This window comes from Gimesia sp. (genome assembly GCF_040219335.1).
Classification (GTDB): domain Bacteria; phylum Planctomycetota; class Planctomycetia; order Planctomycetales; family Planctomycetaceae; genus Gimesia.
The window spans coordinates 1-57,671 of the sequence record NZ_JAVJSQ010000040.1 but is presented as its reverse complement, the minus strand read 5'-3'; the positions used below and the strand labels follow the sequence as shown (position 1 = coordinate 57,671).

Here is a 57,671-nt window from a genome sequence, read left to right as displayed (position 1 = left end):
AATCATACAAGCCGGCACCATCCAGCAAAGATGATCATTCAGAACCAGTGACCATCTCGGCTCCTGTTCCCCTTTTTTCGTGTCTTTCATGGTAAAAACAGATTCATATCATTCGAGGTCTTCAGTTCCAACCAGAAATGTTTTGCATCTCTCCCCGAAAGATTCCAAAATGAAACCATCTCCCACTTCACGCCGTTTCAGAAGGACTCGCTCATGCAACGTCTCCCTCTCGCAGGCCTGGCTGTGTTATTCAGTCTACTCGCGCTACTTTCGCCAGCGCACGCCACCAATGACAACTTTCTGCCAGGCGACTCCTTCTTTCCCTCCAAAGTCCTTTACGAAAATCTGCAACGACAGGAACAGGAAGCTGAGCCAGTCTATTACTACAACTACATCTGCGAACTCGCCTTCTGTGGCTATGCCGGCTATTCGCAGCTCAAGCTGGATAAACAGAATGAGCAACTGGCGGCAAATATCCGTGAAGCTTATTTACACATTCGCAAAAGCCAGCCGATCAGACTCAGACCCAAAAAGAACGCAAAGCTTCCGCAGAAAAATCAGGGGACACCGAATCTGGACAACTTCTACGAGACCAATGGCCTGAGCATCTTCTTTTACAATGAAGACTACGACTGGCAGCGATTGAAGATTGGCCTCAAGTACAATGAAAACTGGCGCGAGGAAATGAAAAAGTTCATCAACGCCGGTAAGTATTGTGCCTTCGTGAAAAAGGGGGATGCGCTCAAGAGATCAACCACCATGGCGAAGCAGGTCCCCCCGCTGAACGTCAAGATCCCCGAGGCGGACATTGAAACCGGTAAAAAAGTCGATCTCTCGCTCACCCCCACAGCACCCCTCAAAGCCCTGATCCTCTACGACGACAACTACCAGGACTACTATGACATGAAAAACGGCAAGCGCCTGCTGGTAGTCACCAACCAGGGCATCACCCGTTTTGTGATCTACCGCGGAAAATGGAAGCAATACTGATCCATCCAAAGCGATCAAGACAAAAATCCTGAAACCGGGTAAGCCCGAATGCAATTCGGGCCGAGCGCAGCGAGCAGGAAACTGACAGCTCATTCTCCCCATCCAGAAAGCCCCTGCCCACCCCAACACTTTCGTGTCTTTCGTGCCTTTCGTGGTAGCTTCTTCGAAACCGTTGAGACGATTACAGAAACAACAGAAGGGTATTCAAAAGAACCTGCACAGGTTCCCCTGACAGTTTCCTGTTGTCTGCGACAACCCCGGATTACATCCGGGGCAACCCTTAAGTACTCAATCTTCAACGTAGGGGCGGCCCTACGTGGGGCCGCCCGCCTGGCGAATCTCAAATCACGCATAACCGACACGTGGTCCCTGAAAAAACACACAACAGCACTCACCCTTTTTCGTGTCTTTCGTGTCTTTCGTGTCTTTCGTGCCTTTCGTGCCTTTCGTGGTAGCTTCTTCGAAACCGTTGAGACGATTACAGAAACAACAGAAGGGTATTCGAAAGAACCCACACAGTTTTCCACTGACAGTTTCCCGTTGTCTGCGACAACCCCGGATTACATCCGGGGCAACCCTTAAGTACTCAATCTTCAACGTAGGGGCGGCCCTATGTGCCCGCCCGCCCGGCGAATCTCAAATCACGCATAACCGCCAAGTGGTCCCAGAAAACACACAACAGCACTCACCCCTTTTCGTGTCTTTCGTGGTAGCTTAAATTTCGAGCCCTTCGCGGTCTACAACACAATGCCGTCATACCGCAGCACGTATTCCCTGTCGAACACATCCGGCTCCAGCTTCATACCACGCTGGCGATCCTGCTCGGCTTTCTCTTCCTCACCTTCAAAGTGATACGCCAGCCAGCGGTGGAAATAGCCTTCCCAGTTCTTCGGCGCGAGTTCGATTGCCCGCGAGTAATCGTCGATGGCCAGTTCGACCTTTTCATCGCTCCAGCGGATCAGCCCCCGGTGCACATAAATGGTCGCCAGACGCTCTGGATCGTAATCGGACTGTTTTTCTGCCACCTGAATCGCAATCGTCAGGTCTTCTTCTGCAGACGCATATCGGCCGACCCCCATGTAGAGCAGCGCACGCGCAAAGCGGGCATCCGCGTCGCGGGGGTTATCATCAATCGCCACATTGAAGCGGGCCTGCTGCGACTCAAAATCGTAAACGCCATCCTGAGGCGTAAAGTCCGTCAACGGCCGATAGAGCTCAGGCTTGGGCATCGGAACGGGAATGCACGCTGAAAGACAACACATCAGCATTAGCCCACCCGACAGCAGGCGGAAAGACAGATTCAGCATCACATCACAATCCTTGTTCGACCGCAGCCCCCGGCACATTTCCACCTAATCCTATTCAGGACAACATGTTACAGCAGAAACATTTCCAGCAGGCAACCGGCAGCAGTTACCCCCTCCGCGCGTAATGTAAACCAGAACCCGGTGTTACCGCAAGATGATTCATTTCCCGCAGGATTTGCGCAGAAGTAGGGGTGGCCCCATGTGGCCGCCCGCCTGGCGAAGCACAATTCACTCTCTCCCGTCAGCTGGGTCCAGCGAACACGCACAATTCACCAGTCCTCTTTTCGTGAATTTCGTGCCTTTCGTGGTAGAAAACCATTCGCGTATTTCGAGGTTCAACTCAACAGGTCATGTTTCACATGCGCCTCTTCCACACCGGTCAGCCGCGCATCCAGGCCGCGATACTTAAACGTCAGCCGGCGATGGTCGATCCCCATGCAGTGTAGAATCGTCGCATTCATGTCCCGAATATGCACCGGGTTCTCGACGACGTTGTAACAGAAGTCATCGGTCTTCCCGTATTCGAAGCCACGCTTAATCCCGCCGCCCGCCATCCAGATCGAGAAACAGCGTCCATGATGGTCCCGGCCGGCACTCGGGCTGCCGATGGCACCCTGGCTGTAAACGGTCCGGCCGAATTCGCCTCCCCAGATCACCAGCGTCTCATCCAGCAGTCCCCGCTGTTTGAGATCCTTGATCAACGCCGCGGAGGGCTGATCCACGTCCAGGCACTGATTCGGCAGCTGGCTTTTCAGCGACACGTGCTGATCCCAGCCCCGATGGAACAGTTGCACAAACCGTACGCCCCGCTCGGTCATCCGGCGGGCCAGCAGACAGTTGGCTGCAAAACTTCCCGGCTTCCGCGATTCGGGTCCGTACATTTCAAACGTTTTCTGCGTCTCACTCGAGAGGTCCATCAGATCGGGGACCGAAGTCTGCATCCGATACGCCATTTCGTACGAATTGATCCGCGCCTGAATTTCGGGATCGCCGATCTCTTCTGCCTGTCCCCGGTTGAGCGTCGCCAGGTCATCCAGCAGTTTCCGCCGCTGTTTTCGGTCGATACCCGCCGGATTGGAGAGGTACAGCACCGGACTCGATCCGGGCCGCAGCTTCACTCCCTGGTGACTGGGTGGCAGATATCCCGAACCCCACAGCCGGTCAAACAACGGCTGCCCCGGATTCTTCCCCGTCCCCTGGGACAGCATGACCATGTAGGCGGGCAGATTTTCGTTTTCACTTCCCAGCCCGTAACTCAACCAGGCGCCCATGCTCGCATGGCCGATCTGCTGTGAACCCGTATTGATATAGGTGATCGCCGGATCGTGATTGATGGCCTCGGTATTTACCGATTTGACGATCGTAATATCATCGGCAATCGTCTGCGTGTGCGGCAGCTGTTCGCTGATCCACGTCTGATGTTCTCCACACTGTTTCATCTCCCAGAACGGCGCGACGACGGGAAACGACTTCTGTCGGGCCGTCATGCCGGTCACGCGTTGCGTTCCCTTCACGGAATCGGGTAGATCCGAACCGTGCAGCTTCCGCAGTACAGGCTTGTAATCGAACAGGTCCACATGCGAAGGACCGCCCGACTGAAACAGGTAGATGATCCGCTTCGCCCGGGGCGCGACCTGTTGGACTGCAGCCGGAATCGCTTCTGCAGAGGCACTCTGGTTGAACAGTTCCGGATAGAGCAGGCTCGCTAAAGCCGCCCCGCCAATACCGCGGGCCGAGCGTCCCAGCAGCGTCCGTCTTGTCAGATTACGTTCGTATTCAAATACCGGGTCCATGCTTACCCTCGCGTCATAAATTCATAAGTGTTGAACAGCATACTCCCCACGGTCGTCCACGCCGCGACTTCCGGCGGGTTCAGACTCGCATCGCTCGTCGATTCTCCCTGCGACAACAGCGATCGCGCCGCTTCAGGTGCCGCCTGGTAGTTTTTCAACTCACGTTGATAAGCTGCCCGCGTGGTCTCTAATTCCCACTCCGCCGGCGGTCGTCCCAAAGCTTCGCGGAACGCAAACGTGATTCGCTCCTCGGGCGAAGTCCCCCCTTCCAGCATGATGCGCTCCGCGAACTTGCGAGACGCTTCCACGAACTGCACATCATTCAGCAGCACCAGGGACTGCAGCGGAGTATTTGTACGGGCCCGACTCACCAGGCAGACTTCGCGGTTGGGTGCATCAAAGGTCTGCATATTCGGCGGCGGAACCGTCCGCTTCCAGTAGGTATACATACTCCGGCGATACAGTTTCTCGCCGTGATCCTGCACAAAGACCTGCGCGGTCGCCGGCGAACTGCCGTAATGGCTCACTTCCCGCCACAGCCCTTCCGGCTGATAGGGGTTCACACTCGCCCCGCCCACACGTTCGACCAGCAGTCCGGAGACCTTGAGGGTCGCATCCCGAATCGCTTCGGCCTGCAGCCGGAACCGGGCACCTCGGGCCAGCAGTCGGTTCTGTGGATCCTCTTTCCAGAGCTCCGGCGTTCCCGCTGAGGACTGACGATAGGTCGCCGACATCAGAATCTGCTTCATGATGTGTTTGACATCCCAGCCCGATTCATAAAACTCCACCGCCAGCCAGTCCAACAGTCGGGGATGCGTCGGGGGATCCCCCTGCGAACCAAAGTCAGCGGACGTTGAAACAATTCCCTGACCAAACAGCATTTCCCAGAACCGGTTCACCGCCACGCGGGTCACCAGCGGATTCTCACGCGAGGTCAGCCACTGGGCCAGCCCCAGGCGGTCCTCCGATTCCTGCTGAGAGGCGCCCGGCAGGAACCCGGGCACACCCATCGACACTTTTTCGGTCGGTTGATCGTACTGCCCCCGATTCAGAATAAACGTCTCCCGTGGCTTTTTGGCCGTGTTCATGACCATCGTCTCAAACGAATCGGTCAGCATCTTGCGGCGTTCCTTGAGATTCTCCCGTTGATAGCGCAGATTCTCGAGTTCGGGAGCGATCCCGCTGTAGTAAGCTTTCAGAGCCGCCGTCTGTTTCGCATCGCGATCCGTGGCATCTATCGCCAGGATCTGCTGAATCGCTTCAGGAATGATGGTTCCGTCATCGCTGCCGGTCATCCCAAAGATCTGATAATCTCCGGCCATCAACGCCTGGCGTCCGCCATACTGACCACCGCCCCAGACCAGCATCACCGTAATATACTTCGAATCCTTCGTATCGTAAGGCTGGTCGAAGGTCACTGTCAGATGTTGCTGCTGCTTGTTTTCCGGTGCGGGTGACCAACCGTTGTGATCCCGCGGATCGAGACAGTCAGCCGCCGGGTAATCGGGGTGAGATCGGCTTGCGGTGATCTTCGCGACATTCAACATCGCATACAGGTCGAGCTGATCGGAGGGAATCGCGGTTCCCGACGCAGCAAAGCTGGTCAGAATGAAGCCTCCCGGAAACGACTCTTTCTTACCGTGACCAATGCCCCCTTCGGGCAGTTTCTCGTTCGGGTAAAATACAATCCGCAAGCCATCCAGTTGGTCGACGTCCGCGCCAACTTTCAGCGAAATCGAAGGAGAGCGTCCACTGGCAGCCAGCGCCAGCACATGTCCCTCGTCACTGACCTCAAAGGCACTCCGCGTATTCGGATCAGACACCTTGATCACACTCAGTTCGTGCAGCTTCAGATCTTTCCCCCGCTGTTCAAGTTCCTGTTTCGTCTGAGCGACCCAGGCAGCCAGCTGTGTTTCATCAGGATGCGCGAGTGCCTGTTCGACCTGCGCCAGTTCCTGATCCAGCGACTTCAGTTCTTCCGCAGCGAAGGACAGCTGGGTCTTCACCGCCAGCTTGGGACCGGCATTGATTCCGCTGTTCCCGTCCAGCCCGCGATCGTCCAGGCGATTGAAATAGGCGTAGAACTGGTAGAAGTCCTTCATCGTAATCGGGTCGTATTTATGATTATGACACTGGGCACATCCCATCGTGAGTCCCAGGAAGACTTCCGACGTCGTCTTCACCCGATCGACTGTGTAGTTGACCAGGTTCTCTTCGGGAATCGTCCCCCCTTCGTGCGTAATCATGTGATTACGGTTGAAGCCCGTCGCCACTTGCTGCCAGGGTGTCGCATTCGGTAACAGGTCACCGGCAATCTGTTCGGTAATGAATTCGTTGTACGGTTTATTCTTGTGAAACGCATCAATCACCCAGTCCCGCCAGAGCCACATGTGGCGGCCCCCGTCAATCGAGTAACCGTTCGTGTCAGCATAGCGGGCCAGGTCGAGCCACTTCAGCGTCATTCGCTCTGCATACTCGGGCGTCTCCAGCAGACGATCAATCAGTTTCTCGTAAGCCTGGGGATCCTTGGAATTCACAAACGCGTCGACTTCCTCAGCCGTCGGTGGCAGGCCCAGCAGATCCAGGTAGAGCCGACGCACCAGCGTTCGGCGGTCTGCTTCCGGTGAGGGTTTGAGTCCTTCTTTTTCCAGCCGCGACAGGACGAAGTAATCGATCGCATTCCGCGGCCAGTCGGCCTGCTTGACTTTCGGCAGCTTTGCCCGTTCCGGTTTGACGTAGGCCCAGTGCTCCTGCCAGGCGGCTCCCGACTGCACCCAGCGTTTGATCAACTCGATCTCTTCCGGCTTGAGTGACTTACCCGAGTCCGCAGGCGGCATTTTGATATCATCGTCTGTCGAGATAATCCGCTCGATCAGGGCACTCTCTTCCGGCTTGCCCGGGACAATCGCAGAGGCAAACGCCCCCGCTTTGGTGTCCAGTCGCAGATCGGCCTCGCGATGCTTTTCATCGGGACCGTGACAGAAGAAACAGTTGTTGGATAGAATCGGACGGATATCGCGATTGAAATCGATACCCGCATCGGCCACTCCGGTTTCAGCCTTCGTCGTCGGTTTCGACTTCGGATCTGCCTCGGCAAACAGTGTCAGACAGGTAACGCCGACCGCCAGTACGAGCAGCCCGCTTCGCAGCAAAAGGGAACGCATACTTCATGCCCCGTAGATGATCATCTTACAGCGATGCTGGTGCGTCTCTCAGAAGCCGAACCATGCCATCATGGTCCGGGAGAACAGGTGGGTCCCAGCGAGTGCATCGCTAATACTGATCTTAGAGGCGCCGGATAAGGCCTGTCAAGCAATGTTCGCGTGAACGCCAACTAATTAGCCGGCCTGCAGTTAAATCCGCTTTTTCAGGCGAAAAAAAGTCAAGCTGCGCAATAAAAAACGCCCCGCAGATCTGATCCGAAGAATCGACCTGCTGGGCGTTTCAGTTCAATTATACATCGTCTTACAGCGGACGAACCACCGACAGGCTCCGCCAGTAATCAAACAGCGTTTCCACGGAGAGCACGCCGCCCCCCATACCGCTCTTGTTGATCCCGGCGTAAGGCACGCCATGTGCGAACACATTATGAGCGTTGATCCAGCTGTTGCCGGCACACATCGCTTCCGCCACGCGTGACGCCCGGCTCAGGTCAGAAGTCCAGACGCTGTTCGCCAGACCGTAGTCGGTCGAGTTCGTCATCTGAATCGCCTGCTCTTCGGTCTTAAACGGTGCGAGGTAAGCCACAGGCCCGAAGATCTCTTCGCGGGCCGCCACGTTATCCAGCGAACCGGCCATCAGCGCGGGCTTCACATAGTAACCTTCGTAACCGGGCACCTCAGCAGCGCCCCCTTCGAGCACGCATTCGGCCCCTTCGGCCTGCCCCTTTTCCAGGTAAGACAGCACCCGCTGATGCTGCTTCGCATTAACCACCGGTCCCATCTGGCTGTCTTCATTCAGCTGATAACCGACCTGCACCTTCTTCAGACGATCAACACATTCACTCACAAAGTGATCGTAAATGTTTTCGTCAATCAACCAGCGGGTCGCATCACAGCAGACCTGACCGGTGTGGAAGGTGATCGCATTCACCAGCTTCTGAGCCGTATCGGGAACATCGACGTCACTGAAGACCACCGCAGCCCCTTTGCCGCCCAGCTCCAGTTTGACGGGCACCAGATTCGCACCACAGGACTCCGCCACCAGGCGACCAACTTCCGGCGATCCGGTAAACGACATCCGCTTCAGTTTGGGATTCCCTGACAGCGCAGCTCCGGCGACCGCCCCGTAACCGGGCACAACGTTGATCACGCCATCCGGAATACCGGCTTCTTTCGCCAGGCGAGCCAGGTAGATGGCCGACATCGGCGTATCTTCCGCCGGCTTGATGACGACCGTGTTCCCCGCTGCCAGTGCCGGAGCAATCCCCCAGCCGATCAGCAGGAAGGGGAAGTTCCACGGGAAGATAAATCCGCAGGCACCGTAAGGCTGACGCACGGTCCAGGCTTCGTGCTGAGGCACGGCCAGAACCGATCGTCGCTGCACGTGCTGGGCCAGGTCGGCGAAGTACCGCATCGTATCGACGAAGTTCTGCACGTCCCCCTGGGCCTGGGCTTCAATCTTACCGGCATCCAGTGCTTCGAGCTGGGCAATCATCGGTTTGTGTTTTTCGACGGCGTCCGCCAGGCGATGCAGCAGGGCACTGCGTTCGTTCTGGGGCATTTCGGCCCAGCCGGTCTTGCGGAAAGCGGCATCAGCCACATCCACGGCCATGTCGACGTCACCCGGCTGAAAGCTGAAGACTTCTGCCAGCTGTTTGCCCGATCCCGGATCCGACGTCACGAACGTCTCGCCACCCGCAGATTCGACCTCTTTACCCCCGACGACTCCCTTCAGCGTCCCCTCTTCCAGAAAGGCTTTGACTTCGGGATACAGTTCACTGGCTGTTGTGGTTGACATCGCGCGCTCCTGTTCAATGTGATGAAGAATCGATTGCGTCGGCCCCCGGCCTTCCCTGTCTTAAAAGACTGAAACCGGCGCCGTTATCTTGCGTTAATAAATCCCCGACGGCCTCCTGCTGCCTCGGTTCATCATAACCGCAATCACACTGAAATTTAAACGCTAAACGGGAAATTCCCCACTTCACAAGATCATATTCCCTCAGGTCGGATTGATTCTCAGGGCAGTTTGATACCCAAAAACCGCTCAAGAGCAATCGAAGATTGTCGCAAGAGTAATGGGGGTAAATCGTCTCTGGTAACAAGCGCATTCAATTGATCAGCCAATATATAAAAACTGGTTACATCAGCCTTTGGTTTGAACTTGTAATCCGTTGCAGGAGGCGTAGGTAAGACCAGAAAATCATCCCCCTTTTCAACGATACCCATAACAGCATTATAACGTACTTGCAGGTCCTGCTTTGGATCTAAAGCGATTTTCTTCAATCCACGCGAGGCCTGCTTGATTGTACGTCGCTCGACAGTTGGATTGGCATTGTTGGTAACCCCATCTTCCAATTCGATCGGTAAAGCCTTTAACACCTCACTCAGAGTCTGGGTCACCAACCAGGATTTCTGATATTCACTGGGAATTTCAGATGAGTAAGCAATTAATGCATCCACCATATTCCCGTAAGCTTCGTTATCGTGTTTCACCCACTTTGAAGTCAGCAGAGGTAACTCCTTCAACGCCTGTTCCCGCAATTTCCGATAGTCGGTCACTAATTCGGAACCTTTTTCCGGATTGGGTGATTTCACCAAAGCGATGAGAGCATTGAAGATTTCCTTAATCTGTTCTTTCTCACTGATATTGCCGGCCTTAACCATCGCTGCCAGAATTTTCAGTGACTCAAGTCTGGCGACAGCTGGATGATCCGCCTCGGATAAAATTTCAAGATGCTGCTTATATAGCGTTTTGACCGTATCCTCAGGACTCTGCCAGGATGTGTCTTCCCCTGGATTTGCAGGTTGTGCTGATACCACTGCTGACTGAAACATGATACAGCCAGTCAAAAACAGTAGTTGAATTCCCCGCAGAGAATTTGCTCTGGTTGTAGATTCGTGAAACACGGCCCTCTCCTCATCTCAAATGGTTGTACGAAACAAAACATACGAATCAACAGCCATAATGAACAAAACACCCCTGCATTTCAAGAAAAACTGCACAAATATCCCATTTGGTCTATATTTATTTTCATTGAATATATCAAAGTGCAGAAAGGCGGAATGAAAGAGAGGGGAGGACAGTCAGTTTAAGAAAGCAATGTGAGGCCCTTTGTGCCTCAGAAGACACCTGCCAGCAGACTGGATATTCAGGCTCAGCCCATCTCGAATTAGCGAGTCATCAGCAGCGCATTCAATGGCGAAGTCAGATCCAGTAGTTCCAGACTGGTGAATTCGACGATATCGCCTTCCCGGATAACTACATAGCCGAAATCTACATAGTGTTTTTCCCAAGACTCATCCCACTGTTTTTGCGCAACTTGAATCGCTTTCTTTTCTGCCTCACTAGCCCCTGGTTCAGGATCTTGAGGTTTACTGAATCGGCCTGATTTTGGGTTCGGCAGCAGAATGCGAATCATCTGACTACGGTAGCGACGATGGATGACAATCACCGCCGAGGCATCACCTCTGAAGTCTTTCGAATATTTCTCGGCAATCGCTTTGACATCGAATTCACCTCCCTTTGAATGATTCTCTCCAGGTTGTTTTGTCAACCCGATCATGGTGTATTGCTGGGAATGAGGCTCACTAAGATTATTTGAGAGTATATTATGTTCGCCTTTCTCATTTTTGCCATTGAGACTGTTTTGAACAACATCCATAGTGATCAGACTGTCATCCGGTCGAACGGTGAGATTTGCAACTTGGGGAATTCCCAACATCGCCCGAGGAAAGACCGTAGCCACCGGACCACGCTGCAGGACGATGACATCAGGACGCAGGTCCACACCCCCCTGTGGCTTCGGTTGATTCTCTTTCTGAAGCGATTGCGTATACAGCAGCGCGATATCAAATTCGTGTTCCAGCAGAAACATTCCCAGTTCCTCTCCTTTTCGAGGAACTTCGATTAACCGCCCCCCCAAAGGAGAGAAGACCGTCATCACTTTTCCAGTCACCTCAGGCGTGGCGTGTTTTTTGTGATGTTTCTTTTGCTTGTGCTGGTCTTTTTCAAAGAGCTTGAAGTCAACCAGTTGAACTTTTTCTTTCAGCAATCGATGTTTCTTGTCGACTTTGTGCTGTGAAAGAGATTTCTGTGCTTTCCCAGTAGGATGCTTATGGGCAGTTTTGTCTTTATGCGCGAGATTCAACTGTGGAGGAATCAGCGCGCACCCCTGAAGGATAAAAACCAGACAGACCAGTAATGATAAAATCTGTTTCATAATGCTTCCTTGCACAGGTCTGAAACAATCAGAAGATATTTTCCCAAGTATCCGTCAACCGACCAGTTGGAATCTGACTGCTGAGTCCTAACTCTTCGATCACGTCTTTGATATGGCATATATAAGCAATACGATCATTCGGAATGCCATTAATCATTTTTTGAGCGAAAACCAGACCAATTACCAGCCAGATTAGCTTTCCACCGACCTTTGCCTTCGCCATGGCAAAAGAACCACTATCGCCCCCCATCAGAAAAGTGTCTGATGGTTTTTCTGCTTTCAAAACTCCCTCTCTCAGCTTACCTCCCACATTCACTTGTGCTTTCACTGACGCCAGGTATCCCTGTAATACTTTCCCGGTTTTAGCCCCGTATTTAAAGACTGGTATACCCAACTCGGAGGATTTGATAGCACGATCCGCAATTTTCAGATCCACGGCTCCATCATCGTTAATACCTCTAATCTGGTAAGGCAGTGATTCCAAATCTTCCTGAATCTGTAGTGAAAAGTAGGATGAATCCACATAATGATTCTTTGAAGATTGCATTTCTACAGCTTTGATGACTTCACCGATGTGCTGATCGTCGCCTGACGTTAGCCTGATGGTCTGATTCGAAGTGACATGTTTGTTTGAAATACCGAAGTTCGTACCGTCATCCGTCCCGATCACCATTCCCAGCGTGCCAAAATTATCTGCACTTTCAATTTCTGCAATTGGCTGCCCCCCCAGGAGGGGCTGATCAGTCGCTGGCGGGGCAGCGGGCCCCGTACCCGATGCCAGCCTGCCTTCAGGGACCTGATCGGCCTGCTCGAATTCTCCCTCCAATACCTTAACAGGAACACCGTCGATGGCTTTCGGGAGTGGAGTAATATTTCTTTTTCCCAGTTCACTGATCTCCTTTTTCCGGGAAACATTCACAGTGATCACATACTGCAAAGGAGAAACGACATGACCGAATTTGGTCCGAAAACTGATTTCAATACCTGTCACATCTCCGTAGTCAACGGCATCTTTCTTTGATGCACTCCCCTTCTTTTTTTTCCTGCGTTTCTGCTGTTCGCTCACTTCCTTGCACAATTGTTCGTATGCTTTTTCCGCTCGCTGATATTGCCTTGCCAGCTCTTCCTCGCGTGCACGCTTTTCAAGAATAATCTCATCATCCTTGATGATTCTCAGCAACGGATAAGGCTGATATGCATTCGGCTCACTCGCAGCAAAAACAGTGGATACTTTTGACAAACTATCTGCATTAGAAGTTGTCTGATTTTTTCCTCCCGGTTTCTTATTGGCGACTGGATTTTGAGAGCGTTTCCGGGCAGGCGTTTTTTTCTCAGTGGCCTTTTTCGTGGTAGTTTTTTTCTTTGAGGATCCCTTTTGATTCGCCGTCTTTTTACGAGCCCTTTTGGATTCAGTTTTTTTACGAGTTACTTTTTTCGACGGAGCTTTCTTCTTAGCAGTCGCTTCTGATTCTCGAGTAGCTTTCTTTTTCATCGTTCTGCATGCCCCCTTTGAAATCAGGTTGACTTAAGATCAGATAGAATCCAGGTATCAGGAACACCCCTTCGCACAGATACGGTACATAATAACACACCTCAACGGCAAGCATAAAATAGGAAATACACGAGTTTTTGAAAAAGCGCTACATCCTACTGTGCTCTACTCCAAACGCTCCAGAGCCGGTGGTGCTGCCATACGGAAACTGTCCTCGAAAGAATTCTGGCTGTCGTCAATCAAAGCTCCCACCTCTTTGTCCTTGCACTTACATGGCGCTGGCGGAACGCCCGGTTTTGTATCATCCGGACAATCTCCACATTTTCCCAGATATTCTTCCACAAAGCAGTTCACCTCTTCTTCCCAGTGAGGCCGGGCCAGATCGAATCGCTGACAGGCGATGATTGATTTTTCAAATTTGAGATTGGGAATATCAGTTTCTGCAGTTACAACCCTACTGGAGGAAATGATACCAGCATCAGTAAATCCTTTCTGGACAGTCCCCAATGCAGTGGTAACCTGCTTCATCGTCTCTTCTTCCACTTTTGCCTGAATTGTCTTGAAGTACTGATCTTTGTCGAACGTGATCCCGTTATCCCCCGAAGAGCCAAGCGTTAAGGAACCACCTGCAGGTCGGGCAAAGTCGACGAGAAAGACTTTATCGGTATAGGTCAATTCAGAGTTCACCTCGTATTGTGGGGGGGAAAACGATTGTAGTCTCACGCCATCAGTACCTCGAATCAATACCTGCTGTTCATAGATGGATACCATGACATGGCTCGGGACTTTCATCTTTACCGGAATACCCTTGGCTTTCCGATTGAAACAATCCACAAATAGCGAATCGTTATCCAGTCTTCCCAGAGAAATAGTACGAAATGAGGTACATCCCGTATGCAGTAATATCAATAGAATGATCGTTGTCAAAAAACGCATTCGTGACTCCTTCACTTAATTTTGGTATTCCATAAATCCATGCATTGGCAGAGCTGGGTTAGCGGCAGGTGACAGTCCTGGGACAGTCCGGATCGCAGCTCTTTTTGTTAACATAGGTATCTAGAAAATTCATGACATCATCTTCAAAATGCTCTGAATTCAGATCAAAACGGGAGAAAGCAATTACCCGCGTTGTTTCAATGATCTCAAGATCCAGATCCGGGTTGTTTCCGCCTCCAATCGCTGACACCTTTACAGCCGGAGGTGAAAAGGCCTTAATCATGCTTAGTGAAGAAACCAGCAACTCGGCTGACCGTTTAATGGTCTGGTCATTGCTTTTGTAATTCAGTCCTGCCAGATACCCTCGGCCGCTTTCTTGATATTCTTTTTCTTTACCCGCTTCTCGATCTGCTGTGTCTAAGTCATCATGCTGAAACGAAAAACCATAGTAATTACTGACATTGTTGGCATCAGTCGAAAGAGGACCTCCAGCTGGACGCACAGGATCGACAAGAAAAACCTTTTCGGTGTTCTTGACATCATGATCGATCGTTCTTGTGGCACGGCAATTCTTTAAGGGAATCATTTCCGTATCTTCAACAGTCCAGAAAGTCTTCTCCCTGACAGTCAGTTCGATATGCGAGGGAACCCTGAGAGAAACCGGAATTCCTTTCAGATGTTTATCCGGGTTTGCTACAAGAGTATCATCTTCCAGTCGATCGTAAGCAGTTGTCTTGATTGAACTGCATCCTGCCGCCACTGTGATCAACAGCATTATTAAAGGTATCCAGTAACGCATCGAGATCTCCATTTCCCGTGAATTATATCTGACGTGAATTCTTTCACCTGAGACTGACAATAACTCAAGCTGTATGTCAGTAGAGTGAATCAAAAGAATGTTCAAACTTACCTGGTCAACTTATTCATATGCCTCAAATCAGAGTCAGTTCAATTGTTTTAGTTTTGGTGGTAGAAGCTGATCGAACTCGTCAGCAGTCTGGTCCGACAAAGTACTGACCTTCCCCGTAGCGGGCAGGGGGCAAGTCCCGCATTTGCCCAGATATTTATTGACAAAACAGTTCAGTTCCACTTCCCAGTCAGGACGGGCCAGATCGAACCTCTGATAAGCTACGATCGAATCTTCAAAGTGAAGATTACTGATTCCATTCTTTGGTGGGTTCACCACCCTGGCTGACACGCTTTTCCCTGTAGCACCAGATTTTTTGGTCAGACTTCCCGGAATCCCTGCAATCTCATCGATTGCCTTGGTAACCTGTTCCATAGTCTGTTCTTTGACTTCCGCCTGAAAGGCTTTAAAATACTGTTCATCATCAAAGGAAACATTATCTTCCTGTCCGGCCCCCGACAGTGACAGGGAACCACCGGCTGGTCTTACAAAATCGACCAGGAAGACTTTGTCTGTATAAGCAAGATCGGTTTTCACTTCGTACTGAGGAGGGGAAAACGACTGCAGCTTAACACCATTCTCTCCTCGAATCAGAACCTGTTGTTCATAAATTGTTACAGTGACATGTGAAGGCACCTTCATCTTTACCGGGATCCCTTTGGCTTTCCTACTGAAACAGTCTACAAAAAGCGAATCATTATCCAGCCGGCCTAGTGAAATAGTGTGAAATGATGTGCAACTTGAGTTAAAGAAAATCAGCATTAACACCAAAAATAACATTAAACGCATTAGTGACTCCTTCACTATCGAGAGAACCCGATTACCCCTGAATTATTCGTTCCCGTTCTCTATTTCTGACAGGTGTTCGTCACCGGACATTCTGGATCACAGGATCTATCATTGAGATGTTGATTTAGAAACCCCATTACATCTTCTTCAAAATATTCTGAGTTGATGTCGAACTGAGACCAGGCAATCACCCGAGTTGTTTCAAGGACATCTAACCGTTTAACCTCATCGTTACCTTTTCCAAATGCAGACGCTGTCTGTCCACCCGCAGTTGGTTTAGCAAAAGCATTAACAAAGCCGATTGATTTCGCGAGCAACGTGGCTGAGTCCGAAATGGTGGTGTCAGTAATTTCATAGTTCAGGCCCTCCAAGTGACCACTACCAGACTCTACTCCACCTTTGAATGTGAATCCAAAACCGCTGCTTCCCGATCCGGGACGCACTGGGTCCACAAGAAAGATCTTTTCGGTATACTGAACCTTAGGGATCACATCCCGAGTGGCGCGGCAGGTCGTAACCGGAATCAACTCAGATCCCTCTACGCGCCAGAAGGTTTTTTCTTCAATCGTCAGCTTGAGATGGGTGGGAACTTTGAGCGTGACCGGCACGCCTTTGAGATGCCGGTCCGGGTTGGCGATGAGCGTGTCATCTTCCAGTCGATCGTAGGCGGTTGTCTTGATCGAACCGCAGCCGGTGCTCAGTGCAAGCAACAGCGCAGCCGTGATGCAGCAGCGCATAGAGACCTCCGTTTCTCTAATTGATTGAATAAAATACTCATAAGTGGGAGATATCAGAGAATCCCCACAGTTATCACAATCAGTATCGGAGGAGTGATATTTTTTTCAGTACTACACCTGCGGGATGGAGCAGATTTTCACCCAACACATCAAAGTGTACAGACACAACTGGCAGGACTGATATAACCGGACTCTTGCCGCCCACCCGCTCTAATAACAGCAACTAACAGCAGGATCGGGACTTAAAAGCCTTAGTTCACGGCGCAGCTACCCTGACCGCATTTGCCATCATTTGGAATGGTAATCTAAAAGAAGTGCGGGGATCGATTGGATCCCCTTCATAAAGAACTCACTTCCCGCCCACAATCTGCACCTGTGCCGGAGAGTCTTTCGCGTCCTCGACCTCCAGTCGCAGTACATCTCGTTCGGGCAGCAGTTCGACCGCAAACGTCAGAGTATTGATGCCCTTCTGGAGTTCGACTTCGGTTTTCGGCTGGAGGGCAACCGGCTTTTCCCCGATCCACAGCTTCAATCCATCGACCGAGTTGAACTTCAGAACCGCTTTGCCGGCCTTTGTGGCATCCAGTTCGCAGCGCAGAAACGCGGCGCCGCTGGCCCGCTTTGAAACGCGCAGTCGGCCGATCTCTTCCAGCTGGTCGAGGGGCAGATTCCCATCTACGCGGCTGTAAGCCGGCTCCCAGACAAACGCCGGGTTGTCGGTTGCCGCGGTGGCATGCCGCGTTCTGCGGATCGCGTTCATTGCTTCGGGTGTATTCTTCATCACCCGCCAGCGACGCACCACGCGATCTTTGCCAATCGTATACGCGTCTGTTTTGCCCAGTTCCGACAGGAAACGCACCAGGTCCACCAGTTCCTGACGCGTCAGCTTGTCCAGAAGGCCCACGGGCATCAATGACGCTGCTGGCGTTTCATCGTCGATCTGATCCAGGGGAACGTTCATCAGGTTGTCGTTGGCATCCCGCAGTACCAGCCGGCTGTCGGTCCGTCGCACCAGGACGCCCGAGTGGACCTTCCCCTGCACGGTGACGACCGTCACCGCATTGTAATTCTCTTTGACCGCTTTATTCGGATCGAGCAGTGAATCGACGATATAATCCGGCTGAGAACTTCCCCCCAGGCTGATGATATCGGGACCGACCTTACCGCCGGCACCACCAATCGCGTGACATTTCAGACAAGACAGATTCTCGCGGCGGAAGATCGCTTCCCCGCGCTGCGGATTTCCGCTGGTCCGTACTTCCTTGATCAGTTGCGCCATCTCTTCCGGAGAGAGCTTGACCGGCTGCGGTGCCCCACTGCTGGACAGCCCCCCTGCAGTGGCAATCGCTTTCTCCAGATTCGGGTTCCCCCGACCGGACGACTGCACCAGACGGCTCAGTTGAATCGCAGCATCTTTGGAGATCGTTTTTCCTTTCAGTGCATTCACCAGAATGCCCACGCCTCCCTTCCGCTGCAGAAAGATATTCGCCACAGTTGACAGCTGCGCGGGAGCAGCATCGCCGTTCATCAGGCTCACTGCCTGCGCTGCGGCCTGTTTCACGTTCACTTCGGCCAGTGCCGCGATAGCAGCAATCCGCAGATCCACCGAGGGATCGTTCTGACTCAGATTAAGTAACAGCGTCTGGTTTTCCTTGCCTCCCAGGCGTGCCAGCGCGAACAGACTCGTGTTGCGGAGCCCGGCCTCCGTTTTCCCCGATTCAGCCAGTTCCCGAATTGGTGTCTGCAATGATTCGATCTTCCACAGACCGGCACAATCGATGGCTGCCTGCTGCACGGCAGGATTTTTCGAACCAAACAGCTGCTGCAGTTCTCCGAGATTCCCCGCAGGGCGGACTTTTCGGGTCTGAAATGCCTGAGCCAGTGCCCGCAGGATGGCTGCCTGCTGAGCCGGTTTCGTTTTCGCATCCAAGGCGTGGGCAAACAGCTGCTGCAGGTCCTTATCATTCCCGAATTTCGCCATCAGGTTCAGACTGCTCTGCAGCTGACTGTCCGGCATCTGCCCCTCTTGTATCAGCTTTGTGATCACCGGAGTTACTTCGGGAGAATTGATCGCCGTCAGGGCAAACGTCAGCTTCCGCGGATCCTTCTGCAGACCGGATTTCCCTTCCAGTACCTGAGGCAGCCAGATCTCACGTGTCTCGCGCGTGGTCAGCCAGAGTGCATAATCCAGAAATTCATCCATAGGAAGATCGAGCGCCTGGTAGGCAGCGTTGAGCACACCGGGCTGATCGTAGACTGACAGCGCCCGCACGGCTTCCAGCCTGACCCGGGGATGCTTGTCATTCGCCAGGGACGCGATCAAAGCGTAGATGTCAGGCACTTCGTCTTTCCATTCCTTAGCCACACGAACTGCGGCTGCCCGGGCACGTCCGTCTTTCGCCTGCAGACAGGCCTTGAGCAACTCAGGCTGCGGGCTGCTGATGCACTCGGCAACCCAGAGCCCTTCCAGACGATTGTGTTCATACTGAGGGTCCTGTGGATCGAGTTGGCTCAACCAGGTTTTGAGTTCCCCTTCGACTTTCGCACGCCCCCGTTCTCGCAGCACATTCTTGGCATTCTGACGGGTCCACTCTTCCGGTGCTTTAAGATATTCCAGCAGTTCCTGAGTGGAGGCGCCTACCAGGTTCGGACGGGGCAGCGTCGGTTTGCCTTTGTAAGTCACGCGCCAGATACGACCATGCGTATGGTCGCGACGTGGATCGCGGAAGTCGACTTCACCATGTTGAATGATCGGGTTGTACCAGTCGGCAATGTAGATCGCGCCGTCGGGTCCCATCTTGACGTCAATCGGACGGAACGCGACGTGATCGGTTTTAATCAGCTCGACCTGTTCACGGGAGACATAGCCCGATTCACTTTCCGTGACGACAAACCGGCAGACGCGATGCCCGCGGAAGTCGTTGGTGATCATATTCCCTTGCCAGTCCTCGGGGAGGTGGCGCCCACTCAGAATTTCCAGGCCACAATGTTTGGGACTGCCTGGATTGAGACCTTTCAGAATTCGATCCATGCCGACCGCCGTCACGAACGCAGCGCCGGGAAACGTGTAGTTGATCCCTTCACCATAGGCACCGTCGGTACAGAACGACTGCCCCCAGCGATCAAAGTGATGTCCCCAGCTGTTGAGCATCCCCCGCATGACCACTTCCAGATCCATCGACTCGGGGCGGTACTTCCAGATACCGCCACCATTGAGGCGACGCACACCGTAAGGGGTTTCAATATGACTGTGAATATAAATCGACTGATTGAAGTACAGGTGTCCGCCCGGTCCCCAGCGGAGGGTGTGCACAATGTGGTGTGTATCCTCGGTGCCGAAACCGGTCAGCTCGGTTTTGCGGACATCCGCCTTGCCGTCTCCGTCCGTGTCTTTCAGATGCAGCAGTTCGGTGCTGTTGCCGACATAAGCACCGCCGTCGCCCGGCATCACGGCCGTGGGAATCAGCAGACCGTCGGCGAATACCGTCGTCTTATCTGCAACGCCGTCTCCATCCTTATCTTCAACGACCAGAATCTTGTCGTTGGCCTTTTCACCCGGTTTGATATGCGGATAAATTTCCGATGATGCAATCCAGAGCCGTCCCTGTGGGTCAAAGTTCATCTGAATCGGTTTGGCGATCTGCGGATCGGCAGCATACAGGTTCACTTCGAACCCTTCCGCGACTTTGAACGACTTGCGTTCCAGTTCCGGATCGGGAGGCGGGATATCGGTCAGATCCCGCTGGGCCCAGGCGAGGGAACCGGTTAACAGGGTCAGCAGACAGGCAAAACAGACGACAATGCGAGGCAGAAATAGTGCGGCTGAATTTATCACAGAAACGATCCTTTAGAGATCAGATGAATCAAGTAAGAATAAACAGAAGACAGGGAACTCAAGCAGCTATTGCTCAGAGACCAGACTGTGTATCTCCGCTTCATTCTTCTCAATCAGAGGAATGAACTGTGGCAGTTCTTTGGCATTCTGACCCTGCTCATGTTTGCGGAATCCCAGCAGATAAGTAATGTTCTGCGGACGCCAGTTGTAGAAATACTGACGGTTCTTCTCAAAGGTTAAATCACGCACCTGCTGATCGACGTCACGCGTGAGTGTGACAGGCTGTAATCCCAGGTCGGCCGCAATGATCTCGGCTGCCTTCTGGTAACCCGCATCCGTCAGGTGAATACTGTTCGTCGTCCACTTCAGTCCCGGATCACCGGCAGGTTCGGGAATCAACTGATTGTACAGATCGACAAAATAATAATTGCCTTTGTGAGCGATCTGCTGCAGCGCATCGGCATATAGCTTGAGATCCCGATTGTGTTCCGCGGGATCGGGCAGTGGTGCTCCCTGGTTTTCGTAACGATGGGGAGAGACGACGAGAATCTTCGCTTCTGTGGACTTCAGATCGGTCAGCAGTTTATGCAGCTGATTTTCAAAAGCCGGCAACCCCTTTTCACCGGCGAACGCTTCATTGCCGCCATAACCCAGCACGATCAATGTTGGTTTGAGCTCTTCAATCTGCTTGATCATCCGCTGATAACCGACAGCCGGGGGATCAAAGATGCCGCGTGAATCGGCCCAGACCGTGTCACCACTCCAGCCCAGGTTCCGGAAGGAGAGTTTCGCTTCCGGAAAGCTGCGTAGAAATACGCTTTCCCAGCGGCCGAATTTCTGAGCCCGTTCGATCATCGTATTGCCCAGGAAGATCACACGATCACCCGATTTCAGTTTCAGTGGGGGCGGGGCTGCATCTGCCACTTGTGTTATCAGGCAGATACAGAGGAGCAGGCAGGGAATGAGTCGCTGTTTCACGGAGTACCTCGATCGATGCTAAGGGGTCAATATATTTATTACGTTAAAATAGCAGCATCCGCGGGGTACGGCAAATCAGGAATCTCGAATTTTAAACGGGATTCTGCAATCTCAGAGCAGCTGAGAGAGGGATCTTTTATTAGCTTTGTAAATTATCAGCAGCAATTCTGCATTCAGGATTTGAGTGAAAAATCCGGATCATCGTCACCATCCCAGGCGCGAGTGGTGAACACAGTCGTACCGGGATCGGCGGCCGGTTGAGTCGATTCGAAATAATCGGTTTCGACTTCTTCGATCCAGAGCCGCAGTTCGTTTTCATAGTCGCTCGGCAGATCACTTTTCACCAGCAGCCGATGAAATTCTGCGGCACCATCTTCTCCCAGTTCTGCTGCCTCCGCACTGGGAAACCGTTCCGCAGGATCGGGATGCACGAGGCGGTGAATGAGCTTCATCAAAGGTTCACTCAACGCGAACTCTTCCGCAGGAAACCATTGGGGCAACTGCTGCAGAATATTCTGTTTCGCTTTGACCAGTTGAGCGTACTTGAGATTCGCAAACGGCTGAAAGCCGGTGATGACTTCAATCAGAATGTACCCCAGGCTGGCCAGATCGGATTGCGCAGTCGCCCGATTCCCGGAGAGAACCTCGGGAGCGGCATACGTAGGCGTACAGGCATGGTTCGCCGGGAGGTTGTTCAAATCGATGGCGGATCCGATGTCGATGATCTTGGCGTTCCCACTCCGTTTGAGCATGATGTTCGCCGGTTTCATATCGCAGTGAATAATTTCATTGCGATGCAGAGCAGCGAGTGCGGCCAGACACTCGCGGAGAATAGCCACCGCCACTCCCGGCTTGAGGCGCGGCTGCTGCACACCACGGGTGAAGACATTGTTATTCAATGTCCTCCAGCGGCGGCGGGTAACCTGTTCCCGAATCTGTTTGAATGTGGCGGGAGTGAGCAGGCTCCGCAGGTCGTAGCCATCGACCCACTCCATTTCCATGATATATATTTCGTTGCGTTTCACGAAGTTCTGCACGGCAACCAGGTGATTCTCCTGGACGCGTGCCACGCGTGCTGCAACCTGCGACAGTCGCGCCATTTCGCTCTGATAGGCAGTACAGTCGGCATACCGTTTGGGCGAGAAGAGCTTGAGTGCCACCGGAATGCTGAACCCGTCTGCACCTTCCCGTGCGCTCAGATAAACGACACCCTGTCCGCCAATCCCCAGGCAGCGTGAGAACTGACGCTGGTTCCGCCACTCGAGACAATTATTGTCGAGTAACTGTCGATACTGTTTCTCCAGTTCAGAGATCGTTGCGGATTTTGCAGAATCTTGATCGGTCAATGGAAATCCAGATAGTCAGAGAAAGGAGGGCTTTCCCGTTTCCTCATGATGAGGGAAAACGTCCACAGTGAACTAAACCCTGATTGTAGTCGGTCACTGATTATTTGATATCGCCAAAAAATAGTTTTCTGACGAGGAATAAAAAAAATGTTGCTTTTTAGATTCGAACTGATAAACAATAGAGGTGCAGGGAACATTGAAATCATGTTGGTTTCGGTACTGTCGCCGCGCATGAGGCATCAATCTCTGATTGAACATTGTGACTGACAGGAAACCCACGACCGGGTTCAAACTGCTGCTGAAACCGGTTCTCGATTTCAACCGTTTTAAGAATTGTTCAAGGAGCAGGACAATGATTGCGACAATAAAAAACACCTTAACCCCGCAATCGATCTCACAAATCATTGAAGATGTCAGCACTCCCCTGGAGACCGGTGACGGATGCTGGAAAGTGGAGTACCACAAACGCATCCTGTTTTTAATCGTCGATGAGATCCACGACCGCGTTCGTATCATGACGCCGATTATCAAAGAAGAGGATCTGGACGAAGAGGACCTCTGGGACGTAATGGAAGCCAATTTCGACCGTTCCCTCGACGCGCGTTACGCCATCGGCGACGGTGTGCTCTGGTCCCTGTTCCTGCATCCCCTGACCGACCTGAGTCGCAACCTGTTTATGGAGGGACTGGACCAGGTGGTCACCCTCGCCAATAACTTCGGCGGTTCCTTCTGCAGCAGCGATATCGTCTTCGGCTCAGATTAACAAACCGCCGCCGCGCTCAGTCATCCCGGTCGATAATCACGGTGCAATCCGGGAGGCTCTCCAGAAACTTCTGACCATAACGCTTGGTCCGCACCCGCGGGTCCAGAATCACGACCTGCCCCTGATCGTTGGCAGTCCGAATCAGACGGCCGAAGCCCTGCTTCAGCTTAATAATCGCTTCCGGAATCTGATAATCCATGAACGGATTGCCTCCTCGATTCCGAATCGCTTCAACCCGGGCTTCCAACAAAGGATGATCGGGCACGCTGAAAGGCAGCTTGGTGATAATCACATTGGTCAACGCATCGCCGGGCACGTCGATCCCCTGCCAGAAACTGTCGGTCCCGAACAACACGCCACGGGGATTATTGCGGAACCGCTCCAGCATCAGGGAACGAGGCAATCCTTCCCCCTGCAGATACAAGGCCAGGTTGTGATCCTGCAACCAGCTTGAAATCTGGTCGGCACAATTCTTCATCATCTTGTAGCTGGTAAACAACGCGAAGGCGTGGCCATCGGTCTGTTCGAGATACTGTTTCAGTTTCTCAGTCACCGCACGCTCATACTCCGCCGGCGCTTCCCCGGGATCCGGCATCGGATCGGGCAGGATCAGTCGCACCTGCTCCCGGTAATCAAAGGGGCTTCCCAGCTTCAGTTCCTCACATTGATTGAGCCCCAGCCGTGATCGGGTAAAACTGAAATCCTGATCGCCGACCGCCAGGGTGGCACTGGTTAGAATCACTGTCTGAGCCTGGTTGAACAGTTCATCCCGCAACACCGGTCCCACGTCGATGGGCGCATTGACCATCTTGATACGCTGGTTACGTCCACGAGAGACTTCTACCCAGTAGACCGAATCGGCGTCGGCCTGCTGCGTGAGCCAGCTCTGTAAACCATCGCCCAGCGCGGAACAGCGTTCGGCGGCAGACTGCAATTCGATCTTTTCTTCTTCGCTGTTCAAACGGAATGCGTATTCTGAAATCTGGGCGGCCAGCAGCTTCATTTCATGAGTGACTGTATTTTCGACCGGCGGCAACTGGCGAATGCGACGGTTGGCCAGCCCCTGTCGGGACTGCCACTCCAGCAGATGATCGAACAGGTCCTCGACCATGAACCGCAGCCGCATCACGTGCTGCTGGCAGTCGACCAGGTTGTGATGCATCAACAGGCCCTTCTGGGTCCGGTCGTTATACAGCTTGCTGAACAGGTAATCGAACTGACTGTTGGTAATCGAAAGCCCCAGGTGGTCCCCCGCCACTGCTTCGATGGTGTGGGCTTCGTCCAGAATTACCGTATCGTAATCAGGGAGAATACTGCTCCCCTCCCGGCGGATCGCCAGGTCTGAGAAAAACAGGGCATGATTCACCACCAGCACATCCGCATTCCAGACGCGGCGGCGGGCCCGGTAATAAAAGCACTCATTGTAAGTCGCACACCGTTTGCCCAGGCAGTTGCCGTGTTCGCTCTGAATCTCATCCCAGATTTTGGGATGCGGACGAAAATCCAGGTCAGACCGGCTGCCGTCGTTTGTCTTGCGGGACCACTGCGCGATCTGATCGAGCTGACTCAGTTCTTCTTCATTCGAGAACGTATTCCCGGCCCGCTCGACGGTCCCTTTCAGTCGACGCAGGCTGATGTAATTCGACCGCCCCTTTACCAGCACCGCAGAGAATTCTACCGGGAGCACGGCGTTCAGGAACGGGATATCGCGATTGATCAACTGTTCCTGCAGACTGATCGTATTGGTAGAGACAATCAGTCGTTTACGGTCTTTGCCCGTACGGGTCTCGTTCTGTCTGCAGGTCTCCAGGATCGCCGGCACGAGATATGCGAAACTTTTGCCCACCCCGGTTCCCGCTTCCACCAGCAGGTGATGCTTCTCTTCCATCGCCCGTACGACGGCTTCGGCCATCTCCAGTTGCTCGGGACGTTCCTCGTAATGGTCGAGCCGCCGGGCAACTTTGCCGTCCTTGCCGAGAATGGATAATACATCAGTAGTCAAAGCGGGCCTCATCCGGTGAGTGGTTGAACATAAGAGCGGAACATCCTGTTGGTGCGTGGCTCTGTCTCTGTTTTATGATTTGCGGCGGAAGCAGACAACGCACATGTCGTCCTTCTGCATCGAGTCCTTGCGGAACGACTCCACATCCGAGAGCAGTCCCTTAACGAGGGGTTCGACTTCTTCAGGCGCTGATTTGAGATACTTGACCAGTCGATCCCGGTGATAGAGACGGTTCTTCTGGTCCATGGCCTCGGTCACACCATCGGTATACAACAGGAGTGTATCCCCTTTTTCCAGCGTGATCGTTTCCACATGGAACGTCTGTGTCTTCATCACGCCCAGCGGCATGCCTGACTTTTCCTGAGCCACCTGCTTCACGGTTCCGTCAGAAGTCCGTCTCAACAACGGCGCCATATGACCGGCGTTGACAATTGAAACCGTATGTTTTTTCGGATCCAGCACCGCCAGGATGAATGTAATGAACCGCAGGCCCACACCACTGGAAGCGATTTCTGCATTCAGTTCGGCCAGTGCCTTGTCCGCTGCAGTTCGGGATAGCACATGATAGCGGGCCGAGGCATACAGGCGGGCCATCAGAATGGCTGCCGGAACCCCCTTGCCTGCGACATCCCCCAGCGTCACCGCCAGCTTTCCGCCGGGCAGCTCGATGTAGTCGAAGTAATCACCGCCGACACTCTGGGCTGATTCGTAAAAATCAAAGAACTCGTATTCTTTGTACTTCGGACGGCTGTGCGGCAGTAACCCCAGTTGGATCTGGTGGGCGAACTCCAGGTCCCGCTCGATGTCCCGCTGCCGAACCAGGTCTTCGTGCAGCTTCGCATTATCGACGGCGAGGCTCGCCTGCTGGGCAATCGCCACCATGACGTCCAGATCGTCCTTGTTGAACTGCTGACCGATATCGCGAGTCGCGATTTGAATCACGCCGAGCACATCCCCTGCCTGTGACATCAAGGGCACGCACATCATGGAACGGATGCGGAGTGACGTGATGCTCTCGCTCATCTTGAAGCGATCGTCTTCGACCGCGTCTGCACTCAAGATGGCCGAACCGCTCATAATCGCCTGACGGACAATCGTGGTACTGATGCGAATCGAATCTTCGTCTTCGCGACGACGGGCCTTTGTTGCTTTAACAATCAGCTTTTTGCGTTCCGGACTCTGCAGCATGATGAAGCCCTGGTCCGCCTGGGCAAATATCTTGAACAGACCGTCCAGGATACGCGGCAGTACGTCGTCCAGTTTCAAAGCCCGGCTGAGAATCTGGCTGATCTCCAGCACCGCGTGCAGCTTGACTTCGGGTTTAACGCTGATCCGCAGCTGACTGCTCGTATTCAGATCCAGCTGACTGATGATCGAGGACCCGTCGAGAACGCCTTCCGTCGTGCCATCATCGAGGGCCAGCTGCTGGTTTTCTTTCAGCGACCGATTGGTGACTTCCAGCGTCTGCTGGATCGCCGAATCGATAAAATCGGGGGACGGTTCATAATCGACGAGGAACTGCATCTGGATATCGCAGATGCTGATCGTATCGTTCTCGTGCAGTTCGGTCCGACCTTCGATGACCGTGCCGTTGAGCAGAGTGCCGTTGCGGCTGTGCAGGTCTTCCAGGTAGTAGAAACCGTGGCTTTCCAGAATCTGGGCGTGGTAGCGGCTGACGGCGACATTATCGAGGACGATCTCACAATTGGGATGTCGCCCCATTATCACCCGTTCTCCGCTCAGCTCGATGATCTGTTCGGGAACTTTCCCTTTGAGTATCTGTAAAATCGCCACAGCTGTGCCCGACTCTGCTGAAATAGAACTGGTATTCTGGGTTGGTTGGAGCAGGAAATCCGAACCGGATTCGTGCTCAAACGTTGGTTGATCTGCATTATAGAGTATCTGTCCAGAAATGACATCTCTACGGGAAACCGGATCGTCCGGTAATTAAAGATCCTTTCCGAAATGGGCGAGCGCAACGAGTCTGACTCAGGGATTGAGCAGTTCTTCACCTTCGTTATTCATCTGTTCGAACAGCTTCCGGTAATCATCATTCTGGGTAACGCCGGGAGCACTCTGGTTGCGAGTCAGGGTCAGATAAGCAATCTCAAACATTTCCCGGTCCAGATCATCCAGATGATCGCGAACGTGATTTTCCCAGGTGTTTTGTGAGTTGATGGGGTTCCCTTCCAGACTTTCCAGAGCCATCAGTCCGGCGTAGCCATTCGTCTGATAACGGGCCTGACCGGATGCCACCAGTTCCTCAAAAATCGGCCGGGCTTCGGCATACCGTCCCCCCTTGAGCATTAACAGCCCCAGTCGAATCTGTGCCAGAGGCTTGTAGATTTCATTCTCCGGGTAATACTCAATCACCGCTTTCCAGCCATCTTCGCTGTTGATGTTATCCTTCATCCGCATGGCCCGCAGATACTGCAGCATGGCGGAGGCCTCTTTACCAATCGCCACCGCAGAACCACTGGCCTGGCCCTCAGCATTAACAACTGGCGCGTCCAGGGGATTCCCGGGGCGATTCACCCAGCCCACGGCGGCGGCAACGCCTCCCAGACAGAGTGAAGCCAGCACAAACGCGGCAATTTGTTTCTGTAACCCCTGATTTCCCTGGAACGGCAGTCGGGACCGCCAGTCGCGTGTTTCGCTGCTGGAGGACTGCTCCGGAATCTTGCGGATTTCCTGCATCAGCTCGGTGGCGTTGGCCGGACGTTTGTTCGGATCTTTCTCCATCATGCGATGCACGAGATCGCAGAGCTCTTCCGGCAGGTCGGGTCGGCGCTTCTTCAGTGATGGGGCTGCTTCATTCAGATGCTTCACGGCGATCGAAAGGGCCGTTTCCCCGTGAAAGGGGGGCCGTCCACAGATCAAATGGTAACAGGTCACACCCAGCGAATAGATATCGCTCCGCTGGTCGAGAGCCTTGCCGTTGACCTGCTCCGGACTCATATACAGCGGCGTCCCCATTGTAGTGCCGACCTGGGTCAGATGGACCCGCTCTTCAGACTGGGCAATCTGGGCCAGCCCGAAATCGGCCACCTTGATCAGCTTGCGGGACGTGATCATGATGTTCTCGGGTTTGATATCCCGATGCACGATCCCCTTCTCTGCAGCGGCATGCAGGGCCGCCGTCACCTGTCGCATGATTTTAAGGATCAGCGCACAATCGGGGGGGGCGTTGCGGGCCAGATATTCCTTGAGATTGCTCCCCCGCACGTATTCCTGGGCAATATAATGCGTTCCCTCGAAATCGCCCGTCATATAAACCTGGACGATATTCGGGTGGGTGAGCCCCGCGGCCGCTTTTGCCTCGCGTTCGAAACGCCTGATGTGGGTCTCATCACTCATCAGTTCGCTGTGCATCACCTTGATGGCGGCTTCGCGTTTCAGCGAGACCTGTTCAGCCAGATACACGGTGGCCATTCCCCCCTGTCCGAGGCGACGCAGGATTTTGAAATCACCCAGCTGCCTGCCAACAAGATTGACCGATTCAGTCTGCTTTTTACCCGTTTGAGGCGTCGTCCCCGGTTGATAAACCGTGTCCTCACTCAGATCGGAGTCATCCAGGCGCGCAAGCGGAGCGGATTCCCCTCCCTGCAGTTCAGCAGAGCGGGGAGAAGACTTTTCGCGTGCGGATCCGGCGGGAGCCCCAGGACCGTTTTTCTGCGGTTGATCGGAAGGCATAAGTCGTTGTCAGGCAGTATCGTAAGTCTATTCGGAAGGGAATGAGAGTCTCACACTCTCTCCATGATAGAGGTGATACCCTTTCAGGTATAGAGAAAGTTTTTATTTGTACAAAAAAACTTCCCCCGGCCCTGACAACGACCTGTTTCCGGTCGGATGATTCAGCCCTTGCGGTCTGCCAGCCGATTCAGAATTTCCGCCCCGGCTTCCAGAACCGGATTTTCCTGGGCATAGGAGATCCGGAAATGTGTATCCTGATTACTGAACACATTACCCGGTATGATCAGCAGGTTGTTCTTGATCGCTTCGGTGCAGAATTCGGTCCCCGTTCCCCATGGAGCTTTGACGAACATATAGAACGCCCCCTGGGCACCGGCGATTTCGAACCGGTCCGAGAGCAGATCCAGCATCAGGTCCCGCTTTTCCTTATATTCTTCCACGCGTCCCGAGATGTCGTAGTCCAGCGCCGCCAGACCAGCCCACTGCACCGGATGCGGGGCACAGACGAACGTGTATTGCTGCAGCTTGATCATCTGCTGCGTCACGGCTTTGGGACCATGCACGAAGCCCAGCCGATGGCCGGTCATCGAATGCGACTTACTCATCCCGTCGATTACGATCACCTTCTCATTATAAGCAGCCGGGCTCACGAACGGATCGTCATAACAGAAGGAACGATAGATCTCGTCGCTGACCAGCGCGATGTTTTTTTCCGCCGCCAATTCCGCCAGGGCCCGCACTTCTTCTTCCGAGGCCACGTGCCCGGTCGGATTGCTCGGACTGTTAAACAGGATCAGCTTCGTCTTGTCGGTGATCGCAGCCCGGACTTTTTCCACGTCGATCCTGAAATCCGGGTAAGTCTCCACAAACACCGGTTTGCCCCCCACCACGCGGGTCAGATGCGTATACATCACGAAGTAAGGATCGAACACGATGACTTCATCGCCCGGATTGACCAGGGCATTCAACACCAGCATCAATGCACCGCTGGTGCCGCTGGAAATAAAGACCTGGCGATCCTCGTGATGATACATCTCATCTACCCGCGTCTGGATCTTTTCGATCAGCGGGGCGATCCCCTGTGTCTGGCTGTAAGCATTTTTCCCATCCCGGACTGCCTGGCAGAGCGCGTCTTTGATCTCATCAGGAGTATCAAAGTGGGGCTGCCCGATGCTCAGGTTGATCGGATTTTTCATGTTCGCCGCCAGGTCAAACACCTTGCGAATTCCGGAGGCGTCAATCAGGTGCATCCGGTCGGCTATCCATTCTTCACTCATGGGAGTCTCATTCTATGATTAAAAAGCGGATTCAAGAGGAGCTGTAATGTTGGTCCGTCGCCATTATAGCTCATTTGTCTTGAGAATATAGCAAACGGCTCAGGTAGTCGTCGGCACATGTTTGGAGAGAAAATACAGGCCTGCGTAAATTCGGGCATCGAGCAGACAGCCGCGTGCTTCTGCCGCTTTGAGCCAGTCTTCGACTTCCGCGAACGGCACGGAATGCACGGTGATATTCTCCGATTCATCGCCGCCTCCCTCTGCGACCTGCTCCAGATCGAGGGCCAGGAAAAAATGAACCGCTTCATCGGTCAGGCCGGCCGAAGAGACTGTCGAACCGAGTGACATGATTCGCCCCGCTGCATAACCGGTCTCTTCTTCCAGTTCCCGGAGTGCCGCGGTTTCCAGCAGTTCGTCTTCCTGACCTGCGATGTCCCCCGCCAGTCCCGCCGGGAATTCAATCACCGGGGAATTCACGGGAGGACGAAACTGTTCGACCAGAATCACCCGGTAATCCCGGGTCAACGGGAACAGGCAGACCACTCCTGACGCATTGGCACGTTGCACAAATTCCCAGCGTCCCCGCTTGATCAACCTCAAAAAACGGGTTTCGATCAAAGTCTGGTCGGTCTCACTCATGCTGATTTGTTCTTTCTGCTCTCCAGCCTGAATCTCTGTGAACACGCGCGGGTTTCTTGAGGGGAACCCGAGCATTCTCATGGATAACGATTGATCTGTTTCCTCAAATTTCTGAGAATAAACAGACTCACGTTGATTCCAGTATACCAATCCCGAGGTACCTGTTTGATGCTCAACAGACGACAAAGGTTCGCTTCCCTGTGCCGGCCGTGTATGCTCCCGATTGTAATTGTAGGAGTCGCGCCTGCTTTTTTCCACAGTCCCGCAACCCGGGGCTGATCCGGACAGGAAGCCTGGTCCCACGGCGCATCGCTGACAGGGACTGGTGACCATTGCGTCTCGTCTGACCATCAATCCACTTCCGCCAGCCAGGAACCTCAATCCGTTTCACTTTCGATCAGGAAACATCTATGAAACAGTTCGCCCTTGCCCTGCTCTCTGTACTTTTCGTGCAGATCACGCTCTCTGCTGAAGAATCTGTCATCGATACGTCGTCCCCGCTGGAGACGATTGCGACCGAATTCGAACTCGCCGATGGTCCTGCCTGGGATGGACGCGGCACACTGTACTTCCCCGATGTTAAAGCAGGCAAGCTGTATCGCTACCAGCCCCGCACCGGTAAAGTCCAGGTCTTCCTGAACGACGCCGGCCGGATCAGTGCCAGCTTTTATGATCATGGCAAACTCTACCTCTCAGATAACGGCAACAGCCAGATCTCAGTTCTGGAAGGCAAACAGAAAAAACGCATCAATGGTCAGCCGAATGATGTCAAGCCGCCCCGTCGTCCGAACGATCTGGTCGTCGATCAGACCGGGGGAATCTACTACACTCTCACCGGCCCGGGTGAAGTCATCTGGATTTCACCGGAAGGCAAACAGTCGGTCGCCATTAAAGAGATCAAAACGCCTAACGGAATCACCCTCTCTCCCGATGGTCAGACACTCTATGTCGCTGCATACGTCCCCAAAGAGATCTGGGCTTACGAGGTAACGAAGCCGGGCGAAGTCAAAAACGGACGCCTGTTTGCCAAAATGGACGATGGCCCCGACAAGGGAGCCGACGGGATGACCATCGACCGCGCCGGGAACGTCTACTGCGCCGGTGCTGCCGACATCTGGATCTGGAATCCTGAGGGCAAACTGCTCGGAAAAATTCACACGCCCACCCGCCCCATCAACTGCACTTTCGGCGATCAGGACATGCGGTCGCTCTACATCACCGGCTTTGGTGGACTCTATCGTCAGCGCATGAACGCCTATGGCTGCATGCCCGAACCGGAAGTTTCGGCCAATAGCGGTAACCGCCCCTCCACGGTCGTACCAGATTCAGTCACGCCTCACTTGAATGTTGTCTACGGTCAGGCTGGACCGCGCAAGCTGCTCGCAGATATTTTTGTACCCCAGACCGGTAAAGGTCCTTTCCCGGCAGTCGTTGTCGTACACGGCGGCGGCTGGCTCAACGGTGATAAAACCAAGTTCCGGGCCCTGGCGATCGCCCTGGCTGAACGGGGTTATGTCACGATGGCCGTCGGTTATCGACTGGGACATGAAGCAAAGTTCCCCGCCGGAATTCAGGACTGTAACGCTGCCGTCCGTTTTCTCAGAGCGGAAGCCGCTAAGTACCACGTCAATCCTCAGCAGATCGGTGCCGTCGGCGGTTCCGCAGGCGGACATCTGGTCGGGCTGATGGCAGCGGCCCCACACGTCAAAGCGCTCCAGGGTGATGCCGGCTATGCTGACCGGTCTTCTCAATTACAGGCCGCCATCGTGATGGCAGGGCCGATGATGATGGCCTCCGGTTCGGTCGCCGAACGTTCGCGCAAGGACCCAAAGAAATCCAATTCCAATCAGTGGCTGGGCAAAACGATTGATGAAGCACCCGAGCTTTACGAACTCAGCGATGCCTACCTGCATCTTTCCCGGCAGACGCCACCACTGCTGTTTATGACCGGGGAATTTGACAACCCCGAACGCAACGCCCCCTCACGGGTAAAGCTCAAAACAGCCGGGGTTCCGACAGGCATTAAGGTCTACCCCAAGGGTAAGCACGGCTGCTGGAACCAGCTTCCCTGGTTTAATGACATGGTCGCCGATATGGACCAGTTCTTCCAGCAGCATCTGCAGCAGTAATCAATTCGAGCGAATAGAAGGAGAGAACAGGTAAACGTTATTTGTTCTCTTCTTCATCGTCTTCGTCGAATTCATACTCATCATCGGCAAAGTCGAACTCGCTGTCAGCCGCATCGTCGAATTCACTGTCACTGAAGTCGTCCAGTTCGTCGACTTCCATATCATCGCCTGAGGCCATCAGGTCATCGTCGTCATCAGCGAATTCGTCTGCTTCAAACTCGTCTGAGATTTCGGCTCCGGAATCAGGTACCAGATCTTCGTCGTCTCCGTCTTCATCAACCAGATCCGACTCTTCCTCGTCCTTCGCCTTGTTTTTCGACTTACCTGCCCCCTTGGGTCCGAAGATCAGGGCACCCACGGGCATCAGCGTCAGCATGGCACTCATCAGCAGTGTCAGGCCGGCCACTCCCAGCAATGTTGTCGACATGGCTTCCGCATGATTCAGAAATGCCATCACCAGCATGTACGTTAACAAAGCACCGGGAATTGCGGCTATCAATGACATCAAAGGGAGTTGAAGTTTCGACACAATCGCTGTTCCTGAAAGGGGCATATTCAAATGCAGAAAATCAAACGCGCCGTACCCGCCACTGTCTGATACAGGCAGGCACCGCACTGTGATACTATCGTAAAGAGGCTTTCCACGGTTTTTCAAGCCTCGATTTTAAAATGTTCTCTTTAAATATAGAGTCCCGTTTGACGGCATTACCCGTTTACTGCTATTGATGATCTATCGCTGCCGCATTTGATCGTTGCGGCGGGAATAATCAGTACGATCCCCCTAACCTGTACCAGAACCATTGATCAGCAGTCAGACGAGAAGCCGGATGTCAAAAACCAAGTGGAACCAGTTAAACCGGAATATCACCAATTGCGACCTCTGCGATCGTCTGCGGACCCATTGTCTGAAAATCGCGGCTGAAAAACGGAAAGCATTTCTCGACTGGGACTACTGGGGCAAACCGGTCCCCAATTTTGGTGATTCACAGGCCGAACTGCTGATTGTCGGCCTGGCCCCCGCAGCCCATGGTGCCAACCGGACCGGCCGCATGTTTACCGGCGATCGCAGTGGGGACTGGCTATACCGCGCCCTGCATAAAGCTGGCTTTGCGACGCAGCCCGAAGCGGTCAGCAGTGATGACGGACTGGAACTGATCAACTGCGCGATCACCGCCACCTGCCACTGTGCACCTCCCGCAAATAAACCGACGCGCGAAGAGATTGAAAACTGTCACCCCTGGCTGGAAGAGACAGTCGACATGCTACCCGTCAAAGTCTTTCTCGCTCTGGGACAGATCGGCTGGAAAGCGGTCCTCGACTTCAAAAAACGCCAGGACAGACTGCCGGGCAAACGACCTGCCTTCGGACACGGAGCCGCGTATCAGTTTCCTGACGGTCACTGGCTCGTTGGCAGTTATCATCCCAGCCAGCAGAATACGTTTACCGGCCGACTCACAGAGCCGATGTTTGACGACGTTTTCAAACTGGTCAAATCAAAACTGAAAGACTGAACGTAACCTTCCTCAGTTTTTCCCAGCCATCCCCACGACGCGATGAAAGTGCAGTTCCACCTCGCGATCCACGACCCGGCGAACTCCTTCGACCAGGCACTCGGGCTCATGTTCGGTCTCTCCGATCCGCTTGATCTCTTTCAGCGAAGTTCCCGGTGCTACCGTAAACGCGTTCTGATGAATGATCTGATTGCCCGCATCCAGTTCCGGAATGATGAAATGAATCGTGGCCCCAAAGGTCAGCATATGATGGCTGAAAGCATCTTCATAAGGTTGAAACCCGGGATAGGACGGGAGCAGGCCGTGGTGCAGATTGATGATGCGGCCGCCGGCGAAACTCCAGCAGATCCCGGGGGGCAGTACCCGCATGTACCGGGCCAGGAGCACGTAGTCAACTTCGTATGAATCGAACAGCGACACCATCTGATCGTAGTTCGGGTTCCCCCGCTCGTCGCCGATGTTATGAAAGTCCAGTCCATGCTCAGTCGCCAGCGACTGGCAACGATCCCGGTTGCCGATGATCACTGCCGGCTCTGCCTGGATGACGCCGGACTTGATCGCTTCCAGAACCGCTGCAGCAGGCTCACTGCGATAAGTCGTACAGATCGCGATCCGGGGAGGACGATCGTGCTCGTCCCGCGCCCAGACGCGTAAGGTCAGCCCCTTCTGCGCACCGATCTGCATGATCCGTTCCCGGAGCACCGCGATCGGCTCCACATCAACGGGCCAGTCGATACGCAGCAGCATGGCAAACAGGCGTTCTGAATCATGGTCATACATCTGGATCTCATGAATATTGGCCCCCACACCGGTCACATAGTGCACGATGGGATCTGCTAATCCGCGATTGTCCGGCCCGACGGCTGTGATAGTAACTTGCATGACTCAAACTGCTTTCCTGAATTCCCGGTTTGTTCTGACTCCGACGTCAATCGTTAAAAACCTATCTTAAATGTATCCCACCGAGTGACTGCTCACCCCGATTTATCAAAGCCTGGCTTAAAAACGTCCTGTTGCTCCTGAAATCATATTCAATTTACGGTTTTGTCGGAATTCTGAAACACGATTTGTAAAGCCGTGTTCAGATCTCTTTACAAAAATCGCTGAGCTCAACACTTCGCCTGCTCAATCCCGTCTTTTAGCTCTTCCCCTAAACCTCGAATCGCTAATCAATTAGAGCATCCCCACTCCCAGGCAGCCCCTTCGATCCTCAAATCAGAAACATCTGGCACGATCTCTGCAATCGTTACAACCGGTAAAGAGGTCAAGTTCAGAATAACTGATTTCTTCCCTGTATCTGGATTTAGAACGAACCGGTAACAATCCAGGACTGGGATGCAGGCAGTTCCTGTCAGCAGATGCGATTCGACACTCAATCGATTCGCTGCTGTCCCCCCGGCTTCAGCCCCCGGGGGAATTCTGAACCGACCTTGATGTCTCTCCCGATTCAGAAATGAATCAAAAACAAAACTCTCTATCTCAACAGAGGAACTCAAACAATGTGGAAACAATTTTTAAATGACGAAGCTGGTTTCGTGATCTCTGCGGAACTGGTACTGGTACTGACCATCGCTGTCCTGGCCATGATTGTCGGCCTGAGCGAAGTTGCCGTCGCCGTGAACACTGAACTGAACGATATTTCAAACGCAATCGGAGCTCTTAATCAAAGCTATGCCTACACCGGCTTCTTAGGAAACGGTGGAAAATCAAAGAGCTATTACGCCGGTTCGCGATTTGAAGATGCTGTCGATGACTGCGACTTGAACACGACCTGTGACCTGGTTACGGGAGTTCAGTTTGTAACTGCCAGCGAAGCAACCATCAGATAAATCTAACTGAGTACGTTAAGCTTGAGAGCTGATCGAGACGGACACCGGAAGAGAACCTTCTCTTCCGGTGTTTGATTCCACAGGCCGAATTTTCTGCAACGGCACATTTGTTGTTTTTTTGAAACACCATTTGTAAAGCCGTGTTTCAGTTTCCTTACACTTCTTGACGCCCCTCCCTGCTGAACATCGTCATGCCATCCGCAGTTTTCAGCGATAAACTGCAACAATAAAACGTGTTAGTAACAAGACTCCTTGTTTACGAGTTCTACCGTTTATAAAGATTCTTCCTTCGGCATGTCCTGTGCAAACATCCCAACACTGCATAGAGGAATTGTGTAATCAGACCTTTAGCAATAGGGGTTTGAGTCATCTAGTGAGTTCAGAGTGAACCGGTTCTCTGAATTTCAACCTGCATGACAACCAGTTCCTGGCCATCAGCGGTTTGGTACAGCCACTCGGGCTGTATTGATTCTCGTTGGGCTTGTGCATAAGTGGTGACGCACGCGGCGTGGCTGCTGTCTCTCGCGATCATGATATCTCGATCAGGATCGGAAATAATCTCTTTACTCTCAAGTAAAAACAAGGAACTCTGACATGATGAATCAATTCTGGAATGATGAAGCTGGTTTCGTAATCTCTGCGGAACTCGTTCTCGTTCTCACCATCGCTGTGCTGGCCATGATCGTTGGTCTGAGCGAAGTTGCTGTTGCTGTTAACACTGAACTGAACGATATTTCAAATGCAATCGGCGCTCTGAACCAGAGCTATGCCTACACTGGTTTTGCAGGAACTGGTTCTGGCGGTGGAAAATCTAAGAGCTTCTACGCCGGTTCTACTTTCTCAGACGCTACCGATGACTGCGACCTGAACACCACTTGCGATCTCGTAACTGGTGCTGGTGCTGTTACCGCTTCTGAATCAACCACTCCGTAATCCGAATTCGGTTAGATCAGTAAATCCAGGCTCTGTTCGGGACATCCCTGGACAGAGCTTTTTTCATAAAGGGCCTGTCAAATATGAAAAACTTCTGGAATGACGAAGCTGGTTTCGTAATCTCTGCGGAACTCGTTCTCGTGCTCACCATCGCTGTACTGGCCATGATCGTCGGACTCAGTGAAGTCGCGGTTGCCGTGAACACGGAATTGAATGACATTTCCAACGCGATCGGCGCACTGAATCAGAGCTATGCTTATACCGGTTTTTCAAGCGTTTCACCCATCGGTGAAAAAGTGAAAAGCTCTTACTCTGGTTCAAGCTTCATAGATGCTGTCGATGATTGTGACCTCAATACGACATGTGACCTCGTGACAGGCGTTGCAGCCGTCACTGCTTCTGAAGCTACGACACCGTAATTTCAGAATAGATTTCTACAACTGATTCTGGCTCTGTTTGGGATGATCCTGGCTCCGTACGGGACATTCCCCGAACAGAGCCTTTTTTTATGGATAGCCAATTGATGCAAGAAATGAATATTAGAAAAACCTGAAGTTGAGATCAGGGGAACTGGTGCAGACCCGCGAGGCCCGGGCGATCAGCGTGGGCCAGTTTCAAGTCGTCGTCACGGTCTACAACCTGATCCCAAGCTCTCTCTGAGACCTGCGGTTCTCCGAACTGACACGATCGCTGCATGAGAACTCGTGCTGCCCGTTGCTGGAAAAGCGAAATCGATGCTGTGAACCGGATTCCCGCTTTTCAGATGTAATTTTGATTTTGACCTTTATTAAACGAGTGATCTGGTCACGCGCAGCGCTGCCGTTTCCATTGCTGATTCTGCAAAGATCGCAGTTTCAGATTTTACAACAGACAAAACCGACTCTGGCTCTATTTGGGATAGTTCCGACACCGCGCGGAACCATCCTGATTAGAGCCTTTTTTATTTGGCCAGGCTGAAATTTCAGCGTGGGTCTGAAAATGCGAATTACGCAGTCCACTCCAAAGGAGTCATGCGACTGCGCACTGAAACCTTGAGAGTGAGAGAAAGAGAAAGAGAGAGCGTTTTTTTCAGGGCTCCGCGCGGAGTCCATGCTGAACTGTTTTTTTGAAAGGGCTGAAAGATGAAAGCGTTATGGAATGAGGAACACGGATTTGTAATTTCTGCGGAACTGGTACTGGTGATGACTATCGCCGTGCTGGCCATGATCGTCGGACTGAGTGAAGTCGCGGTCGCCGTGAACACGGAACTCAACGATGTTTCGAATGCCATCGGGTCGCTGAACCAGAGCTACGCCTACACCGGGTTTCTGGGGAGTGGTGGTAAAATCAAAAGCGGGTACACCGGATCCCGCTTCACCGATGCGACTGATGATTGCGATCTGAATACGACCTGTGATCTGGTCGCGACCAGTCTCACCACTTCAGAATCTGCCGGCGACCGATAGTCGCAGCGAGACAAGCTGAATAACTGGCACAGCCAGCATTACCCCTAAACTCGTGTCTCTGCAGCATTTACAACGACTGCAGGGGCCCGATGTTTAAAAAAAAACTCATCGTGTTGCCTCCTGGTTTTACAGTCTGTTCAGATCCATTGATAAATTCTGTTGCCGGAAATCAACCAACCGAACTTTTCCCGATCCAGATCTCATTTTGTGGCTGATTTCTGTAAACAGCCATTTGACCTACAGTTATAGCGATTACGCATCCGCGTTTCCTTCGCACCACCGCCCCTGCTGCCCCCCGGCAACATCCCCGTCCATCCGTTTCTGGCACACCTGCTGCGTTAAGAACTTGCCGTAACCGAAACGAAAACAAAATTCATAACTGAAAAGAAACAATCGATTCGCAGCGTTGTGACCCGTGTTGAGGCTTCTTCAAATTCTTGCGACTTGTCCCCGAGAGAAGAAGAGAAGCAACTGCATTGCATGAAGGTGAGAGAGCATTCAATGCGTATGGTGTCCATGACATCATGACTGGGCTTCCTTTGCTCCGCGGGTCATAACGTGCGTTTAACAAAATTTTTAAGCCTACAAATCTGCAGTTTGTGCCGTGAAATGCACCGGCCAGTGCATTCCACAACTGTGCCTGAGTGGAGCGTTGTCTCCGAATTGGGTCACGACCTGGTTATCGCGTCCGCTTTAACCAGTAACTAGTCGCGGAAGGTCTTCCCCTGGGAGACCCTTCTGCAAATCAGTCTCTCATTAAAAAGTTTAAAACCAAGGAACTCACTAGAATGTTAAATCAACTTTGGAACGATGAAGCAGGTTTCGTAATCTCAGCTGAACTGGTACTCGTACTGACCATCGCTGTTCTGGCTATGATCGTCGGCCTGAGCGAAGTCGCTGTTGCTGTCAACACTGAACTGAACGACATTTCAAACGCAATCGGATCTCTGAACCAGAGCTACGCCTACACCGGCTTCGCTGGAACTGGCGGAAAGAACAAAAGCCACTACGCTGGTTCTATGTTCAACGACGCTGTTGATGACTGTGACCTGAACACAACTTGTGACCTGGTTACCGGTACAACTGGTGTTACTGCCTCAGAAGGCGTAACTCCGTAATTTGATCTCTCATCAAAATTACACGCTCTGCCCGGATTCGTCCGGGCAGAGTTTTTTTTCGACAAGGGGATAAAACATGTTGCGGGCCTTATGGAAAGATGAGCGTGGATTTGTCATCTCAGCGGAACTGGTACTCGTGCTGACCATCGCTGTCCTGGCAATGATTGTGGGATTGAGTGAAGTCGCGGTCGCTGTGAACACGGAACTCAACGATGTTTCCAATGCGATTGGCGCTCTGAATCAAAGTTATGCTTATACCGGTTATGCGGCCACTGCCACTTGTGACGGTAAACACAAAAACTATGTTGCAGGCTCTCTGTTCAATGACAATGCAGATGACTGCGACTTGAATACGACCTGTGATCTGGTGACCGGCACCAATGCAGTGACGGCTTCCGAAAGCGTCACACCCTGATCTGTTCTGCTGCGAAGCGAACATGAAATTCAGACACTCAGAACCGATGGGACGTCCAGCGGTTCTTTTTTTACGCTTCGTCCTGCTTACACTTTGTTTAAACTTTCTGTTCAACCCTGTTAACAGATTCCGAAATCCGTCCTGCGTGGCCTGACCGCGCCTGACGATGAGTCACTTCGTCCTAAATCATTTCTGTATAAACAGATACTCTTTCGTTTTCCCCGCCTTTCACCGACACTTTCCGGCAAACTGGCACGTCTCCTGCATTAATGTGAGGCAGGTAGAGCAGTTTGAGTTAAATCACTCAAGCCCTCTGCTGACAGAAATTACTCTCTCACAATCAATCTCTCTCACATAGCTGTTCATGATCGCAAGTCGGGACAGCGCACACTACCAAAGTTAAGGGGACTCTCTCATGTTGCGCGTAATGCACCGTTTGTACAATGATGAAGCCGGTTTCATCATTTCAGCCGAATTAGTCTTGGTCTTAACCATTGCCGTCCTGGCGATGATTGTTGGACTGAGCGAAGTTGCCGTCGCCGTGAACACCGAATTGAACGATGTCTCCAATGCCATCGGTGCGTTAAATCAGACCTACGCCGTCACCGGTTTCTGGTCCGGTTCACGTGGTAAAACCAAAAGCTACACCGTCGGCAGTGAATTCGATGATTCCTTCGATGACTGCGATCTGAACACCACCTGCGATATTGTCTGCGGAGCGGAAGGCCTGCAGTCTGAAGGTGGCTGGTAAGACATGACCGGGGTCAGACTATTCTGACTCTGAAAAGAAAACAAAAACACCGAGGCAGGTTTCGAAAGAAATCTGCCTCGGTTCTATTACCTGGTCTCAGATAGAATCTCACATAGATTTGTGCCTGATCCGGACCTCAAGATTGTGTCAACAACCGGTTCTCTGCTTCAAAGACAATTCCAGAGGTAGAGATCTTCTTCACGCTCCAGGGCAAGCTTTGAGAGCCGGCACAGAGCAGCAAGCAGGTCCTGAAGATCCTGGTCGTTATCGTAGGGAACTTCACTGCTTTCCTTCCATTTCTCAATCACCGCCGTCATCTCGTGTGCTTCTACGTCGGCCAGTGCTTTCACCAAAGACTCGGGAAAGATGAACGTAATCTGATCGTAATCAATGTCAGGGTCACCAGCAGTCTATAGCAATGAAAAAAGGCAGGTTTCGGATGAAACCTGCCTTTGTGCGTTCACAACACTTGGGAATCGTCAGACCGCTTAAGCTGAAACCTGGGGTTTAGCAGGAGCGGATTTCGGATTCGCTTCGGGTTCCGGCTCGGGAGTCGGAGCAACCGGCTTGTTTGATCCCCGGTTCTGGGGAGCAGGAGACAGGTCGCAGTTTCCGGTCGAGCAGGCCGAAGTGGTCGGGCAGACGGTGGTAGGCACCATCGTGCAGACTTCGTAAGGCACCTTGCGGGCCACACACTTGGCAACATAACGTGTGCAGGTGACTGGTACCTGTTTGGGTACGCAACGGGCAACACGATGTGTCACGGTGTAAGGCACTTTGCGAGTGACACATTCAGCCACTTTGCGGGTGCATTTTTCCGATACCATCCGGCAGGTCTGTACGGGTACTTTACGTACTTTTTCTTCACAGACCCAGCGGCAGGTTTTGTACGGAACCTTCTGAGCAACGGTTTCGGTTACCCAGCGGCAGGTCCGGTAAGGTACCTTGGTCACAACGACTTCAGGAACCATTTTGCAGACCTTTACAGGTACCTTGTTGACGATCACTTCCGGAACGTAACGAGTTACCTGAACCGGGCAGTTCTGACGGACAACCTGAGGCACATACTTTGTGCAGGGTACCTGACAGGCAACGCGGCGCAGTCTCCAGACCTTGCGGCAATGAGTTTTGCCGGGAACCTGAACCATCGTCATCCGGGGAATACCACAGGCGTCGGTGGTCCAGCAGGGACGGCAACGTCCTGGTTTCTGAACCTGACGCGTTTCCCAGCCCCCCTGCAGACGGTGAACCGTCCGGTAGGTGGTCACAGGCTTCATGACGGTGTAGCAACGCTCCTGGTTGATCGTTTCCGTCACAGGACGCATGACCGTCTGGCGGCATTCCTGTTCGATGGTTTCGACAACCGGACGCATTACAGTCCGACGGCACTCTCGCTCATTGGTTTCCCAGACCGGTTTCTGCACCTGATAGCTGCAGTCACGGTACGCAGTTTCAACGATGGGACGTCGCACGGTGTAACGTTCTTCGCGTTCTGCAGTCTCGTATACGGGTTTTTGAACCGTATATTCGACATCGCGATAGACCGTTTCGTTGACCATACGATAACAGGTTTGCTGTTTGTCTTCGTAAACTGTCTCGTATTCCGTACGATAAGCCGTGTACTGCTGAGGTTCCATAACCTGATCGTACTCGGTCCGATAGCATGTTTTCCGCTCGACTCGGCAAGCAGTGTAACAGGCAGTCGGCTGGCAGGCAGTGGTCGGACAGCAGTTGTAGCTAGCTGCGCCAAAGTACCTGCAGGCTTGTGCGGAATCGTTGACAGCCAGCATCGCCACAGCGGCGAATGCCAGGGCCAGTGTTTTTCTCATTATTTCCCCCTCCAAAAAAGTTCGTCACATGATGAAAGCGTGCGTTTTCCGATTTTTCATTTCATACATGACTGCCTGCATTATTGACATCACCTGAAAAAAGATGCAAATCAAAAGCTGACGTCCCGTATGGAAAAACCAAAATCACAGCGGGTTGTTCTATTTAGCACTCAAGCATAGAACAAATAGCTTTGGCAACTTGAGGAAAAAAGGGTGATATCGCCCTTTAGTCAAGAGGTCGATTGGCAGCGCTGTTTATAATCGTTATCACCTGCAAAGTTTCACAAAAGCAACATCAGCGCTGCTTAAACGACTGCCATCACTCAACATGTGTCATGAAAACCACACGCCAAATCAGCTTGAGACGCCTTACACCCCATCACATGCAGATATCAAAACGCGTTGATCATTCAAAATCGGTCGCATAACGCGCGCGAACCGCTTCCAGATCAGCGGGGGTATCCAGGTCGATTAATATCTCCGGATCCTCGCATTCCCAGAGCACCGGCGCGGCACTCCCCTCTTTCCAGAGCGCATTGATTCCCTGCGCGGCTCCCAGTTGAAAGACCTCGCGCGCCACCGACCAGCGAAAAAATGCGGGGTGCCCTTTCTTCCCTTCAAAGGAAGGAATCAGAATCCGCGCATCACTCTGCGACCAGACTTCGCATAGCCGCTCAATCAGCGTCCGTTTAAGCACCGGATGGTCTGCGGGAATGAGCAGCCAGCTGTCTTCTGCGGTGGGTGCATAGTGCGTTTCAATCCACTGCAGTCCCACCTGCACACTGGCTTTCATATCCGGCGGATCGACCTCCGGTTGCACCAGTTCCACGTTCTCTCCAACCAGGTGCGACGCCAGCGCCTCATCTCCACCACGGGCCACGATGACCGTGCGGGTGATCCAGGGAGTCGCCAATCCGTGAATCAGCCTCTGAATGACCGTCTCTCCCCCCAGAGAGAGCAGCAGCTTATGCGTTCCCATCCGCCGGCTGTGTCCCGCGGCTGGAATCACCGCAAACAGTCTGCGTGGTGTCATAAAATCGTCCCTTCGGCTAAAATAAGATGCGACGTTTCTGACGCAATCATTCAAGGGAACGGCTTCCTCTCGGGAAAGCCGTCAAACCTGTTTTCATAGAGAGTCGAGGTAGTTTCGTGCAAATCCTGTTAACCAACGACGATGGTATCCATGCCCCGGGTCTGCGGAGCCTGAGAGCCGCACTCACACAACTGGGAGACGTGGAAGTCGTCGCCCCCCTCGCTGAACAGAGTGGCGTCGGCTTGAGCATCACTTATCTGCACCCCCTGATGATACATCAGGAATTCGAGGGAGAAAAGCATTGGGGCTGGGCGGTCGCCGGCAGCCCCGCGGACTGCGTCAAACTCGGTATTCTCGAGTTCTGCTCACAGAAACCAGATCTGATCGTCAGCGGTATCAACTCTGGTTCGAATGTCGGCATCAATGTGCTTTACTCCGGTACGGTCGCGGGCGCCATCGAAGGTGCCTTCGCCGGGATCCCTTCAATTGCCGTCTCCGCAGCAAGCAGCTTCTCGAATGATGTCAAACCGGATTACGATCGCTGGGCCGAACAGAGCATCCCCATCATCCGTCAGTTAATGGCGCAGCAGGAGACATCCGCTGACCGTTTATGGAATATCAACTTTCCCGAAACCAGACCCGAATGGCCCTGCGGCGTCAAATGGGCCTCCCTGGGCGTCAAACGCCACTTTGATGTGATGGAAAAACGCATCGATCCTCGTGGACGTCCCTACTTCTGGAGTGGCCTGGATCCGATTATCAATCATCAGCTCGAAGCAGGTACCGATATTAAAGAGCTCTCGGAAGGCTACGTGACTGTCACGCCGCTTAAATATGATATTACCGACCATGAACGGCTTAACAGTTCCGATAATACACCGGGACAGAATTTCGATCTTCCCCCCGCTTAACCGCGGAAACACAGGTCCCGTCAGGGGGACAGCGACCGCAGTTTGACAGTCGATCCCCTGTCAGGGTAACATTACCATTGGTGAATCTGTCTGAGTTCCGCTGCTGTGCTGCTGAATTCCTGTTTCGCCGGTACTGTTGAAATCACTTCCGAAACGATATCCAGACGCCCCGTTCGCGCTCCGCCGTCGCTGAGATCAGAAAAGGGGAAGTGAGAGGTGAATCGTGGATCAAACCAGACCTCAGGATCAAACCAGTCTGACCTCTCGTCTGCTGTCAGAGACATTCCCCGAAATTCAGACTCCCGATTTCCTGGAAAAACTTTCGGACGACAGCCATCAGCTGCTCCGTAAAATCCTCTCGATCACCCCTTTTATCATTTCAGCCGTCGATAGCCAGGGAATCGTCACCCTCTCCGAAGGGGGCGGGCTCACCAGGCTCGGTTTCGAACCCGGAGAATGGGTCGGCAAATCGATCTTCGCTGAATTCGCTGACGACCCGGATCTGATCGATCTGTTCCAGCGGACCTTGCACGGCGAAAAACAGCGCCATGTCAGAACAGTGGGTGAGCAGACCCTCGACGTGGAATACACGCCTCTCTATAACGACCAGCAGGAAATCGCCGGATTTCTCTCGGTCGCCGTCGATATCTCCGAGAAAGTGGCATCACAGGAAGAACTGCGGCGTTCCGAGGAACGTTTCAGTACCATCTTCCAGGTCAATCCGATCGCGATGTGCATTACGGAAATCGACACCGGTATCTTTATCGAAGTCAACGAGAACTTCCTGACGGCCCTGCAATGCACGCGGGAAGAGATCCTGGGAAAGAGCGCGTTCGATATCGGCTTCTGGCCCAGTAAAGAAACGCGTCGCCAGATGATCGAGCAGGTTAAAAGCGAAGGTACCGCCCGCGAGCTGTACTTCGATTTTATCATTCCCAACGGAACCCGGCTCTGCACCATGCTCTCAGCGGTCCAGATTTATTTCCGCGGCGAAACCTTTCTACTCTCCTGCGTGAAAGATGTGACCCGCGAACGGGCGGCCCTGGATGAACTCGAAAAACTCAATGAAAACCTGGAAGCCCGCGTCGCTGCACGCACCGCAGAACTCCAGCAGGCTCACGCCAGTCTCAATGAAGAATACACCAAACGCAATCGTCTCTATCGGGCACTGCAACAGACCGAGGCCCGCTGGCGTTCGCTCGTAACCAACGCCCCGGACACCATTCTCACCCTCGACATCGATGGCACAATCCTGTATCTCAACCATCCGCTCGCAGACCGGGCCATGGAAGAAATCATCGGATCCTCCATCTATCAATTCCTGCCTGCCGGGGACATCCAGAAAGCCAGAACGATTCTCAAACAGGTGTTCCAGACCGGAAAACCACAGGAGATGGAAACCGAAGGCGTCTCATCCTCAGGCCAGAAATACATCTACTCCTGTCGTATCGGAGCAATGGTCAGTGGCGGGATTACGATCGCAGCCATGGTCATCGCCACCGACATTACGCACCAGAAACTGGCCGAACAGGAACTGGTCCGACGCCGCGCAGAACTGGCACACCTCTCTCGTCTGTCGACGATGGGCGAACTTGCCGCCGAACTGTCACATGAACTCAATCAGCCGCTGGCTGCCATCAACAATTACACCAATGGCTGCATCCGCCGGATTCGTTCGGGCATTACATCACTCGATGATCTGATCGAACCACTCGAGGAAATGTCGCGTCAGGCTCAGCGCGCCAGCGAAACCATCAAACGCCTGCGGCGTCACGTGCAAAAAAGCGAAGTCGAACAAAAGATACTCGACATCAACCTGGTCATCGAAAATTCGATCGCCCTGCTCCAGCATGAGATTCAGCGGAACTTTATCAGCCTGCAACTGGAACTGAGCCCCAAACCACTGCGAACCATCGGCGATGCGATCCAGCTGGAACAGGTACTCGTGAATCTGCTGCTCAACGCCATTGAAGCCATGTCCGAACTGCCGCCCGAACAACGGAAACTGCTGATAGAATCGGATCTTCACATCAACGATAATCTTGTTATTTGCGTGACCGACAGCGGAATAGGTTTGAAAAAAGGTGAAGAAAATTCTATCTTCGAAACATTCTACACAACTAAACAAAAAGGCCTGGGCGTTGGTTTGTCCATCAGCCAGACCATTGTCGAAGCGCACGGGGGAAAACTTTACCCCCGTCGCAATAAACAGGGAACGAGCTTTTTCATTGAGCTTCCCTTAGTAAATGGAGATAAAAGTGGTGGTGGCTGAAGCTATGACAACCCAACAGGAAGCAACCGTATTTGTCGTCGATGACGACCCGGCAATTCGCAAATCACTCCGCTGGCTGATTGAATCGGTCGGGCTCAAAGTTCAAACCCATGAACTCGCCAGCGAATTTCTGGAAAGTTATTCTCCCGATCACCCCGGCTGCCTGGTACTCGATGTCCGCATCCCCGGTATGAGTGGTCTCGAACTGCAGGAGAAACTCAGGGAACGGGGCTACGACATTCCCGTCATCATCGTCTCCGGTTACGGAGATGTTCCCATGGCTGTCCGTGCCATGAAAGCGGGAGCCGTTGATTTCCTGGAAAAGCCGGTCAGCGACCAGGTTCTGCTGGATTACATCCAGAAAGGCATTGAACGCGATATCCAAAACAAGGCGAATCGAGAGCAGAACAAAGAACTCGTGGAACGCAAAGCGACACTCACCCGGCGCGAAAATGAAGTTATGAAATATGTCGTCTCGGGTTTCTCCAGCCGCGAAATTGCAGAGAAGTTGAATGTCAGCTTTAAGACGGTCGAAGCCCACCGCGCCAAGATCATGAAGAAAATGCAGGCGAAAAGTGTTCCCAAGCTGATCCAGATGGAACTGCAGATCCAGGGAAGCCCGACTCCGACTCAGGAACGCTGACCCTTTGAATTTTGCGACCGATCCGCCATAATCAGAAGCAGGATTTATTGGACAACACAGTTTTTATCAGCGTCCGGGCACGAACTTGAATACTCAACCAGAACTGGCATGGAACGACGTTCCCGTCTGCGACACATTTGCAGAAGCATTCACCACGGTCGGAACCCGCATTATTGTGACCGCGGTCTCCGAATCCTGGGTCCGGATCGCGGCAACCGAAGTCACCGGTTACGCCACCAGTGTCATCGCCTGTGATGCCGAAGCCGGCGTCGAAAAGTTCCTCTCCCCTGAAGAGAGCCCCGATGGACGTCCCGGCGTCAGCCTGATGTTCTTCGCCTTCAGCCGCTCTGCACTCGAGAAAGCAGTCACCAATCGTGTGGGGCAATGTATCCTGACCTGTCCCACCACTGCCTGCTACGCCGGCATCCCGGTGACAGATCCCGAAAAAGCCCTGGCTTTGGGTAAACAGCTCCGCTTCTTTGGGGATGGGTTTCAGATCTCGAAGAAATGGGATGACCGCCGCCTCTGGAGAATTCCCGTCATGGATGGCGAATTCGTCTGCGAAGATCGTGTCGGCTCCTTTAAAGGAGTCGCCGGGGGCAACCTGCTGATCTGCGCGACGAACCAGTCTGCAGGTCTGCTCGCAACCGAAGCGGCTGTTACCGCCATGCAAGCCGTCGACAATGTCATACTCCCTTTCCCGGGAGGCATTGTCCGCAGTGGCAGTAAAGTCGGTTCGAAGTATTCTGCGCTCAAAGCCTCTACGAACGACGCCTACTGCCCGACCCTCCGTGCCGAGACCAACTCTGATCTACCCGAAGGTACAGGCTGCGTCTATGAAATCGTCATCGACGGTGAAACATTCGACGACGTCCAACAGGCGATGTGCAACGGCCTGCAGGCAGCCACGCAGTTACCGGGACTGCTGCAGATCACAGCGGGCAACTACGGCGGCAAACTCGGCAAACACCATTTTCATCTGGCCGAAGTCATCGCTGAACTCAAACGGAGATAGTCTCCGGGACTAAGAGTCGTCCCGGAAACTTTCTGTAAGCAGCATTTCCTGTTCGAACTGATGGCTGCGTCCCGAGCCTGTTGCCGGGCTGGCACTCGCGGGACGATAAACCCCATGCAGCGGATGGCGCCCAAACAGGTTTCCTTTGAATCGGCAGTAAATAAATCGCCAGGCGCCCATGTTTTCCGGCTCTTCCTGAACCCAGTAAACCGGGGTTCCTTCCGGATAGGGTGCCAGGGCTGCTTCCAGATCTTCATGGGGCACCGGATAAAGCTGCTCGATTCGCACGATGGCCACATCGTCACGTTCAGTCTGTCGACGGCGTTCGTTCAGATCATAATAGATCTTCCCGGTACACAGCAGAATCCGTTTCACATTCTGCGGATTCAGATCGCTCGTATCGCCGATGACCTTCATGAAGGAACCAGAAGTCAGCGAACTGAAACTGGAAACCGCATCGCGATGTCGGAGCAGACTCTTGGGAGTCATTACAATCAGAGGCTTACGCCACTTGCGGATGACCTGACGTCTGAGCAGATGGAAGAACTGGTCCGGCGTAGTCGGTACCGCAATCTGAATATTACTTTCAGCCGCCAGTTGCAGGAAGCGCTCGAAGCGGGCACTGGAGTGTTCCGGTCCCTGACCTTCAAAACCGTGAGGCAGCAGCATGACCATGCCGCTGTAGCGTTGCCACTTGTCTTCTGCACTGACAATAAACTGATCGATGATGACCTGAGCCGCGTTGACGAAATCGCCAAACTGGGCTTCCCAGATAATCAGACCATCGGGACAGTCCAGGCTGTAACCATAGTCGAAACCTAAAACCCCTGCTTCGGAAAGCGGGCTGTTCACAATCTCGACGGTGCCCTGCCCTGAAACCAGGTGCTTGAGCGGTGTGTACTTTTTACCGGTCTTCACATCGTGCAGTACGGCATGACGATGGCTGAAAGTACCACGCTGTGCATCCTGACCGCTGACGCGAATCCGGTAACCCTCGGTCAGCAGTGATGCGAATGCCAGGGCTTCTGCGGTTCCCCAGTCCAGCTTTCGCTCTCCTGCGGCCATATCCTTACGGATCTGCAGTAAGCGTTTGATTTTCTTGTGCGGCGTAAAACCATCGGGCAGTTCGGTCTGTTTCAACAGCAAATTAGACAGACTCTCCGCGGGAACTCCGGTATCGATCTGATCCGCGGGCAGTTCTTTTCCGCCGCGATAACCGGTCCAGATCCCGCCGGGCAGTTCGACCTTGTGAGGATAATTCTCAACCCGGGCTGCCGCCAGTTCGGCTTCCAGATGGGAAACACTTTCCTCCTGTAACCGGTCGGCATCTTCCTCGGTGACCGACTTTCGTTCCAGCATCCGCTGCAGGAAGCTGTCGCGGACAGACGGCCGCTTGTCGATCACATCGTACATCAGGGGCTGAGTGAATGAAGGCTCATCCCCTTCGTTATGCCCACGACGACGATAGCAGTACATGTCGATGACCACGTCCCGATGGAATTCTTTGCGGAAGTCCATTGCCAGACGGACAACCTGGGCCACTGCTTCCGGATCTTCGCCGTTGACGTGGAAGATGGGAATCTGCAGCATCTTGGCCACATCGGTCGCGTAGGTCGAAGAACGGCTCTGAGCGGGGTCGGTGGTGAAACCGATCTGGTTATTCACGACAACGTGAATCGTCCCCCCCGTACGGTAGCCCCGCAGTTCGCTCAGGTTCAGGCTTTCCTGCACCACGCCTTCGCCGGCAAATGCAGCGTCACCGTGAATCAGCAGCACCATCCCCTTGGTCCGGTCAATGTTGTGCCAGCGATCCTGTTTCGCCCGCATACGTCCCATAGCAACCGGGTTCACGAATTCCAGGTGGCTCGGGTTGAAACAGAGCGTCAGGTGGACGTTGTGGCCGGATTCGGTCATCCAGTCCGAGCTGTAACCCAGGTGGTATTTCACGTCGCCGCGACCCACGCTCATTTCCGGAACCGAATCTTCGTATTCACGGAAAATCTCACGAGGTTTTTTCCCCATGATATTGGTCAGCACGTTGAGACGACCGCGGTGGGCCATACCGAATACGATTTCATCGACCCCCTGCTCTCCCGCTTTTTCAATCGCCAGATCGAGCAATGGAATCAGACTTTCGGCTCCTTCCAGCGAGAAGCTCTTCAGGCCGACATACTTTTTCTGAATGAATTCTTCAAAGCCGACGGCGTCGGTCAGGCGACGCAGAATCCGCAGGGCTTCGGGACGTTCGAACTTGAGGAAGTTCGCCGTACTTTCCATCCGGGTCTGCAGCCACTCCCGTACCCGCAGACTGTCGATGTGCATGAATTGCGCACCGATCGATCGGCAGTAGGTGTTCTTCAGCCACTGTATCATTTCCCGCAGCGTTCGCTGTTTCGGACCACCAAAAGTGGAGGTCGAAAAGACGCGGTCGTAATCCCGCTCCGAGAAATCGTAAAACTCGGGCATCAGTTCAGCCGGTGTTGCCCGCTTTTTTCCCAATGGATCGAGCGATGCCAGGATGTGTCCCCGCACGCGATAGTTACGGATCAGCTGGTCCAGACGTTCCTGCCGGTCGGCGATTTTCATTGTCTGGCGATCGACGGCTTCATTCCGGACGGGTGACGGTGGATTGAACATCGAATGCCGTTTGAATGTGGGACCAAAACCTGGCTTGCGTTTGCGGGCCGACTTCTGGGGGAACCTGGCAAAATAATTTCGCCATTCCTCGCTCACCGAACTGGGTGACTCCAGAAAGCTCGTATAGAGGTCTTCCACGAAGGTTAACGATTCCGAGCTTAATTCGTTAATTAAATCTTCGGGCAGCGAACTTTCGCTCTGCCCGTTGCCGTCATGGTAGGACGAAGCGGGATCTGGTTTATCTAACATTCTGCCCTCTCCGGGCTGTAATTAAGAACAACCGACATACGCCTCCTGCATCTCAGGAAACCTGAAAGAGCAGGAGTTCTGTCGCAGTTACGGTTTCGAAAAGATACTACTTCTACGATATCCTATAAGATCTGAGATTGAAAGCGCATCACTCCAGACCTCTTGCAGTATCATAAATAAAGTTAGCAAACTGCTATTCGCTTTCCTACTCAACCGCTGCCAGTCTTTTATTCAATTTTTCAGGAAAAACCAGAATATCAGTCACCCGACGAGCAAAGGGAAAGCCCCAGCTCCGCTTCCCGACAGCGCACTAAAAAACCGGCTCCGTTACACCAGGTAACGGGCCGGTTCGATAGATCGCTGCCCGAAAACTCAGGCTGTCATCAAGAGACTAGGTCTGCTGCTGACGCACGACGCGTTTCCGGATGTCTGTTTCCAGAACACCGAAGGCCTGCTCATGCCGCTGCAGAGCCATTGAGAGAGCACTCAACAGTCGCTTGGCTGTGTAGTGATTCAGAATGATCCGCTGTCCCACAGTGATTTCAGTGTTGGCGGGATCCAGTGGCTGCGGGTTCAGTCCCAGGTCCAGAATCAACTCTTCTGGAGTACTGGAAACGCGACAGAAATTGGCATAGCTGGCAATGACGTTTGCATCATTCACCTTGACCTGCTGCTGCTGCTGAGCGGGGGCCTGACCTTGAGCCTGTTCTGCAGCTGCTTCTGGTGTTGCTTCAGCTGGTTTGTCATCTTTCTTAGCACTCACGCTTGATTTCTCCTCAATGTTACAAAATCTGAAGAAGTTATTGGTTCCGGATATGGGAACTGTACGGACCGGAGATGAAGAGCTCCTGCAGTGACAGGCAGTTCATCCCGGTAAAAAAAGATCAGTTCGTCCCGAGTTCCCTCAAGACACCTGAAACATAACATCGGCCTGTTCACTATTCAAGAACAGAAACCTAAGTCTTTCAAACTCTTACGAGACAGGGCATCGACCCTGACGAAAATTACTGTATGTTGTCAAAAAGCAACTCAATCGCCTATCTCACCTACAACAGCCAGTCGACGTTGCACTTATGAAAAAAGGCCCTGATATGTCATCATACGTCACATATCAGAGCCTGCTGAATTTAAATTCAGTGAATTAGCGATTTAAAGTATGGGACCTGCCCAGTTTGAGAAGACTGCATCAAAGTCGCCATCTCCATCCTGGTCCAGTCCTGTCAGCTGCCAGTCGGCCGGATCCAGCTCACTCAATTCGTGACCCAGAATCTCGCCAGACTCGATAATCGACAGGCCGTGTTCCCGCAGCGACTGAACGAATTCTTCATTCAGACCTTCCAGCAGTGTCAGATCCAGTTCACTCGGATCTGCTCCCTGGGAGAGCTGATTTAAGGTGTTCCAGACCTGATTCCAGATCACAGGCAGATTCGAGCCTGCAGGGTCACTCTGGCTTCCAGTGGCGTCGAAGCTGACCTGAGCCAGTTCGACCAGGGGAGCCAGCGGCTGGATTGCTTCAGGCAGAACCGTTTCATCGCTGCCTGTCAGAGGCAGATTTGCCATCAGCGGAGCGTTGACGCCCACCAGAATCTCGAAGTCGCCAGAAGCAGCCGTCTCATGAGCAGTCTGCAGAATCAATGCATCCAGAATCGAAGGCAGTTTCCGCACACCCGGATCCAGTGTCGCGTTCATGACGTCGCCATCATGTACCGAATCATCCAGGTGCAGGCCATCGTCTGTCAGCGTTGCTTCAAATCCGTTGCCGACGAAGCTCAGCGTACCACCTACGCCCACCTGAATGTGGCTTTCGAATGGTGCATAAGTATCTGTGAAGCCGGCAACGTGACCGATTTCATGCAACAGCACAGTTAACAGGTCGTAGTGACCCGCTGCCTCGGAATTGATGTCAGCCGTGTAAGACACGCCCCCTTCCAGCTCGCCACCACCAAAGGCAGTTGTCGAGATGTCAGAGTACCAGCCCAGGCCGGCGGCATCGTCGTCCAGTGTCACAATCCCCGCGACAGGTCGGCCCTGCTCGTCGACAGCGGTGATCTGGCCTTCACCCAGTTGAGTGCCGCCCAGGTCGGTGATCACCAGCTGGATATCCAGAGGCTCATCCATTCCCAAAGCGTCCTGCCAGATGCTCAGTGCCGTATCCATTACCTGATCGATCGAAGAGTCACCACTGATGTTGGTGGTCTTACCATACCAGCGTTGCAGGAAGTTCGACGGGTAGATCACATCGCGATTCCCACCCTTCGAGACACCGTAGTTGGTGGCAAAGAACGTCAGGTCTTTGAAGTTGACATCACCACTCTTATCGGCATCCAGGGCCCAGACATAGGGTGAATACGTATCGAGCACATTCTGGTTGTAAACCGAAGCCAGAATCGTCAGATCCTTGAAGTCAATGACATCATCATCATTCACATCATAGGCAATCGCCCACAGGTCTGTTTCGGGAGCATCGCCCACCAGCAGGGTGGTTTCTGCATCCCCTGTCAGGCTGACACTCACATTGCTCAACGAGAGCCCCAGGGCATGTGGACCGATGAATTTATCCTCGAAGTCAATCGAGACATCATCCTGCTCCAGGGATTCAAATTTCACGCGGGCCAGCAGCGCCTTCTTGAGGTGTCCTGCTTTCTCGTATTGAGCCGTTCCACTCAATCCGGTTACGACGCCGGTGGCATCATCAATGATTGCCTGTCCGTTGTCAGCAAACGCGGCACCAAATTCAATCGCTGTGGCGGTGAAGAAATCGGTGTTGTAATTCAGATCGGCAATCGCTGCAGTAATGCCCTGAGCATCTGCCGTTTCAACGTAGATTTCCACCCAGAAGGAACTCCACTCATCGATCCAGGTATCGCTGGTCGGCAGACTGCTGGTCTGACCATAGGCATCCAGCTGGGTCTGATCACGGACGACCGCCAGATCGACGGCTGTCCCGTCTTCCAGCGGTGCATCAGTAATGACAGCCTGGGTTCCATGCAGCGGTGCTGCACCATTCTGTACTGTGATATGCAGGTCATAGCTACCCACATCCGAAGGATCAACGCCCGTCGGACGTCCTGCGGTATCCGTTGGATCATACGAAACGGGGTCATCAGTGTCGTTATAGGCACTGACACCGATAAAGAAATTACCCGCACTTCCCGTAGTGTTGGTGTAGGTTACATAGGAATCAAAGTTGGACAGGAAACTGACAAAGTTTTCATCCGGGGCCAGATCGTCATCCGAGTAAGCCACTTCGTTTCCGGCTGCATCAAAGATCCGCACCACGCTGTCCAGTCCTGTCTCGAACTGGCTGGCGTCGATGTCCACGATCACGCTGTCACCAGCGTTCAACTGCACCTGGAACATATCGACATCCAGCAGCGGATCGGCGATGGAAGTATTATTCCCGATGCCGCCATAGAAGGTCTTGGTCCCCGTGGTAGCTGCTGAAGAGGAGTCTAACAGGGTGTCATGAGCCGTGCCGATTGTGTCTCCATATTGATCGGTCGTCTCCTGATCCACGAGGAAGCGAGCAGTCGCGTAGCCGGTCAGTTTCAGCTCGACAGGATATCCCGCTTCGGTGTTGAAGTTGAGCACACGGCTGACAGGTATCACCAGTTCATACAGACCGGTGGAAATTTCCGTCAGTTTAGCCTGGCTCCAGCCAGTCAGACCGGCTGGTACGCCTGCCCCTGGATCGAAGAAGGCCATCGTTTCACCAGCTGTGGACTCGACCGTATCACTGGCAACAAAATTACCAAAGGCCGGCACAACCAGCATGGAATAGAGGTCACCATTGGTCAGTTGCCAGTCCTCGGAAATGTTGAAATTACCGTTGCCATCCAGAGCCTGCGTACTGGAGAGTACCTGCACCAAGGCATCCCGAATGGCAACTGACAGGTCAGCAGGGTTACCAGTCCCGCTGAAATTCGGTAGCACTCCTTCCAATCCGAAATCAGCCAGTTCCTCTGTAGTTCGGTCATTATTCGCTGCTGTGCGATCGGGCAGGGCAAGTCCAGACGGGTTAACTTCAATAAACGAATCAAGAATCTGAATCGTGGAAGGATTATCCACGTCGTCGAACAGGACATCCAGGCGACCACTCACGGTCGTACTGTCCAGCCCCAGATCCTGGGGAGTCAGCGTAACCTCTTGCCCATCGATAGTGATTTTACCTTCGATGTTAATGTTGGTCATATCCGTCTGAATCAGGAATTCGGAGGTCCCGAAATGTGACACCGAAGTTCCGATGATATCAATCTGGCTCAGATCGATGGCAGTACTGCGATTGACCGAATCTTCACCGGGAGTGATGTCAATAGTATACTCAACCGGGTCGGCGTCTGCCGTCGGGGCATTTGCGGTAAATGTCGCGTATCCCACCCGGGCATAGTAACCGTCAGCCATACCTTGTAAGAAAGTCAGTCCTGATATATCTTCAATGACTCCGTTGATCGTATCAATATCCAAGATACCACCAATGGCCCGGAAGGCACTCGCCTCTCCCGTGGCTTCAGCTGATTGAAATTGTGCAGCCGTTGTGTCATCCCATAACAGATCAAACAGAACAGACGTGATCGAGGAATTTTCGGTCGTCTGAGCGGCCAGAACCTGTGCCAGTTGATCACTGATCCAGATTTCAACATTGTAGCTGGCCCCCTCGACATACTCCGTCGTTTGAGCAGGCAGGTCGCTGATATCATCTAACTCGGGAGAGACCGTAATGTTGGAGTTAGCAACTTTGGCGATATCAGATAAGCTTACTCGTTCCACCCGAATTGCCAACTCGCCATTATACAGCTGATCTACAATCGTGCTGCTCAATCCGCTGAAGGTGCCGTGCAGGCTCTCGTTCGACATATCAAAAGTTGGACTGTCATCCACATCACCCGGATTGGATGTGTAGATCGTATGAACTATGGTATTGCCGTTAACCAGTCGAATCGCTTCCACATCATCATCAGTGGTGACGGTTTCTGATCCATCAAGGTCCAGATCCAGGTAGTCAGCGAGATAGATCGAATAATCCAGGTCCGTATTTCCATTGGTCAGATGGAACACACCACCTCCAGGAGTCCCCAGGGCTCCTTCGGCACGGAAGTACGAGAAGTCACGACCGCCGGAAAGAGTCGGCGTAGCGATCAACCGGATTTCCATGGTTTGCTGCGGGTCAGGAATCAACTGGAAGGTCGGCTCAAACGTGGGTGAAATCCCATCAGTCGACTCGGCACGCAGTGTGATATCCGTAGGCAGTCGTTCCTGGTTAGAGGCATAATCAGTGAACGTGATTTCCAGGATGTTATCGGTGATGCTCACACTTTCGACCCAGAAGTTTGCTGCAAACGAACCACTGCTGAGCAGGGTGTAGGTGATGTCATCACTGGCATCGGGATCATTAAAGTAATTATCCAGATCAATGGTCACCGTCGACAGACCGTCGCTGTAAACATCATCCAGCGGTGCGGTCTGAACCAGGTCCTCGTTCGTACCGGTAATCGTCATCGTGACGGTGGCGGTATCCGAACTGCCGTTGCCATCGCGAATCGTATAAGTAAACGTATCCGTTGCCGTATCGGTGGGCAGAATCAGGCTGGCGAACTGACCGTTCGGATTGTAAGTGAGTGTACCGTCCGCCTGCAGCGTCACGGTCGCCCCGGAATCGAGAGTGATTGCATTGCCGACGATCGCGGTTTCCGTCCCCAGCGTGGTATCGGTAATTTTAAAGACCGACAGAATATCATTCACATCCGGGTCCAGATCGGGGCCATTGCCGTTATCCAGACGCACATCAAAGTTCAAAGAAACATCTTTGGATGTGGTCACGTCGTCGTCAACGGCGGTAACAGGATCGTTGACACCGGTTACGGTGACCGTGACTGTGCCCGTATTACTTACGGCACTATTTGAATCGGTGGCAGTGTAAGTGAAGGTCACCTGGCGGGTTTGACCGACGGCCAGGTCCTGGAAGTCAGTCCCCGGATTGAAGGTAAAACTGCCATCTCCGTTTGAAGAAGCAGTTCCTTCACTCGGCTGAGCGGTGATTGCATAGACCAGGCTGTTGGCGTCGTCGTCACTGTCCACATCATCGGCCA

The 57,671-nt window shown here is 53.0% G+C and carries 42 protein-coding genes; 15 read left to right on the top strand and 27 right to left on the bottom strand.

All coding sequences use genetic code 11. The annotated features are described in order from the left end of the window. Positions 1–213: 213 nt before the first annotated feature. Positions 214–990: a hypothetical protein gene (locus tag RID21_RS28540; protein WP_350194907.1), complete on the top strand. Its 777-nt coding sequence runs from the start codon at positions 214–216 to the stop codon at positions 988–990. A gap of 737 nt (positions 991–1,727) precedes the next feature. On the opposite strand, the gene RID21_RS28535 is transcribed toward RID21_RS28540, so the two are convergent. The 14 genes from RID21_RS28535 to RID21_RS28470 form a co-directional block, all read right to left on the bottom strand. Next, positions 1,728–2,297: a tetratricopeptide repeat protein gene (locus tag RID21_RS28535; protein ID WP_350194905.1), complete on the bottom strand. Its 570-nt coding sequence runs from the start codon at positions 2,295–2,297 to the stop codon at positions 1,728–1,730. Positions 2,298–2,632: 335 nt separating this feature from the next. Beyond that, the gene (locus RID21_RS28530) at positions 2,633–4,090 is read right to left on the bottom strand and encodes a DUF1501 domain-containing protein (RefSeq protein WP_149344477.1); all 1,458 of its coding nucleotides are present in this window, start codon (positions 4,088–4,090) and stop codon (positions 2,633–2,635) included. Positions 4,091–4,092: 2 nt separating this feature from the next. After that, positions 4,093–7,254, bottom strand: a complete 3,162-nt coding sequence (locus RID21_RS28525) for a PSD1 and planctomycete cytochrome C domain-containing protein (protein WP_350194903.1) — start codon at positions 7,252–7,254, stop codon at positions 4,093–4,095. 301 nt (positions 7,255–7,555) lie between these two features. Beyond that, positions 7,556–9,049: an aldehyde dehydrogenase family protein gene (locus tag RID21_RS28520; protein ID WP_155366574.1), complete on the bottom strand. Its 1,494-nt coding sequence runs from the start codon at positions 9,047–9,049 to the stop codon at positions 7,556–7,558. Positions 9,050–9,267: 218 nt separating this feature from the next. Further along, the gene (locus tag RID21_RS28515) at positions 9,268–10,158 is read right to left on the bottom strand and encodes a hypothetical protein (protein ID WP_350194901.1); all 891 of its coding nucleotides are present in this window, start codon (positions 10,156–10,158) and stop codon (positions 9,268–9,270) included. A gap of 263 nt (positions 10,159–10,421) precedes the next feature. Further along, complete coding sequence (locus RID21_RS28510) at positions 10,422–11,471, bottom strand: hypothetical protein (RefSeq protein ID WP_350194899.1); 1,050 nt, start codon at positions 11,469–11,471, stop codon at positions 10,422–10,424. A 28-nt stretch (positions 11,472–11,499) separates the two neighbouring features. Further along, complete coding sequence (locus tag RID21_RS28505; RefSeq protein ID WP_350194897.1) at positions 11,500–12,963, bottom strand: hypothetical protein; 1,464 nt, start codon at positions 12,961–12,963, stop codon at positions 11,500–11,502. A 165-nt stretch (positions 12,964–13,128) separates the two neighbouring features. After that, positions 13,129–13,899 (bottom strand): hypothetical protein, encoded by a 771-nt coding sequence (locus RID21_RS28500; RefSeq protein ID WP_350194895.1) that lies wholly within the window; start codon positions 13,897–13,899, stop codon positions 13,129–13,131. A gap of 58 nt (positions 13,900–13,957) precedes the next feature. After that, a complete protein-coding gene (locus tag RID21_RS28495; protein WP_350194893.1) occupies positions 13,958–14,698 on the bottom strand; it encodes a hypothetical protein in 741 nt (246 codons plus the stop codon). Between the two features lie 144 nt (positions 14,699–14,842). Next, on the bottom strand, positions 14,843–15,595 hold the full coding sequence (locus RID21_RS28490) for a hypothetical protein (RefSeq protein ID WP_350194891.1): 753 nt from the start codon (positions 15,593–15,595) through the stop codon (positions 14,843–14,845). 59 nt (positions 15,596–15,654) lie between these two features. Continuing rightward, complete coding sequence (locus tag RID21_RS28485; protein WP_350194889.1) at positions 15,655–16,332, bottom strand: hypothetical protein; 678 nt, start codon at positions 16,330–16,332, stop codon at positions 15,655–15,657. 349 nt (positions 16,333–16,681) lie between these two features. After that, positions 16,682–20,167 carry a PVC-type heme-binding CxxCH protein gene (locus RID21_RS28480; RefSeq protein ID WP_350194887.1) on the bottom strand — a complete coding sequence of 1,162 codons (3,486 nt, stop codon included), beginning with the start codon at positions 20,165–20,167 and terminating at the stop codon, positions 16,682–16,684. Between the two features lie 66 nt (positions 20,168–20,233). Next, on the bottom strand, positions 20,234–21,145 hold the full coding sequence (locus RID21_RS28475) for an SGNH/GDSL hydrolase family protein (protein WP_350194885.1): 912 nt from the start codon (positions 21,143–21,145) through the stop codon (positions 20,234–20,236). A gap of 173 nt (positions 21,146–21,318) precedes the next feature. Next, the gene (locus RID21_RS28470) at positions 21,319–22,491 is read right to left on the bottom strand and encodes a serine/threonine-protein kinase (RefSeq protein WP_350194883.1); all 1,173 of its coding nucleotides are present in this window, start codon (positions 22,489–22,491) and stop codon (positions 21,319–21,321) included. Positions 22,492–22,843: 352 nt separating this feature from the next. Between RID21_RS28470 and RID21_RS28465 the strand changes: the two genes are divergently transcribed. Further along, positions 22,844–23,254, top strand: a complete 411-nt coding sequence (locus RID21_RS28465) for a hypothetical protein (RefSeq protein ID WP_350194881.1) — start codon at positions 22,844–22,846, stop codon at positions 23,252–23,254. Between the two features lie 16 nt (positions 23,255–23,270). On the opposite strand, the gene RID21_RS28460 is transcribed toward RID21_RS28465, so the two are convergent. The 5 genes from RID21_RS28460 to RID21_RS28440 form a co-directional block, all read right to left on the bottom strand. Further along, positions 23,271–25,268: an ATP-dependent DNA helicase gene (locus RID21_RS28460; RefSeq protein WP_350194879.1), complete on the bottom strand. Its 1,998-nt coding sequence runs from the start codon at positions 25,266–25,268 to the stop codon at positions 23,271–23,273. A 60-nt stretch (positions 25,269–25,328) separates the two neighbouring features. Beyond that, the gene (locus RID21_RS28455; protein WP_350194877.1) at positions 25,329–27,050 is read right to left on the bottom strand and encodes a SpoIIE family protein phosphatase; all 1,722 of its coding nucleotides are present in this window, start codon (positions 27,048–27,050) and stop codon (positions 25,329–25,331) included. A 195-nt stretch (positions 27,051–27,245) separates the two neighbouring features. Continuing rightward, the gene (locus tag RID21_RS28450; RefSeq protein ID WP_350194875.1) at positions 27,246–28,949 is read right to left on the bottom strand and encodes a serine/threonine protein kinase; all 1,704 of its coding nucleotides are present in this window, start codon (positions 28,947–28,949) and stop codon (positions 27,246–27,248) included. A 161-nt stretch (positions 28,950–29,110) separates the two neighbouring features. Next, positions 29,111–30,226: a pyridoxal phosphate-dependent aminotransferase gene (locus RID21_RS28445; RefSeq protein ID WP_350194873.1), complete on the bottom strand. Its 1,116-nt coding sequence runs from the start codon at positions 30,224–30,226 to the stop codon at positions 29,111–29,113. A gap of 99 nt (positions 30,227–30,325) precedes the next feature. Continuing rightward, positions 30,326–30,865: an NUDIX hydrolase gene (locus RID21_RS28440; RefSeq protein ID WP_350194871.1), complete on the bottom strand. Its 540-nt coding sequence runs from the start codon at positions 30,863–30,865 to the stop codon at positions 30,326–30,328. Positions 30,866–31,275: 410 nt separating this feature from the next. Here RID21_RS28440 and RID21_RS28435 point away from each other — a divergent pair, with 410 nt between their 5' ends. Continuing rightward, positions 31,276–32,994, top strand: coding sequence for an SMP-30/gluconolactonase/LRE family protein (locus RID21_RS28435; RefSeq protein WP_350194869.1), 1,719 nt, complete (start codon positions 31,276–31,278; stop codon positions 32,992–32,994). 37 nt (positions 32,995–33,031) lie between these two features. Here RID21_RS28435 and RID21_RS28430 read toward each other — a convergent pair whose 3' ends face one another. Beyond that, complete coding sequence (locus RID21_RS28430; protein WP_350194867.1) at positions 33,032–33,523, bottom strand: hypothetical protein; 492 nt, start codon at positions 33,521–33,523, stop codon at positions 33,032–33,034. A 298-nt stretch (positions 33,524–33,821) separates the two neighbouring features. Between RID21_RS28430 and RID21_RS28425 the strand changes: the two genes are divergently transcribed. Beyond that, positions 33,822–34,505, top strand: a complete 684-nt coding sequence (locus tag RID21_RS28425) for a uracil-DNA glycosylase (protein WP_350194865.1) — start codon at positions 33,822–33,824, stop codon at positions 34,503–34,505. Positions 34,506–34,517: 12 nt separating this feature from the next. Here the strand turns inward: RID21_RS28425 and RID21_RS28420 are convergent, their stop codons facing one another. Further along, positions 34,518–35,387: a formyltetrahydrofolate deformylase gene (locus tag RID21_RS28420; RefSeq protein ID WP_350194863.1), complete on the bottom strand. Its 870-nt coding sequence runs from the start codon at positions 35,385–35,387 to the stop codon at positions 34,518–34,520. Between the two features lie 617 nt (positions 35,388–36,004). On the opposite strand from RID21_RS28420, the gene RID21_RS28415 reads away from it, so the two are divergent. The 7 genes from RID21_RS28415 (at position 36,005) to RID21_RS28385 (ending at position 40,996) form a co-directional block, all read left to right on the top strand. Next, the gene (locus tag RID21_RS28415; protein WP_145042046.1) at positions 36,005–36,334 is read left to right on the top strand and encodes a hypothetical protein; all 330 of its coding nucleotides are present in this window, start codon (positions 36,005–36,007) and stop codon (positions 36,332–36,334) included. A gap of 594 nt (positions 36,335–36,928) precedes the next feature. Next, on the top strand, positions 36,929–37,267 hold the full coding sequence (locus RID21_RS28410; RefSeq protein ID WP_145042047.1) for a hypothetical protein: 339 nt from the start codon (positions 36,929–36,931) through the stop codon (positions 37,265–37,267). Positions 37,268–37,350: 83 nt separating this feature from the next. Then, positions 37,351–37,686 (top strand): hypothetical protein, encoded by a 336-nt coding sequence (locus RID21_RS28405; protein ID WP_350194861.1) that lies wholly within the window; start codon positions 37,351–37,353, stop codon positions 37,684–37,686. 702 nt (positions 37,687–38,388) lie between these two features. Further along, positions 38,389–38,712 carry a hypothetical protein gene (locus tag RID21_RS28400; RefSeq protein ID WP_350194859.1) on the top strand — a complete coding sequence of 108 codons (324 nt, stop codon included), beginning with the start codon at positions 38,389–38,391 and terminating at the stop codon, positions 38,710–38,712. A gap of 788 nt (positions 38,713–39,500) precedes the next feature. After that, positions 39,501–39,830 (top strand): hypothetical protein, encoded by a 330-nt coding sequence (locus RID21_RS28395; protein WP_145042051.1) that lies wholly within the window; start codon positions 39,501–39,503, stop codon positions 39,828–39,830. A gap of 76 nt (positions 39,831–39,906) precedes the next feature. After that, complete coding sequence (locus RID21_RS28390) at positions 39,907–40,245, top strand: Flp family type IVb pilin (RefSeq protein ID WP_145187812.1); 339 nt, start codon at positions 39,907–39,909, stop codon at positions 40,243–40,245. 415 nt (positions 40,246–40,660) lie between these two features. Next, the gene (locus tag RID21_RS28385; RefSeq protein WP_350194857.1) at positions 40,661–40,996 is read left to right on the top strand and encodes a hypothetical protein; all 336 of its coding nucleotides are present in this window, start codon (positions 40,661–40,663) and stop codon (positions 40,994–40,996) included. Between the two features lie 167 nt (positions 40,997–41,163). Here RID21_RS28385 and RID21_RS28380 read toward each other — a convergent pair whose 3' ends face one another. The 3 genes from RID21_RS28380 to RID21_RS28370 all read right to left on the bottom strand — a co-directional run bounded on the left by RID21_RS28380 (position 41,164) and on the right by RID21_RS28370 (position 43,858). Continuing rightward, positions 41,164–41,346, bottom strand: a complete 183-nt coding sequence (locus tag RID21_RS28380) for a hypothetical protein (protein ID WP_350194855.1) — start codon at positions 41,344–41,346, stop codon at positions 41,164–41,166. A gap of 138 nt (positions 41,347–41,484) precedes the next feature. Next, entirely contained in the window at positions 41,485–42,825 is a 1,341-nt protein-coding gene (locus RID21_RS28375; protein WP_350194853.1) for a hypothetical protein, read from the bottom strand. Positions 42,826–43,231: 406 nt separating this feature from the next. Continuing rightward, positions 43,232–43,858 carry a nucleotidyltransferase family protein gene (locus RID21_RS28370; protein WP_350194851.1) on the bottom strand — a complete coding sequence of 209 codons (627 nt, stop codon included), beginning with the start codon at positions 43,856–43,858 and terminating at the stop codon, positions 43,232–43,234. Positions 43,859–43,974: 116 nt separating this feature from the next. Here RID21_RS28370 and surE point away from each other — a divergent pair, with 116 nt between their 5' ends. The 4 genes from surE to fhcD all read left to right on the top strand — a co-directional run bounded on the left by surE (position 43,975) and on the right by fhcD (position 48,699). Next, positions 43,975–44,769, top strand: coding sequence for a 5'/3'-nucleotidase SurE (surE, locus tag RID21_RS28365; protein ID WP_350194849.1), 795 nt, complete (start codon positions 43,975–43,977; stop codon positions 44,767–44,769). A gap of 223 nt (positions 44,770–44,992) precedes the next feature. Further along, complete coding sequence (locus tag RID21_RS28360) at positions 44,993–47,041, top strand: PAS domain S-box protein (RefSeq protein ID WP_350194847.1); 2,049 nt, start codon at positions 44,993–44,995, stop codon at positions 47,039–47,041. A 4-nt stretch (positions 47,042–47,045) separates the two neighbouring features. Then, entirely contained in the window at positions 47,046–47,684 is a 639-nt protein-coding gene (locus RID21_RS28355) for a response regulator transcription factor (RefSeq protein ID WP_350194845.1), read from the top strand. An 85-nt stretch (positions 47,685–47,769) separates the two neighbouring features. Further along, positions 47,770–48,699 (top strand): formylmethanofuran--tetrahydromethanopterin N-formyltransferase, encoded by a 930-nt coding sequence (gene fhcD / locus RID21_RS28350; protein ID WP_350194843.1) that lies wholly within the window; start codon positions 47,770–47,772, stop codon positions 48,697–48,699. Positions 48,700–48,708: 9 nt separating this feature from the next. Here fhcD and RID21_RS28345 read toward each other — a convergent pair whose 3' ends face one another. From RID21_RS28345 to RID21_RS28335, 3 genes are all read right to left on the bottom strand, one after another. Continuing rightward, the gene (locus RID21_RS28345) at positions 48,709–51,585 is read right to left on the bottom strand and encodes a 2-oxoglutarate dehydrogenase E1 component (RefSeq protein WP_350194841.1); all 2,877 of its coding nucleotides are present in this window, start codon (positions 51,583–51,585) and stop codon (positions 48,709–48,711) included. Positions 51,586–51,976: 391 nt separating this feature from the next. Continuing rightward, a complete protein-coding gene (locus RID21_RS28340; protein WP_350194839.1) occupies positions 51,977–52,348 on the bottom strand; it encodes a DUF3467 domain-containing protein in 372 nt (123 codons plus the stop codon). Positions 52,349–52,734: 386 nt separating this feature from the next. Beyond that, positions 52,735–57,671 (bottom strand): cadherin-like domain-containing protein (locus RID21_RS28335; RefSeq protein WP_350194837.1); only part of this gene is annotated, 4,937 nt, incomplete at its 5' end.

Coding starts and splice junctions, on each gene's coding strand:
- RID21_RS28540 (WP_350194907.1), top strand. CDS start 214: ATGCAACGTCTCCCTCTCGCAGGCCTGGCTGTGTTATTCAGTCTACTC.
- RID21_RS28535 (WP_350194905.1), bottom strand. CDS start 2,297: ATGCTGAATCTGTCTTTCCGCCTGCTGTCGGGTGGGCTAATGCTGATG.
- RID21_RS28530 (WP_149344477.1), bottom strand. CDS start 4,090: ATGGACCCGGTATTTGAATACGAACGTAATCTGACAAGACGGACGCTG.
- RID21_RS28525 (WP_350194903.1), bottom strand. CDS start 7,254: ATGCGTTCCCTTTTGCTGCGAAGCGGGCTGCTCGTACTGGCGGTCGGC.
- RID21_RS28520 (WP_155366574.1), bottom strand. CDS start 9,049: ATGTCAACCACAACAGCCAGTGAACTGTATCCCGAAGTCAAAGCCTTT.
- RID21_RS28510 (WP_350194899.1), bottom strand. CDS start 11,471: ATGAAACAGATTTTATCATTACTGGTCTGTCTGGTTTTTATCCTTCAG.
- RID21_RS28505 (WP_350194897.1), bottom strand. CDS start 12,963: ATGAAAAAGAAAGCTACTCGAGAATCAGAAGCGACTGCTAAGAAGAAA.
- RID21_RS28500 (WP_350194895.1), bottom strand. CDS start 13,899: ATGCGTTTTTTGACAACGATCATTCTATTGATATTACTGCATACGGGA.
- RID21_RS28495 (WP_350194893.1), bottom strand. CDS start 14,698: ATGCGTTACTGGATACCTTTAATAATGCTGTTGATCACAGTGGCGGCA.
- RID21_RS28490 (WP_350194891.1), bottom strand. CDS start 15,595: ATGCGTTTAATGTTATTTTTGGTGTTAATGCTGATTTTCTTTAACTCA.
- RID21_RS28485 (WP_350194889.1), bottom strand. CDS start 16,332: ATGCGCTGCTGCATCACGGCTGCGCTGTTGCTTGCACTGAGCACCGGC.
- RID21_RS28465 (WP_350194881.1), top strand. CDS start 22,844: ATGATTGCGACAATAAAAAACACCTTAACCCCGCAATCGATCTCACAA.
- RID21_RS28460 (WP_350194879.1), bottom strand. CDS start 25,268: ATGAGGCCCGCTTTGACTACTGATGTATTATCCATTCTCGGCAAGGAC.
- RID21_RS28450 (WP_350194875.1), bottom strand. CDS start 28,949: ATGCCTTCCGATCAACCGCAGAAAAACGGTCCTGGGGCTCCCGCCGGA.
- RID21_RS28445 (WP_350194873.1), bottom strand. CDS start 30,226: ATGAGTGAAGAATGGATAGCCGACCGGATGCACCTGATTGACGCCTCC.
- RID21_RS28440 (WP_350194871.1), bottom strand. CDS start 30,865: ATGAGTGAGACCGACCAGACTTTGATCGAAACCCGTTTTTTGAGGTTG.
- RID21_RS28435 (WP_350194869.1), top strand. CDS start 31,276: ATGAAACAGTTCGCCCTTGCCCTGCTCTCTGTACTTTTCGTGCAGATC.
- RID21_RS28425 (WP_350194865.1), top strand. CDS start 33,822: ATGTCAAAAACCAAGTGGAACCAGTTAAACCGGAATATCACCAATTGC.
- RID21_RS28420 (WP_350194863.1), bottom strand. CDS start 35,387: ATGCAAGTTACTATCACAGCCGTCGGGCCGGACAATCGCGGATTAGCA.
- RID21_RS28415 (WP_145042046.1), top strand. CDS start 36,005: ATGTGGAAACAATTTTTAAATGACGAAGCTGGTTTCGTGATCTCTGCG.
- RID21_RS28410 (WP_145042047.1), top strand. CDS start 36,929: ATGATGAATCAATTCTGGAATGATGAAGCTGGTTTCGTAATCTCTGCG.
- RID21_RS28405 (WP_350194861.1), top strand. CDS start 37,351: ATGAAAAACTTCTGGAATGACGAAGCTGGTTTCGTAATCTCTGCGGAA.
- RID21_RS28400 (WP_350194859.1), top strand. CDS start 38,389: ATGAAAGCGTTATGGAATGAGGAACACGGATTTGTAATTTCTGCGGAA.
- RID21_RS28395 (WP_145042051.1), top strand. CDS start 39,501: ATGTTAAATCAACTTTGGAACGATGAAGCAGGTTTCGTAATCTCAGCT.
- RID21_RS28390 (WP_145187812.1), top strand. CDS start 39,907: ATGTTGCGGGCCTTATGGAAAGATGAGCGTGGATTTGTCATCTCAGCG.
- RID21_RS28385 (WP_350194857.1), top strand. CDS start 40,661: ATGTTGCGCGTAATGCACCGTTTGTACAATGATGAAGCCGGTTTCATC.
- RID21_RS28375 (WP_350194853.1), bottom strand. CDS start 42,825: ATGAGAAAAACACTGGCCCTGGCATTCGCCGCTGTGGCGATGCTGGCT.
- RID21_RS28370 (WP_350194851.1), bottom strand. CDS start 43,858: ATGACACCACGCAGACTGTTTGCGGTGATTCCAGCCGCGGGACACAGC.
- RID21_RS28355 (WP_350194845.1), top strand. CDS start 47,046: ATGACAACCCAACAGGAAGCAACCGTATTTGTCGTCGATGACGACCCG.
- RID21_RS28345 (WP_350194841.1), bottom strand. CDS start 51,585: ATGTTAGATAAACCAGATCCCGCTTCGTCCTACCATGACGGCAACGGG.